The organism is Limosilactobacillus alvi, assembly GCF_016900115.1.
GTDB lineage: Bacteria > Bacillota > Bacilli > Lactobacillales > Lactobacillaceae > Limosilactobacillus > Limosilactobacillus alvi.
In genome coordinates this window covers 1-57,671 of record NZ_JACJJQ010000005.1, presented here as the reverse complement: position 1 = coordinate 57,671, position 57,671 = coordinate 1, and the positions used below count along the sequence as shown (strand labels likewise).

Annotated in this window: 55 protein-coding genes (1 of these 55 running past the window's edge); 32 read left to right on the top strand and 23 right to left on the bottom strand. The window is 41.5% G+C overall.

Annotation, left to right across the window (positions count from 1 at the left end; all coding sequences use genetic code 11):
• The 9 genes from ssb to dnaA all read right to left on the bottom strand — a co-directional run.
• Window positions 1-110: the beginning of a single-stranded DNA-binding protein gene (gene ssb / locus H5993_RS01830; RefSeq protein WP_204776004.1), read on the bottom strand. The gene continues 550 nt to the left of window position 1, outside the view; the window shows 110 of its 660 coding nt (coding positions 1-110); its start codon is at window positions 108-110; its stop codon lies off the left edge, out of view.
• A 40-nt stretch (window positions 111-150) separates the two neighbouring features.
• Window positions 151-441, bottom strand: a complete 291-nt coding sequence (gene rpsF / locus H5993_RS01825) for a 30S ribosomal protein S6 (protein ID WP_180871102.1) — start codon at window positions 439-441, stop codon at window positions 151-153.
• Between the two features lie 208 nt (window positions 442-649).
• Window positions 650-1,552, bottom strand: coding sequence for a LysR family transcriptional regulator (locus H5993_RS01820; RefSeq protein WP_204776003.1), 903 nt, complete (start codon window positions 1,550-1,552; stop codon window positions 650-652).
• 129 nt (window positions 1,553-1,681) lie between these two features.
• On the bottom strand, window positions 1,682-4,189 hold the full coding sequence (gene gyrA, locus H5993_RS01815; protein ID WP_204776002.1) for a DNA gyrase subunit A: 2,508 nt from the start codon (window positions 4,187-4,189) through the stop codon (window positions 1,682-1,684).
• Window positions 4,190-4,213: 24 nt separating this feature from the next.
• Entirely contained in the window at window positions 4,214-6,166 is a 1,953-nt protein-coding gene (gene gyrB / locus H5993_RS01810) for a DNA topoisomerase (ATP-hydrolyzing) subunit B (RefSeq protein WP_204776001.1), read from the bottom strand.
• 23 nt (window positions 6,167-6,189) lie between these two features.
• Window positions 6,190-7,311, bottom strand: coding sequence for a DNA replication/repair protein RecF (gene recF / locus H5993_RS01805; protein WP_204776000.1), 1,122 nt, complete (start codon window positions 7,309-7,311; stop codon window positions 6,190-6,192).
• Window positions 7,312-7,313: 2 nt separating this feature from the next.
• Window positions 7,314-7,535 (bottom strand): S4 domain-containing protein YaaA, encoded by a 222-nt coding sequence (yaaA, locus tag H5993_RS01800; protein ID WP_180871094.1) that lies wholly within the window; start codon window positions 7,533-7,535, stop codon window positions 7,314-7,316.
• A 245-nt stretch (window positions 7,536-7,780) separates the two neighbouring features.
• Window positions 7,781-8,920, bottom strand: coding sequence for a DNA polymerase III subunit beta (gene dnaN / locus H5993_RS01795; protein WP_204775999.1), 1,140 nt, complete (start codon window positions 8,918-8,920; stop codon window positions 7,781-7,783).
• Window positions 8,921-9,097: 177 nt separating this feature from the next.
• Complete coding sequence (gene dnaA, locus H5993_RS01790; protein ID WP_180871090.1) at window positions 9,098-10,435, bottom strand: chromosomal replication initiator protein DnaA; 1,338 nt, start codon at window positions 10,433-10,435, stop codon at window positions 9,098-9,100.
• A 503-nt stretch (window positions 10,436-10,938) separates the two neighbouring features.
• Between dnaA and rpmH the strand changes: the two genes are divergently transcribed.
• The 9 genes from rpmH to lepB all read left to right on the top strand — a co-directional run bounded on the left by rpmH (window position 10,939) and on the right by lepB (window position 21,033).
• Window positions 10,939-11,073: a 50S ribosomal protein L34 gene (rpmH, locus tag H5993_RS01785; protein ID WP_006917488.1), complete on the top strand. Its 135-nt coding sequence runs from the start codon at window positions 10,939-10,941 to the stop codon at window positions 11,071-11,073.
• A gap of 122 nt (window positions 11,074-11,195) precedes the next feature.
• Entirely contained in the window at window positions 11,196-11,540 is a 345-nt protein-coding gene (gene rnpA, locus H5993_RS01780; protein WP_180871089.1) for a ribonuclease P protein component, read from the top strand.
• 24 nt (window positions 11,541-11,564) lie between these two features.
• On the top strand, window positions 11,565-12,398 hold the full coding sequence (locus H5993_RS01775) for a YidC/Oxa1 family membrane protein insertase (protein ID WP_204775998.1): 834 nt from the start codon (window positions 11,565-11,567) through the stop codon (window positions 12,396-12,398).
• 1 nt (window position 12,399) lies between these two features.
• On the top strand, window positions 12,400-13,167 hold the full coding sequence (gene jag, locus H5993_RS01770; protein ID WP_204775997.1) for an RNA-binding cell elongation regulator Jag/EloR: 768 nt from the start codon (window positions 12,400-12,402) through the stop codon (window positions 13,165-13,167).
• A gap of 168 nt (window positions 13,168-13,335) precedes the next feature.
• Window positions 13,336-14,724, top strand: coding sequence for a tRNA uridine-5-carboxymethylaminomethyl(34) synthesis GTPase MnmE (mnmE, locus tag H5993_RS01765; protein WP_204775996.1), 1,389 nt, complete (start codon window positions 13,336-13,338; stop codon window positions 14,722-14,724).
• Window positions 14,725-14,731: 7 nt separating this feature from the next.
• Window positions 14,732-16,654: a tRNA uridine-5-carboxymethylaminomethyl(34) synthesis enzyme MnmG gene (gene mnmG / locus H5993_RS01760; RefSeq protein WP_204775995.1), complete on the top strand. Its 1,923-nt coding sequence runs from the start codon at window positions 14,732-14,734 to the stop codon at window positions 16,652-16,654.
• Window positions 16,655-16,791: 137 nt separating this feature from the next.
• Entirely contained in the window at window positions 16,792-18,705 is a 1,914-nt protein-coding gene (gene asnB / locus H5993_RS01755) for an asparagine synthase (glutamine-hydrolyzing) (protein ID WP_204775994.1), read from the top strand.
• A 110-nt stretch (window positions 18,706-18,815) separates the two neighbouring features.
• Window positions 18,816-20,360: a UDP-N-acetylmuramoyl-L-alanyl-D-glutamate--2,6-diaminopimelate ligase gene (locus tag H5993_RS01750; RefSeq protein ID WP_204775993.1), complete on the top strand. Its 1,545-nt coding sequence runs from the start codon at window positions 18,816-18,818 to the stop codon at window positions 20,358-20,360.
• A 64-nt stretch (window positions 20,361-20,424) separates the two neighbouring features.
• A complete protein-coding gene (gene lepB / locus H5993_RS01745; RefSeq protein WP_180871076.1) occupies window positions 20,425-21,033 on the top strand; it encodes a signal peptidase I in 609 nt (202 codons plus the stop codon).
• 147 nt (window positions 21,034-21,180) lie between these two features.
• Here the strand turns inward: lepB and thrS are convergent, their stop codons facing one another.
• From thrS to H5993_RS01725, 4 genes are all read right to left on the bottom strand, one after another.
• Complete coding sequence (gene thrS / locus H5993_RS01740) at window positions 21,181-22,989, bottom strand: threonine--tRNA ligase (protein ID WP_204775992.1); 1,809 nt, start codon at window positions 22,987-22,989, stop codon at window positions 21,181-21,183.
• A 546-nt stretch (window positions 22,990-23,535) separates the two neighbouring features.
• A complete protein-coding gene (locus H5993_RS01735) occupies window positions 23,536-23,745 on the bottom strand; it encodes a hypothetical protein (RefSeq protein WP_180871071.1) in 210 nt (69 codons plus the stop codon).
• A 61-nt stretch (window positions 23,746-23,806) separates the two neighbouring features.
• Window positions 23,807-24,559 carry a hypothetical protein gene (locus H5993_RS01730; protein ID WP_204775991.1) on the bottom strand — a complete coding sequence of 251 codons (753 nt, stop codon included), beginning with the start codon at window positions 24,557-24,559 and terminating at the stop codon, window positions 23,807-23,809.
• Window positions 24,560-25,387: 828 nt separating this feature from the next.
• Entirely contained in the window at window positions 25,388-26,971 is a 1,584-nt protein-coding gene (locus tag H5993_RS01725; RefSeq protein ID WP_204775990.1) for an Nramp family divalent metal transporter, read from the bottom strand.
• Between the two features lie 382 nt (window positions 26,972-27,353).
• Here H5993_RS01725 and H5993_RS01720 point away from each other — a divergent pair, with 382 nt between their 5' ends.
• From H5993_RS01720 to H5993_RS01695, 6 genes are all read left to right on the top strand, one after another.
• The gene (locus tag H5993_RS01720; RefSeq protein WP_204775989.1) at window positions 27,354-28,364 is read left to right on the top strand and encodes a zinc-dependent alcohol dehydrogenase family protein; all 1,011 of its coding nucleotides are present in this window, start codon (window positions 27,354-27,356) and stop codon (window positions 28,362-28,364) included.
• Between the two features lie 144 nt (window positions 28,365-28,508).
• Window positions 28,509-29,027, top strand: a complete 519-nt coding sequence (locus tag H5993_RS01715) for a TetR/AcrR family transcriptional regulator (RefSeq protein WP_204775988.1) — start codon at window positions 28,509-28,511, stop codon at window positions 29,025-29,027.
• Between the two features lies 1 nt (window position 29,028).
• The gene (locus tag H5993_RS01710; protein WP_204775987.1) at window positions 29,029-30,078 is read left to right on the top strand and encodes an ABC transporter permease; all 1,050 of its coding nucleotides are present in this window, start codon (window positions 29,029-29,031) and stop codon (window positions 30,076-30,078) included.
• A 10-nt stretch (window positions 30,079-30,088) separates the two neighbouring features.
• Window positions 30,089-30,763, top strand: coding sequence for an ABC transporter ATP-binding protein (locus tag H5993_RS01705; RefSeq protein ID WP_204775986.1), 675 nt, complete (start codon window positions 30,089-30,091; stop codon window positions 30,761-30,763).
• Window positions 30,764-30,938: 175 nt separating this feature from the next.
• Entirely contained in the window at window positions 30,939-32,912 is a 1,974-nt protein-coding gene (locus tag H5993_RS01700) for an ABC transporter ATP-binding protein/permease (RefSeq protein ID WP_180871057.1), read from the top strand.
• 107 nt (window positions 32,913-33,019) lie between these two features.
• Window positions 33,020-33,481, top strand: a complete 462-nt coding sequence (locus H5993_RS01695) for an arginine repressor (RefSeq protein WP_180871055.1) — start codon at window positions 33,020-33,022, stop codon at window positions 33,479-33,481.
• Window positions 33,482-33,626: 145 nt separating this feature from the next.
• Here the strand turns inward: H5993_RS01695 and H5993_RS01690 are convergent, their stop codons facing one another.
• Together H5993_RS01690 and H5993_RS01685 are read right to left on the bottom strand one after the other, a co-directional pair.
• Window positions 33,627-33,932, bottom strand: a complete 306-nt coding sequence (locus H5993_RS01690) for an ArsR/SmtB family transcription factor (protein ID WP_180871053.1) — start codon at window positions 33,930-33,932, stop codon at window positions 33,627-33,629.
• Window positions 33,933-34,011: 79 nt separating this feature from the next.
• Complete coding sequence (locus tag H5993_RS01685) at window positions 34,012-35,985, bottom strand: LysM peptidoglycan-binding domain-containing protein (RefSeq protein WP_204775985.1); 1,974 nt, start codon at window positions 35,983-35,985, stop codon at window positions 34,012-34,014.
• 471 nt (window positions 35,986-36,456) lie between these two features.
• Here H5993_RS01685 and H5993_RS01680 point away from each other — a divergent pair, with 471 nt between their 5' ends.
• Window positions 36,457-37,395, top strand: coding sequence for a LacI family DNA-binding transcriptional regulator (locus H5993_RS01680; protein WP_180871050.1), 939 nt, complete (start codon window positions 36,457-36,459; stop codon window positions 37,393-37,395).
• A 144-nt stretch (window positions 37,396-37,539) separates the two neighbouring features.
• On the opposite strand, the gene H5993_RS01675 is transcribed toward H5993_RS01680, so the two are convergent.
• Window positions 37,540-37,728, bottom strand: coding sequence for an LBP_cg2779 family protein (locus H5993_RS01675; protein WP_180871048.1), 189 nt, complete (start codon window positions 37,726-37,728; stop codon window positions 37,540-37,542).
• A 142-nt stretch (window positions 37,729-37,870) separates the two neighbouring features.
• Between H5993_RS01675 and H5993_RS01670 the strand changes: the two genes are divergently transcribed.
• Together H5993_RS01670 and efp are read left to right on the top strand one after the other, a co-directional pair.
• Window positions 37,871-38,491 (top strand): LVIS_2131 family protein, encoded by a 621-nt coding sequence (locus tag H5993_RS01670; protein WP_204775984.1) that lies wholly within the window; start codon window positions 37,871-37,873, stop codon window positions 38,489-38,491.
• A 101-nt stretch (window positions 38,492-38,592) separates the two neighbouring features.
• Window positions 38,593-39,150: an elongation factor P gene (gene efp / locus H5993_RS01665; RefSeq protein ID WP_180871045.1), complete on the top strand. Its 558-nt coding sequence runs from the start codon at window positions 38,593-38,595 to the stop codon at window positions 39,148-39,150.
• Between the two features lie 104 nt (window positions 39,151-39,254).
• On the opposite strand, the gene H5993_RS01660 is transcribed toward efp, so the two are convergent.
• Window positions 39,255-39,890: an NAD(P)H-hydrate epimerase gene (locus H5993_RS01660; protein WP_180872181.1), complete on the bottom strand. Its 636-nt coding sequence runs from the start codon at window positions 39,888-39,890 to the stop codon at window positions 39,255-39,257.
• Between the two features lie 83 nt (window positions 39,891-39,973).
• On the opposite strand from H5993_RS01660, the gene H5993_RS01655 reads away from it, so the two are divergent.
• The 6 genes from H5993_RS01655 (at window position 39,974) to H5993_RS01630 (ending at window position 45,147) form a co-directional block, all read left to right on the top strand.
• On the top strand, window positions 39,974-40,294 hold the full coding sequence (locus tag H5993_RS01655; protein WP_204775983.1) for a DUF7671 family protein: 321 nt from the start codon (window positions 39,974-39,976) through the stop codon (window positions 40,292-40,294).
• Window position 40,295: 1 nt separating this feature from the next.
• Window positions 40,296-40,979: an NAD(P)H-dependent oxidoreductase gene (locus H5993_RS01650; RefSeq protein ID WP_204775982.1), complete on the top strand. Its 684-nt coding sequence runs from the start codon at window positions 40,296-40,298 to the stop codon at window positions 40,977-40,979.
• Window positions 40,980-40,982: 3 nt separating this feature from the next.
• The gene (locus H5993_RS01645; protein ID WP_180871039.1) at window positions 40,983-41,153 is read left to right on the top strand and encodes a hypothetical protein; all 171 of its coding nucleotides are present in this window, start codon (window positions 40,983-40,985) and stop codon (window positions 41,151-41,153) included.
• A 158-nt stretch (window positions 41,154-41,311) separates the two neighbouring features.
• Entirely contained in the window at window positions 41,312-42,622 is a 1,311-nt protein-coding gene (locus H5993_RS01640; protein ID WP_204775981.1) for a solute carrier family 23 protein, read from the top strand.
• 117 nt (window positions 42,623-42,739) lie between these two features.
• Window positions 42,740-44,635 carry a M13 family metallopeptidase gene (locus H5993_RS01635; RefSeq protein WP_204775980.1) on the top strand — a complete coding sequence of 632 codons (1,896 nt, stop codon included), beginning with the start codon at window positions 42,740-42,742 and terminating at the stop codon, window positions 44,633-44,635.
• A gap of 5 nt (window positions 44,636-44,640) precedes the next feature.
• Complete coding sequence (locus tag H5993_RS01630; protein WP_204775979.1) at window positions 44,641-45,147, top strand: O-acetyl-ADP-ribose deacetylase; 507 nt, start codon at window positions 44,641-44,643, stop codon at window positions 45,145-45,147.
• 307 nt (window positions 45,148-45,454) lie between these two features.
• Here the strand turns inward: H5993_RS01630 and pnuC are convergent, their stop codons facing one another.
• Window positions 45,455-46,204, bottom strand: a complete 750-nt coding sequence (gene pnuC, locus H5993_RS01625; RefSeq protein WP_204775978.1) for a nicotinamide riboside transporter PnuC — start codon at window positions 46,202-46,204, stop codon at window positions 45,455-45,457.
• Between the two features lie 226 nt (window positions 46,205-46,430).
• Window positions 46,431-46,907, bottom strand: coding sequence for a transcription elongation factor GreA (greA, locus tag H5993_RS01620; RefSeq protein WP_204775977.1), 477 nt, complete (start codon window positions 46,905-46,907; stop codon window positions 46,431-46,433).
• Window positions 46,908-46,981: 74 nt separating this feature from the next.
• Between greA and H5993_RS01615 the strand changes: the two genes are divergently transcribed.
• The 4 genes from H5993_RS01615 (at window position 46,982) to H5993_RS01600 (ending at window position 49,709) form a co-directional block, all read left to right on the top strand.
• Entirely contained in the window at window positions 46,982-47,305 is a 324-nt protein-coding gene (locus H5993_RS01615; protein ID WP_204775976.1) for a hypothetical protein, read from the top strand.
• 93 nt (window positions 47,306-47,398) lie between these two features.
• Entirely contained in the window at window positions 47,399-48,196 is a 798-nt protein-coding gene (locus H5993_RS01610; protein ID WP_204775975.1) for a transporter substrate-binding domain-containing protein, read from the top strand.
• Window positions 48,197-48,275: 79 nt separating this feature from the next.
• Window positions 48,276-48,971 carry an amino acid ABC transporter permease gene (locus H5993_RS01605; RefSeq protein ID WP_180871016.1) on the top strand — a complete coding sequence of 232 codons (696 nt, stop codon included), beginning with the start codon at window positions 48,276-48,278 and terminating at the stop codon, window positions 48,969-48,971.
• Between the two features lie 3 nt (window positions 48,972-48,974).
• The gene (locus H5993_RS01600; protein WP_204775974.1) at window positions 48,975-49,709 is read left to right on the top strand and encodes an amino acid ABC transporter ATP-binding protein; all 735 of its coding nucleotides are present in this window, start codon (window positions 48,975-48,977) and stop codon (window positions 49,707-49,709) included.
• Between the two features lie 308 nt (window positions 49,710-50,017).
• Here H5993_RS01600 and H5993_RS01595 read toward each other — a convergent pair whose 3' ends face one another.
• The 4 genes from H5993_RS01595 to H5993_RS01580 are packed head-to-tail and all read right to left on the bottom strand — an operon-like array spanning window position 50,018 to window position 52,551.
• The gene (locus tag H5993_RS01595) at window positions 50,018-50,242 is read right to left on the bottom strand and encodes a hypothetical protein (RefSeq protein WP_180871012.1); all 225 of its coding nucleotides are present in this window, start codon (window positions 50,240-50,242) and stop codon (window positions 50,018-50,020) included.
• Window positions 50,243-50,258: 16 nt separating this feature from the next.
• Window positions 50,259-50,771, bottom strand: coding sequence for a YbhB/YbcL family Raf kinase inhibitor-like protein (locus H5993_RS01590; protein ID WP_204775973.1), 513 nt, complete (start codon window positions 50,769-50,771; stop codon window positions 50,259-50,261).
• Between the two features lie 38 nt (window positions 50,772-50,809).
• Window positions 50,810-51,595, bottom strand: coding sequence for a tyrosine-protein phosphatase (locus H5993_RS01585; RefSeq protein ID WP_180871009.1), 786 nt, complete (start codon window positions 51,593-51,595; stop codon window positions 50,810-50,812).
• Window positions 51,595-52,551: an SGNH/GDSL hydrolase family protein gene (locus tag H5993_RS01580; RefSeq protein WP_180871007.1), complete on the bottom strand. Its 957-nt coding sequence runs from the start codon at window positions 52,549-52,551 to the stop codon at window positions 51,595-51,597. Before H5993_RS01580 ends, H5993_RS01585 begins: the two co-directional genes overlap by 1 nt.
• 169 nt (window positions 52,552-52,720) lie before the next feature.
• On the opposite strand from H5993_RS01580, the gene H5993_RS01575 reads away from it, so the two are divergent.
• The 4 genes from H5993_RS01575 to H5993_RS01560 form a co-directional block, all read left to right on the top strand.
• Window positions 52,721-53,887, top strand: coding sequence for a galactokinase (locus H5993_RS01575; protein ID WP_204775972.1), 1,167 nt, complete (start codon window positions 52,721-52,723; stop codon window positions 53,885-53,887).
• Between the two features lie 113 nt (window positions 53,888-54,000).
• Window positions 54,001-55,452 carry a UDP-glucose--hexose-1-phosphate uridylyltransferase gene (locus H5993_RS01570; RefSeq protein WP_180871003.1) on the top strand — a complete coding sequence of 484 codons (1,452 nt, stop codon included), beginning with the start codon at window positions 54,001-54,003 and terminating at the stop codon, window positions 55,450-55,452.
• 53 nt (window positions 55,453-55,505) lie between these two features.
• A complete protein-coding gene (locus tag H5993_RS01565; protein WP_204775971.1) occupies window positions 55,506-56,492 on the top strand; it encodes a LacI family DNA-binding transcriptional regulator in 987 nt (328 codons plus the stop codon).
• Window positions 56,493-56,733: 241 nt separating this feature from the next.
• Window positions 56,734-57,671 (top strand): transposase (locus H5993_RS01560; protein WP_204775970.1); only part of this gene is annotated, 938 nt, incomplete at its 3' end.

The following is a 57,671-nucleotide window of genomic DNA, read 5'->3' as shown; positions in this document are numbered from 1 at the left end:
AATTGCCGGTCAACTGCAACCGTAAATGAACAAACTGCCGTGCCGCTTCCAGTGTACCGCAACTCTGGATCCCGAGTAAGTCGTCCAGTTAATACTACACGATTTAACATGGGTTATCGCACTCCTCTCAATTTTAACGATTGGTTAAGCCTAGCGCTTAACAATCATGTGACGCAGAATGTCGTCGCTAAACTTAGCCAAACGGCTGAATTCATTCAAAGCTTCATCTGAGTCAGCTTCAACGTTTACCACGTGGTAAGTACCTTCAGTGTACTTAGCGATTGGGTAAGCAAAACGCCGCGTATCCCAGTCCTTTGAATCAACGACCGTAGCACCATTGTCCGCCAAAATCTTGTCGAAGCGAGCAACTAATTCTGCCTTAGCTGATTCTTCGATATCAGGACGAATGATGTAAGTAATTTCATATTTGCGTGTTTCCATGAATGTTACACCTCCTTATGGACTCTGGTTCCTCCCCTACAAATTTAGAAGGAACAAGGAGAGTAGACGAATTACGTATACTCACAAGCAAATATGTTAGCATAAATCTCAAAAAATCACAAGTTTCAAAAACAATTGACTTTCGTGATCTAGGGTTGCGGTCCCTATTATATATATACGTAATTTTTGGCAATTTACATTTTTTATCTTATTTTTTTTGCCAAATTAATTGATTACCATATTCATTAGCTAAAAAATCATGGATTAAAGTTACCATTTTTTGCGTTGCCGGTGCTTTTTCTTGGGTTCGATTGGCAACAAGTGCTAAGTGCCGTTGAAATTCTTTTTCGAAGCGATGGATCTTAACCGGCCCTGTTAATTTTTGTAAAGCTAACTTAGGTAACACCCCAAAACCTAATTTTGCTTCAACCATGGCTAAAATTGATTGGTCATCGATCGAAAAAGTTAAAGAATTTTGGGTCACTCGGTAGTAATCTAGGACAAGTTTGGTATCCCGATCATAGTCAATTTGTTGCAAAATAAACTTTTGCCCAGCTACATCTTTTTCCGTAATTGTGGCTCCATTAGCCGGCGTAAAATCAGCAGGAGTTACACAATAGATTGGGTCATTAATTAATGGGTAAACCGTTACTTTTTCCGAAACCGGCATGGCGGTAAACCCCAGATCGAGTTCGCCTAATTGGGTCTGATGAGCGATCTCATTAAAGTCACCTTGAATGATCTTAACTTCAATGGCTGGATATTGTTCTTTAAATTGCTGAATAATTTTAGGTAACCAACTAACGCAAATACTACTGAAGGCACCAATTCGAATTTGACCAGCGTTAACTCCCCGAATCTGTTCGACTCGTTGGGATAGATTCATTTCCAAGCTTAAAATTTCTTCAATGTAAGGTAATAATTGGGCCCCATCTGCCGTTAGGGTTACTCCAGCCCGCGCTCGATAAAAGATCGGAAAGCCAAATTCCCGCTCTAACTGACTTACTGCGTGACTAACTGCACTTGGCGTAACATTTAACTTTGCGGCTGCCTTAGCAAAGCTTCCCGCTTCAACTACGGTCGCAAAAATCTGATATGGAAATTGGGCCATTTTCTTCTCCTTTCCGTAAGTTATATTCATCTTAAACAAAAAACGATGAATTTTATAATTGTCAATATTTTATCATATCAAAAAAGACGTCCGGTAAGAATTCTCCTACCCAACGTCTCATTTTAATTATTAATCTTTCGGCTTTTCTGTTACTGCTTCCGTTACTGACTCTAATGATTCAGCTTCATCAGCTTCATCATCCTCTTTATCAACAGTCGCCATTGTGGCCACCTTCGAGTCATCAGTCATCTTAATTAACCGGACACCCATTGTAGAACGACCAGTTTCCGAAACTGTTTCGACCCCAAAGCGAATGATAACTCCTTTATCAGTTACTAACATGATATCTTTATCTTCGTTAACGGTAGTTAAACCAACCAAAGGACCATTCTTTGCGGTAACATTGACGGTCTTAATCCCCATGGTACCACGACCCTTAATTGGATATTCGCTTGCCGGTGTCTGTTTACCATATCCATTTTCACAGATAACTAAAACATGACTATTAGCATTTAATGGGGCCGCTCCAATCAAGTAGTCGCCTTCTCGGAGCCGGGCTCCACGAACCCCGGCAGCTGACCGCCCCATCGACCGCACCGCTGAGGCTGGAAAACTAACTGCATAACCAAGATGGGTTCCCAAAATCATATTTTGATCATGGTCAATAATATCGACCGCAATCAATTCGTCGGCTTCATGTAAGTTCAAGGCCTTCAAACCGTTGCTCCGGATATTTGCAAACTCATTAACCGCTGTCCGTTTTACAACCCCTTGCTTCGTTGCAAAGAACAGATCTTGTTCGCCATGGTCCTCATTCCGTTCCACATTGATCACAGCAGTAATTTTTTCATCCCCGTCAATTCCCAATAAGTTAATTACGGGAATTCCTTGGGCTGAGCGACCATATTCTGGCACCTCATATCCCTTCATTGCAAAGACTTTCCCAGTATTCGTGAAGAAGAGCAGCTTATCATGAGTTGAACTAGTGATGAGTTGTTCAATGAAATCATCATTATGAACCCCCATCCCCTTAACACCACGACCACCACGGTGTTGGGACTTAAATTCATCAACCGGCAACCGCTTAATATAGCCATTATGGGTTAAGGTAACCACAATCCCTTCTTCTTCGATCAAGTCTTCGTCTTCTAAGTTAGTAATATCGCCAACTTGAAGTTCTGTCCGCCGAGGATCCCCAAACCGCTTTTGAATTTCTAATAATTCATCGTAAATAATGGCATGGATCCGTTCAGCATGGGCCAAAATATCCTTGTAATCAGCGATAGCGTCCACTAGCTTCTTGTATTCAGCTTCGATTTTTTCTCGTTCCAAACCGGTTAACCGAACTAACCGCATATCAAGAATGGCTTGAGCTTGCCGATCTGAAAGACCATAGTTATTCATCAATTGCTCTTTGGCTAACTCACTAGTTTCTGATTGCCGAATAATCTTGATGATTTCATCGATGTGATCAAGGGCAATTCGCAACCCTTCGACAATGTGCAACCGACTCTGGGCTTTCTTTAAGTCGAACTCGGTCCGCCGCCGAACCACTTCTTCTTGATGAGCTAAGTAGTATTGTAAGATTTCCTTTAAGCTCAGGATCTTTGGTGCCCCATTAACGATTGCTAACATGTTAAAGTTGAAGGTCGTTTGCATCAAGGTCATCTTGTAAAGGTTATTTAAAATGACCTCCGCACTAGCATCACGCCGCACATCAATAACAATTCGCATCCCTTCCCGGTCAGTTTCATCATTGACGTCGGTGATCCCATCGATTTCTTTTTCCCGAGCTAAACTAGCAATCCGCTCGATTAACTTGGCCTTATTAACCATGTATGGAATTTCATGAACCACGATCCGTTGACGGCCATTCTTGGCTTCTTCAATTTCAACTTTGGCTCGTACGACGATTGATCCTTGACCGGTTTCGTAAGCCTTCCGAATTCCGGCTTTGCCCATTACAACCCCACCAGTTGGAAAGTCTGGTCCTGGCAAGACTTTCATCAAGTCTTCAGTCGTAGCATTGGGATTATCCATTAAAACGTGTAAAGCACTAATGACTTCCCCTAAATTATGGGTTGGAATATTGGTCGCCATCCCAACCGCAATCCCAGAAGCCCCATTTACTAAAAGGTTTGGAAAGCGAGAAGGTAAAACTTGTGGTTCTTTTTCCGTTCCATCATAGTTATCTTGAAAATCAACCGTATCCTTATTGATATCCCGCAACATTTCAACGGCGATTTTACTCATCTTAGCTTCGGTATACCGCATGGCAGCTGCTCCGTCACCATCAACAGAACCAAAGTTACCATGCCCGTCAACTAGCATGTAACGGTAGGAAAAATCTTGGGCCATCCGGACAAGTCCTTCATAAATTGAAGAATCACCGTGGGGGTGGAATTTCCCCATAACATCCCCGACAATCCGGGCTGACTTCTTATATGGCTTATCAGGAGTTACCCCGAGTTCATTCATTCCGTATAGGATCCGCCGTTGTACAGGCTTTAACCCATCCCGAACATCTGGTAAAGCCCGGGAAACAATCACGCTCATTGCGTAATCCAAAAAGGAATTCCGCATCTGGCTCGTTAGATTGACGTCAGTAATCCGGTTTGGCAAATCTTCTTGTGCCACTATTCATCCTCCTCTTCTCGTTGCTTACAGGTCTAAGTTCTTAACAAAGGTGGCGTTTTTTTCGATGAATTCCCGCCGCGGACCAACTTTGGTTCCCATCAGCATTTGGAAAATTTCATCGGCTGCTTTGGCATCATCAAGCTTAACTCGTAATAATCGCCGTTTTTCTGGGTCCATCGTCGTTTCCCAAAGTTGTTCAGCGTCCATTTCACCAAGCCCCTTGTAGCGTTGGATAACAGGTTTTGGACTTGGCTGAAGCGAATTTACAACCTGCTCTAATTCTTCATCCGAATCAATGTACTTCACAAACTTACCTTGCCGAACTTGGTATAGCGGTGGTTGAGCTATATAAACGTATCCATTTTCAATCATTGGCCGCATAAACCGATAGAAGAGGGTTAGTAAAAGGGTCCGAATGTGTGCCCCATCGACATCGGCATCCGTCATAATAATCAACTTGTGGTAGTTAGCCTTTGAAACATCAAAGTCTTCCCCGAAGCCCGTTCCAAGGGCCGTAAAGAGGGACCGAATTTCATCATTAGCAAGCACCCGGTTTAAGCTAGCCTTTTCGACGTTTAAAATCTTCCCCCGAATTGGCAAAATTGCTTGAGTTAACCGGGAACGCCCCTGCTTAGCACTCCCACCAGCAGAGTCCCCTTCGACAATAAATAATTCCGAGATATTGGGATCTTTACTAGTGTTGTCCGCAAGTTTCCCCGGTAAGTTAGAGATTTCCAACCCACTCTTTTTCCGGGTAACTTCTCGAGCCCGCTTAGCTGCTACCCGGGCTTTAGAAGCTAGCAACCCTTTATCAACAATCTTGTGAGCAACTTCCGGATTTTCCATCATAAACCGGGTCATAGTTTCACTAAAAATTCGATCGGTTGCCGTCCTTGCATCCGAGTTACTTAACTTGGTCTTGGTTTGTCCTTCAAATTGCGGGTTTGGATGCTTAATTGAAACAACCGCCGTTAAACCTTCTCGAACATCATCCCCAGAAAGAGTGGCGTTATTTCCCTTCAGCTGACCAGACTTTTTCCCATAGTCGTTAATCACCCGCGTTAAAGCGGTCTTAAAACCAGTTTCGTGGCTCCCACCTTCATAGGTATGGATATTGTTAGTAAAGGTCAGGAGATTATTTCGGTAATCATCGGTGTATTGCAAGGAAACTTCAACCGTGATCCCATTGCTAGTTCCTTCAACGTAAATTGGGGGATCAAAAAGGACATCATGGCCTTCATCCAAATATTCAACATAATGTCGAATTCCACCTTCATAGTGAAATTCATCCTTCGTTGATTCAGCTGGCCGCTTATCCTCAATCGTGATCTTCAGGCCCTTATTCAAAAAGGCAAGTTCCCGAATCCGATCTGTTAAGGTTTTAATATTATAAACAGTTGTTTCCTTGAAAACGTCCGGATCTGGCTTAAAGTGAACTACCGTCCCATGATCGGTTTCCGGAAGGCCTTCTGCCACTATCTTCATTGGATGGTTAACATGGCCCCGCTTAAAGTCCATTTGGTACCGTTTACCCTGCCGGGTAACCGTAACGTCAAGTTCCGTTGAAAGGGCATTAACAACTGAAGCCCCAACCCCGTGGAGACCCCCAGAAACCTTATAACCACCGTTACCAAACTTACCGCCAGCATGAAGAACCGTAAAGACGGTTTCAAGAGCGGGTTTCCCCGTTTCCTTTTGAATATCAACCGGAATTCCTCGACCATTATCAGCTACGGTAATGCTATTATCAGGTTCAACGATGACATTAATTTCATCACAAAAGCCAGCCAAGGCTTCATCGATTCCATTATCGACAATTTCCCAAACAAGATGATGCAAACCCTGAACTGTCGTTGATCCAATATACATCCCCGGCCGTTTTCGAACAGCTTCTAGTCCCTTCAGAACTTGAATTTGACTAGCATCATATTCACTTGCTAATTCGGCCTTTTTTTCTGCTAATTCTTCTTGACTCACGCTGTTTCCTCCCTATCCATGCACTAATTTGCAACTGTAGACAATTGACCATGATGAATTTGATAAATCGTTGGCGCTTTAATTAATTGTCGCGCAACCCCACTCAAACTCGTTGTCGTTAAAAATGTCTGAACCTTATCTTGAATTGCCGTTAATAAATGAGTCTGCCGATCATTATCTAATTCCGAAAGAACGTCATCCAGAAGCAAAAGGGGATATTCGCCGGTCTGTTCCTGCATTAAGTCAATTTCGGCTAATTTAACCGCTAGTGCCGTTGTTCTTTGTTGTCCTTGGGAACCAAAATGTTGAACGTTATTGTCGTTAACTAAAAAATGCAGATCATCACGTTGAGGACCAACTAAGGTAGTTCCAGCGGCAATCTCCTTTTCAATGTTTATTCGCAATAATGTTTGGAGCTGCTCTTGTAAGTCTGCAACTTCACTTTGATCGTCAATCATTAATGAACTAACATATTTCAGCTGTAATTTTTCTTTTTGTTGCGAGATTTCTTCGTGAAGCGGTTGGGCCCACTGTTCTAATCGTTTCACCAAGCGATAACGAACTGCAGTTACTTCACTACCAAAAGTCGCCAACTGGTCGGACAAAACTTCCAAAAGAATCCGGTCGGTAGCTTGCCGACTTCTCAATTGCTTTAAATACTGATTTCGTTGATAAAGAGCATCGTTAAAGTGGCTTAAGTTATATAAATAACGACTACTTATCTGGCCAAACTCGACATTCATAAATTGTCGTCGCAAGGCTGGTGCCCCTTTTACTAAAGCCAAATCTTCGGGAGCAAATAAGACGACGTTTAAATTTCCGATATAAGTTGAAAGCCGACTTTGGGGAAGATGATTTACTTTAACCTGTTTTCCCTCTTTACCAAGCTGAATTTCAAGGGGAACCGTCCCCGTTTGCCGCTCAACTTTGCCCTTAAGAATTGCATTTTGAGCGTGCCATTCTACCAATTCTTTATCCTTATTTGTCCGATGGCTTCGGACTAACGCTAAATAGTGAATTGCTTCTAAAAGGTTGGTCTTACCCTGAGCGTTTTCACCAATTAAGACATTTACTCCAGGGGTAAAGGTCACTTCCAAATGATCATAATTGCGAAAGTGCCGAAGTTCCATTTCCTTTAGTAGCATTGCTAACCCAAAATTATAATTTTTCTAATCCCAGTTACTATAACTTCGTCCTCAGGATATAACTTTTTCCCCCGCCGGTCTTCCGGTTGACCATTCACAGTAACTGTCTGCTCTTTTAAAAACCATTTTGCTGCACCGCCCGTTGGGATAATCCCCTCTTCCTTAAGCAGTTGACCAAGGGTAATAAATGGACGATCAATCTTAAATGTTACTTCTTTTTCCAATCTTTTCACCTACACTTTAAACACCTTTACATTATAGCCGTTTTAAGGGGCAAATACAAATATATGACCGTTTTAAGCGCTTCTCAGCTATTTTTTGGTGGTTGAATGATTTTTGCCTTTAGTGATGTAAAACGGCCGTAGCTACATTTAAAATCGTTTGATGAAAAAAGGGGGGCAAGAAACTCAAGTTTCTTGCCCCCTCTTTCATCTCCGAAGGTTATTCAGCAACTACGACCTACCCTAATTTAGAATGTCCGAACTGGGGTAATTAATTGCACGAAGTTAACTTCATCATCTGCTGGAACCAAAGTAAATGGCCGAAGTGGTGAATTAAAAGCTAACTTAACTTTGATTCCACCAAATGACTTCAATGCATCTCCCATGTAATCTGGGTTAAATGAAATTGCCAGTTCATCACCATCGAGGCTTTCAAATGTTAATTCCTCTTCAACATTCCCAACATCAGCCGAGTCACCACTAATTTTAACTAATTTTTGTTCTGGATTTAGAGTGAGTTTTATCACATTATTCCGACCTTCATGAGAAAGTAAAGATGCCCGTGAAATAGCATTTAATAGCGTGGTAGCATCAATTTCAAGATCAGTGGTTGAAGTGTCTGGAATTAGCCGACTCGTTTCTGGATAATTCCCTTCTAACAGCCGTGAATAGAACAAGGTATGGCCAAATTTAAAAAGCACCATGTTTTCAGCGATTTGTAATTCAATGGCCTCATTTTGATCAACGATCATCCGTGCTAGTTCAGTCATACTAGTCCCTGGAATAACCACATCGGCTGGTACTTCAACCGTTTCTGGTAAGGTTACTTTGCGTTGAGCTAAACGGTGGCTATCTGTTGCGATTGCCGTTAATTGATTACTCGTAAGTAGAACGTGGATTCCCGTTAAAATTGGTCTACTTTCTTGTTTAGAAACGGCAATCCGAGTTTGATCAATTACTTCGCGAAGTAAGTCTGGTGCGATTTGGACGTTTTCATTGCTTTCCATTTCTGGTAAATGTGGGTAGTTGTTAGCATCTTGGCCATTAACTGTAAATTCTGCGGATCCAGAAATAATATTAGCTTGAAAACCAGTTTTTACTTCTAACGTAACCTTATTGTCAGGCAATTTTTTGATGATTTCGTTGAAGAAACGTGCAGGTAAAACAATGGCACCTGGTTCTTCAATTATTAATTCCAAAGCTCCATTGCTAGTTGAAAGAGTTGACTGGATTGTAATATCTGAGTTACTACCGGTTAGGATTAATTCATTATCCGTAGCAACTAACTTTAACCCGGTTAGAATTTGAATTGTTGTTTTTGATGAAATTGCTCGTAAAACATTTGCTAGTTCATTAATAAATGCTGATCGCTTAATGGAAAATTTCATAGTTTCCTCCAAAGTATAAATAAATATTAATGTATATATATAGTTTAGTAGTAGTAGTAGGTCCTGTGGAGACTGTGGAAAAGTAAAAGAAACAGTTGAGAATATAGGATATTTAGCATGTGGATAAATTGTGGAAAAGCTGGGGATGAATTCAGAGTTTTCCACAACCAAGATAATTTAAGGGGTTAAAGCGGCCTTTAAGTTTTTAATATCATTTTGTAACTGGGAGTCAGCTTGCAATTGTTTTTCAATTTTGTCAATTGCATGTAAAACCGTTGTGTGGTCTTTACCACCGAATTCTTTCCCAATTTTAGGGAGGGAATTATCAGTTAACTCACGAGAAAGGTACATCGCAATTTGGCGCGGAATAACAATGGTTTTAACCCGTTTTTTACCAGTAATATCTGCTTGCGTAATACCGTAGAAATTAGCTACTTTTTTCTGGATTAAATCGATTGTTAAGGCGGTTGTTGGGGCATCACCAATTCCTTGTAAGGCTTCGGCAGCAATTGCCGTAGTAATTGGGGTGTTGTGTAATTGGGCATATACTCGTACCCGCATTAAAGCCCCTTCGAGCTCTCGCACATTGGTATTGATCTTAGTTGCAATGTAGTTGAGGACTTCACTAGGTACGCCTTGGATATTTTCTTCTTCTGCTTTGCGGTTAAGAATGGCAATCCGGGTTTCTAGTCCCGGGGAAGTAATTTCAACAGTTAGTCCCCAAACAAAGCGGGATACCAACCGTTCTGTTAAATTTGGAATTTCTTTCGGGTTTTGATCGGCAGTTAAAACAATTTGTTTACTATTATCGTGCAAAACATTGAAAGTATTGAAAAATTCTAATTCAGTTTCGTTTTTTGAAGCTAAAAATTGCACATCATCAACTAAAAGGGCATCTAAGTCACGATATTCGCGCCGGAATTCTTCTTGGGTCCGGTTTTTAATTGAATTAATATAGTCATTCATAAAGTTTTCGCTAGTAACATATTTGATCTTCGCGTTTGGATTATGAATCAACATATTATTAGCAATTGCTTGCATTAAGTGGGTTTTTCCTAGACCAACTCCTCCATAGATTAAAAGGGGATTGTAAAGGCCACCCGGTTGTTCGGAAGCAGCGTAAGCCGATGCATAGGCAAATTGATTACTCCGCCCTTCAACAAAAGTTTCGAAAGTATACTCAGGATTGAGTGGGGTTTGTTCTTGAAACGTTGGGGTAGCGGCAGTCGTTGATGTAGTCGTTGACTTGTTAATTAAGTTTTTAGTTAAGACATACCGCGGTTCAATATCTTGGCCAGTTTGTTCCCGCAAAATGTGCTTAAGCTGCGTATTTAAGCTCCGTTGCCACCAATCAAGGTGATATTCCGTTGGTACAACAACGGTTAATTGGTGGTTAGAGAGAGAATCAGCTTTTGCCGGAGCAACAACGTTTTCATAAGTTGGACCAGTAATGGTCTGCTTAAACGTGTTCTGGACCGCTTCCCAAAGAGATTCAAGAGAAGAGAGCTCAGTCAAAATTATTCCTCCTCACTGTGGATAATCATAAAACCAAACGATATTTTAGCATTTGTTTTAAAAGTTTTCCACAGGCGGTTAAAAAATATATCCCCAAAAAGCACAACGCTGTGTGGAATTTTTCCACAAGTCAGTGAATTTGAGGAAAAGTGAAGTTTAACTTTGAGTTATCCACAAGAAAATGGGGATATACACAACTCCTAATACTTACTGCTAAAGAAATTCAAGGAGTTTTACACATCCTTGTGGATAACTTAAAACACAAGGGTGTGTAAACTAAAAATCCTTTGGAAAAGACGGTGGAAAACTAAAAAACATTCGAAAATAAAAAACAACGCTGTGGATTATTTGGATAAAACTGTGGAAAACTAAAAAATTTTTCCGCAGGATGAAGGTTTCTTCTAAGAAAAAAGTGTGATATACTTCTACAGTATGTTTAAAGAGTTTGTCTTTTTGGACTTAAAGTAAAGAAATAAAAACAATTTACGAGGAGGTGCAAATCAATGAAGCGTACATTCCAACCAAAGAAGCGTCACCGCGCTCGTGTTCACGGCTTCCGCGCTCGGATGAGCACTAGCAACGGTCGCAAGGTATTAGCTCGCCGCCGTCAAAAGGGCCGCAAGGTATTATCTGCATAGTTTGAGGCCACTATTAAATTAGTGGCTTTTTTAAAAATTTTAGGGGGCAGGGCGTCTGCTAAGGCTATGACTGATAGCCGTCATGCGTCCAGCCCTTTTTTAATACAAACGGGAGCAAAAAAATGCGAAAATCATATCGGGTTAAAAAGGAAAGCGAATTTCAACGGGTATTTGAGACACATCAATCTGTAGCGAACCGGAAATTCATTATTTACCAAATGGCCAAGCCCGGGCAGCCTCATTTCCGAGTTGGAATTTCAGTGGGAAAGAAAGTTGGAAATGCGGTTAATCGTAACTGGATTAAACGGCGAATTCGGCAGACTTTATTAGAAGTTAAGCCCCAATTAAAATCGGAAGTTGACTTTTTAGTTATTGCGCGACCAGCTGCTCACGGATTAGAAATGGCGGAAGTAAAAAAGAATTTAGTTCATGCTTTGAAAATGGCTAACCTATTAGTTGAGGAATAATAAAGATAAAGCGAGGATTGAAGTTTGAAAAAGCATACGAAAAAAGCCCTAAGTTTGTCGGGAATAGGGCTCTTAACGCTAATTTTAGCTGCCTGCTCAAATAAGCCGGTTACTAGTCATAGTACGGGAATTTGGGATCACTATATTGTGTATAATGGTTCGCAATTTATTTTGTGGCTTGCTAAGCACTTTGGTGGCTACGGAATGGGGATCATTATTTTTACGATCTTAGTCCGGGTTTTGATTTTGCCATTGATGCATTACCAAACAAAGTCGATGTTACGGATGCAAGAATTGCAACCACAATTAAAGGCCTTGCAAAAAAAGTATCCTGGCCGGGATCGGGACTCGCTGCAAAAGATGCAAGTTGAACAACAAAAACTATACAAAGAAGCGGGGGTTAATCCATTTGCTTCAATGTTGCCGTTATTGGTTCAACTGCCAATTATGTGGGCTTTATATCAAGCTATCTGGCGGACACCAGAATTAAAGACAGGGTCTTTCCTTTGGTTACAACTAGGACATACTGATCCTTACTTTGTTTTACCAATCTTAGCGGCCTTATTTACTTTTATTTCATCCTGGTTGTCGATGGCTTCTTTACCTGAAAAGAACAGTATGTCGACTACGATGACATATGTAATGCCGATTATGATCTTTGTAATGGCTTTAAACTTCTCAGCTGCTATTACCCTTTACTGGGTAGTTACCAATGCCTTCCAAGTTGTTCAAACGCTGTTGTTGCAAAATCCATTCAAGATCAAACGAGAACGGGAAGAAAAGCAACGAAAGGAACGGCGGCAAAAGAATAAGTTGGCCCATGCGAAGAAGAATGCTTACCGGGGTAAGAAGCGGTAAGATGGCAAGATTTGAAGGCAAAACGGTTGAGCAAGCAAAGGCCGCCGCTGCTATTCAGCTGGGATGTACCGTTGATAAACTAACTTTTAAATTAATTCAAGCCCCTAAAAAGGGATGGTTGGGCTTATTTCGACAGCCAGCAATTATTGAAGCAACCAAGCCGATAACCTTATCGGTGATCAAAAGTGATCATAAACCAGTTCTGACTCCCCTAAAGCCTAGTTCAAGGGATGAAGCGGAAACAGTTCAATCACTAACTGATAAGGAACGAGAACAGTTAGAAAACAAACGGCATTATGAAGCTAATTTGGCCAAAATGAAGACGGAAAGTTTAGCTTTGGTTGATTACCTAATTGATGTTTTTAAGCAATTGGGCGTCGAAGTTCAGCCTCAAATTACACAACAAACCGTTCACGATTTAAAAATTGATCTAACGACGGCAGAACCTGGAAAAGTCGTTGGGTATCATGGGCGGCGGCTTAACGCCATGGAGGTCGTGGCGACCACGTTCTTAATTTATCATGGTGTTAAGGATCCGCAGGTATGGTTAAATGTTGGGGATTATCGGGAACGGCGTAAACGAGCGTTAACTAAACTAGGTCAGCAAAGCGTTACCCGGGTAATCGCTAGTCACCAGGCTGTTTTTCTTGATCCAATGCCAGCTCGCGAACGGAAATTTCTTCACCAAATGCTTGAAAAAGAACCGTTAGTTAAGACATATTCTCACGGTCGCGAACCGTATCGGAGTATTGTGATTGCCTCTAAATAGCCCTAAAACGTAAGGCTTGACTTTTCCAAGGGACATTACTAAAATAACGGTGTTAAAAATAAATCGGATCAATTCGTTAGAGTAGTGAAAGTGCTTTGACCATGGTAACTGAGTAGTTCAGTTGGCTGGGGATGAGCACTTTTTTTATTAGCAGAAAGGAAGATAATAGTGGCAAATTCAGAGTTTGATACGATTGCGGCTATTTCGACGCCGGCCGGCGAAGGTGGAATTTCGATAATCCGGATTAGTGGAAGTGATGCCCTACAGGTTGCTAATCAACTTGTTAAAGATCGGGACCTTACGAAGGTTGCTAGCCATACCATTAATTACGGTCATATTATCGATCCTGAGACGCAAGAAGAAGTTGACGAAGTGATGGTTTCGGTAATGTTAGCGCCGAAAACCTACACTAAAGAAGACGTTGTTGAAATTAATTGCCACGGGGGGTTACTAGCAACTAATCGGACCCTCCAATTAGTTTTGAGTCACGGAGCACGGTTAGCGGAACCCGGGGAATTTACTAAGCGGGCCTTTTTGAACGGGCGGTTAGACCTTTCCCAAGCCGAAGCGGTAATGGACTTGATACGGGCAAAAACTGATCAATCAATGCAAGTTGCTTTGAACCAATTAGATGGTGACCTTTCCCGTTTAATTAAAAAGCTACGACAGGATATCTTAGATGTGCTAGCTCAAGTTGAAGTGAACATTGATTATCCAGAATATGATGCGGTCGAAGAGATGACTAGCCAAATGTTAAAAGAAAAGGCAACTGAAGTGCGACAACACTTAGTCGCTTTGTTGCAATCAGCTAAGCAAGGCAAGGTTTTACGGGACGGCTTAGCGACGGCAATTATTGGCCGGCCAAATGTTGGTAAGTCTAGTTTATTAAACACCTTGCTACATGAAGATAAGGCAATCGTTACTAGTGTAGCGGGAACAACTCGGGATGTGATCGAAGAATATGTCAACGTTAATGGTGTTCCCTTACGTTTGATTGATACTGCCGGAATTCGTAAAACCGATGATCAAGTTGAAAAAATTGGGGTTGAACGAAGTCGGCAGGCCTTAAACGCGGCGGATTTAGTTCTCTTGTTAATCGATGCTTCGCGGGAATTAACGGGAGAAGACCAACAATTGTTAACGGCAACCGAAAAGAAGTCCCGAATTGTGATTTTAAATAAGACCGATTTACCGACTAAAGTTGATGCCAATCAATTAAAGGCAATGTTGGGTGATACACCATTAATTAAGACATCAATTACTGATCATACTGGGGTAGACCAATTGGGCGAAACAATTGCTCATCTCTTCTTTAATCAAGGAATTGAAAGTCATCAAGGGGATGTAATGGTAACAAACGCCCGGCATATTGGTTTGTTACACCAAGCAAAGGAAGCCTTAGACGACGTTTTGAAGGGGTTAGCTGATGGGATGCCAGTTGATCTGGTCCAAATTGATATGACCCGGTGTTGGGATCTTTTAGGCGAAATTACCGGGGATAGTTACCAAGATGAGTTGTTAGATCAACTCTTCAGTCAATTCTGCTTAGGAAAGTAGGGGAATTATGCAAGTTTCAGAAGCAAAGCAATATGAAGCTGGAAGTTACGATGTCATTGTAGTTGGAGCTGGCCATGCTGGTAGCGAAGCGGCTTTAGCAGCGGCCCGGATGGGGAATAAGACCTTATTAGTAACCATTAGTTTGGAAATGGTCGCCTTTATGCCATGTAATCCTTCTTTGGGGGGACCAGCTAAGGGGATTGTAGTCCGTGAAATTGATGCCCTTGGGGGGGAAATGGGCCATAACATTGATAAGACCTATGTTCAAATGCGGATGTTAAACACCGGGAAGGGTCCGGCAGTCCGGGCATTGCGGGCGCAGGCTGATAAGCATGCTTACCACCGACAAATGAAGTTAACTATTGAAAAAGAACCTAACTTGACGCTTCGCCAAGCAACGGTTGATGATCTGATTGTTGAAGATGGCATATGCAAAGGGGTGATTACCAATACTGGGGCTCGGTACCATGCCAAAGCAGTTGTTTTAACGGTTGGGACGGCCGCTCGAGGCAAGATTATTATTGGGGAACTTCAATATGAATCAGGTCCAAACAATTCAAAGTCAGCAGTAAAACTTTCTGAAGCCTTAGAACGGCTTGGCTTTGAACTTGAACGGTTTAAGACCGGGACGCCACCACGGGTTAACGGAAATACAATTGACTATGCGGCAACTGAGGAACAACCGGGGGATGAAACGCCACACCACTTTAGTTTTGATACTCCGGATAGTGCCTATCTCCCAGTTAAGGATCAACTTTCTTGTTGGTTAACTTATACCAACCCAACGGTGCACCAAATTATTCGAGATAATCTTGATCGGGCCCCAATGTTCTCTGGGGTGATCGAAGGGGTTGGGCCACGTTATTGCCCATCAATTGAAGATAAGGTTGTTCGGTTTGCGGATAAGGACCGCCACCAACTCTTCTTAGAACCAGAAGGACGTGATACTGACGAATACTACGTTGACGGTCTTTCAACTTCTTTCCCAGAAGAAATCCAACAAAAAATTTTGCACCAGATTAAGGGGCTAGAAAAGGTTGAAATGATGCGACCAGGTTACGCAATTGAATATGACGTGGTAGCCCCGCATCAATTGCATCCAACTCTTGAAACCAAGTTGGTAAAGAATCTTTATACGGCCGGACAAACCAATGGTACTTCTGGCTATGAAGAAGCTGCGGGTCAAGGTTTAATTGCCGGGATTAACGCTGGTCGGCGGGCCCTTGGCAAGGAACCATTTGTTTTAAAGCGCTCTGATGCCTACATCGGGGTTATGATTGATGACTTAGTTACGAAGGGAACGAAAGAACCATACCGACTTTTAACTAGTCGGGCCGAATACCGGTTGATTCTACGGCACGATAATGCCGATTTCCGCTTGATGGAAAAAGGGCATGACCTTGGCTTAGTTTCCGATGAGCGTCTGGCAAAGATGGAAGTAAAGAAGGCTACAGTAAGATCAGAAATTGATCGGTTGGGTAATATCCGGATTAAGCCGGGTTCCGCCGCCGATGACTTTATCCAAGCTCATGGTGATCATGCCTTAAAGGATTCCTTAACGGCAGCGGCCTTCTTAAAGCGGCCATATGTAACATATGATCGTTTAATGGACTTTATTGATGCACCAGCCAAACCACTTGATCGGCAAGCAAAGGAACAGGTTGAAATTCAACTGAAGTACGAAGGTTATATCAAGAAAGAAGAGGTTAAGGTTAACCGTTTAAAGCGGATGGAAGCGAAGAAGATTCCGGCTAACATCGACTACAGCCGAGTTGACGGTTTAGCAACCGAGGGCCGGCAAAAGTTGGAAAAGATTCGACCAGAGACCTTAGCCCAAGCTTCCCGGATTTCCGGGGTTAACCCAGCCGACTTGGCAATTTTGAGTGTCTACGTCCAGCAAGGCCACAAGAAGACAGAAACTAAAAAGTAGATACCAACTAAGAACCAGGTTAAAATATGCAAAGATCAAGTAAAGAATTGAAAAATTGATTGAAGCATATCTAAAAAACGGTTATGATTGGCTTTTAAGGGTTAACGTAAATTTGAGTGAATGGGAGTTGAAATTTAATGTGTGGAATCGTTACGTTTGTGGACAATGAAGCGCCACAAGTGAAGGATAGTTTAATCCAAACGATGATGAACCGAATTATTCACCGGGGGCCAGATGACTCCGGCCACTTTGTTGACGAAGGGGTTGCGATGGGATTCCGCCGGTTAAGTTTTGTAGATGTTAAGAGTGGGAATCAACCAATTTTTAACGAAAACGACTCAATGGCAATCACCTTTAATGGTGAAATCTATAATTTTAGGCCCCTTCGGGAAGAATTAATTAACTTGGGCCACCATTTCTCCACCCACGCTGATACAGAAGTTATTCTTCATGGGTATGAAGAATGGGGTGAAGATGTTACGAAGCGGTTGCGGGGGATGTTTGCTTTCTTGATTTGGGATCGGGAAAAGCAAGAACTCTTTGGGGCCCGGGACCACTTTGGCATCAAGCCACTTTACTACGGTAAAATGAATGGGACCTTCTTTGTGGGGTCAGAAATTAAGTCATTCCTTGACCACCCAAATTTTGAAAAACAATTAAATAAAAAGGCCTTAAAGCCATACATGACTTTCCAATACCCAGCAACTGACGAAACTTTCTTTAAGGGCATTTACAAGTTGCCAGAAGGCCACTTTTTCCACTACCAGGATGGAAAGTTCACCATGAAGCAATACTGGGATGCGGAATTTGATGCGGATGATGAAAGTTTTGATGAAGCCGTTGATAAGATTGAGGCGGCAGTTTCCGAATCCGTTAAGGCCCACTCTTTCGCTGACGATGGGATTAAGGTTGGTTCTTTCTTATCAGCCGGGGTCGATTCAAGTTACGTTACGGCGATGATGCGCCCAGACGAAACCTTCTCAATTGGGTTTGACCAAGGATATGATGAAACCAAACAAGCCCGGGAATTAGCGGCAAAATTAAACTTAAAGAATACCGATGCTAAGTTGACAAATGATGAAGCTTTCCATAAGTTCCCATTAATTCAATACTATTTAGATGAACCAGATTCTAATCCATCGGTAGTCCCATTGTACTTCTTGACGAAGCTAGCAAAGGACAACGGTTACAAGGCAATGTTGTCTGGGGAAGGGGCCGATGAACTATTTGCTGGTTATACAGCTTATGGTTACAACACTAACTCCAAGGCAATTAAGTGGTTAACCGATCAATTAAAAAAGCTTCCAAAGGCTAAGCGGCAAAAGATTGCCAACTGGTTAAAGCACCATAAGAACTTCCATGGTCGTTTACACATGTACAATAACCTAGCAGCCGCACGGGATTCCTTTATTGGGCAAGCCCGGGTCTTCACTCCTGAAGAAGCCGAAGCTATTTTACAACCCGAATTTAACGATGCGCCAAGTGTTCAAGCGATCGTCGATAAGACCTACGATAAAATTGATGATCGAGACGTACCAGAACTTTCGAAGAAACAATACTTAGATATTCACCAATGGATGCCAGGTGACATCTTATTAAAGGCCGACAAGATGAGTATGGCCAACTCCTTGGAACTCCGGGTACCATTGTTAGATAAGGAAATGATGAAGGTTGCTGGCCACACCCCAGCCAAGTATTTGATGACTGATCAAGGAACGAAGTGGGCTTTCCGGATGGCAGCGAACCGCCACTTACCAGAAGAATGGGCAACACGGGAAAAACTTGGTTTTCCAGTACCTGTCCGTGAATGGTTACGGCAAAAGGACTTCTACGAAGAAATTGTTGAAATTTTGAAGCAAGACTTCGTTAGTGAATTCTTTGATCAAGAAAAGATTTTGAAGATGGCCCAAGATAACTTTGAAGGTAAGACCGATGATCGACGGAAGATTTGGACGATCTACACCTTCCTAGTTTGGTACAAGCTTTACTTTATTGATAACTTTAACCCCCACGAAGAAGTTAACTTAGTTAAGGCTGGTGCTAAAGCCTAATTTAAATAAAGCCCTGCTAAGGTCGAAAGTCGAGTTAGCAGGGCTTATTTTATTGGTTAAATGTTGTAAAATTAAAATTAGTGAATTTAACAAGCGGAGGAATTGATCCAATGAGTTTAACCCTAACGGAGGCCGTAGCTTTATTGAAAGAGCACGATCTCTTAGTTACAGTTGTTAATCAAAATGCAACCGAGTTTCAAGCGGTTGAGTATGATTCGCGGAAGGTAAAGACAGCTAACACCCTCTTTTTCTGTAAGGGGGTTGGTTTTCAACCTCAATACCTAGCTCTTGCCGTCGAAAAAGGGGCGGTTGCTTATGTCGCTATGCAAGCTTACGATCAGCCAGTAACCGGGATTATAGTCAAAGATGATCAAAAGGCAATGGCATTATTATCAGCGGCTTTTTACGATTATCCACAAAATGAACTTTTTGTGATTGGAATTACAGGTACCAAGGGGAAAACAACTACCGCTTACTTTACGACGAATGCTTTAGAAACGAGTACGGCAAAGAAGACCGCTTTAATTTCGACTTTAAATACGGTTTTAGGCCCCAAACCTGATCAAACCTTTAAGTCGAAGTTAACCACTCCCGAGTCGATGGATTTATTTGCGGATATGCGGGAAGCCGTTGATAATGGGATGAACCATTTAGTAATGGAAGTTTCCTCCCAGTCGTACTTAAAGAACCGGGTCTACGGATTAAAATTTGATGTTGGGATCTTCCTTAACATCAGCCCAGACCACATTGGTCGTAATGAACATCCAACCTTTGCAAACTATTTGTATTGCAAGGAACAACTGTTGGTAAATGCCAAGGTCTGCATCATTAACCGGGAAATTGAAGTTTTTGATCAATTACTCCAAGCAGCGAAGGCAACCACGGATCCAGATAAGATTTTTGTCTTTAGTCAAACCGAACAACCAGGGGTGGACTTTGTTTATCATTCTTTGGAAAGTAACCTGGCAGAATCAAAATTTGAATTACAAGCTAAGAGTCAAAAGGCCCAAGAATTGGCTTTAACTGGTGAATACGTAGCAAGTGTTCCTGGTGACTACAATGAAGGTAATGCCACGGCAGCGATTATTTCAGCTGGTTTAGCCGGGGCCACGGCACCAATGATTCAAGCGGCCTTAAAGCAGACTCACATTCCAGGTCGGATGGAAGTTTTACCAACTAAGGGCCACGGCACAGTTTACATTGACTACGCCCATGATTACGCCAGTGTAAAGCGGTTGGTGGCTTTTTTACGGGCCCAAACTCAAACGAAAGAAGATCGAGTAATTGTCGTTCTCGGGGCAACTGGGGATAAAGGAATTTCGCGGCGACAAGGCTTTGGTAAGGCGCTTTCCGAAGAACGGGCTGATTACGTAATTTTGACCACTGATGATCCTGGATTCGAAGATCCGAAAGCAATTGCCGAAGAAATTGACCGCCATATTGATCATGATCAAGTTGGTCACGTTGAATATATTGCTGATCGGGCATCAGCAATTGAAAAGGCCATTACGATGAGTAAAAATGATATGGTAGTAATTGCTGGGAAAGGGGCTGATGCCTACCAAAAGGTTAAGGGCCAAGACTTACCTTACCCGAGTGACTTGGTAGTTGCTAAGCAAGTAATCGAAAAACTAGGAGCACAACCAAAAAAATAGTGGTTAAATTAGGCTGATCAGGCTATCATAAAAGATGAGTTAAAATGGACGAGGAGAAAACTTTATGAAAGCATTTAAACAGGTTATGAGCTGGGTTATCCCAGTGGTAATTGGATTATTAATTGCCTTTTTAATCCGGGCCTTTGTATTACAGCCAGTTCGGGTTGATGGACCGTCAATGCTCCCAAATTTACAAAACAATGAACGAGTCATCACTTGGAAACAAGCAAAGATCCACCGGGGAAGTGTGGTTGTCTTTGATGCTAATGGTGTTGATCCACAAGTTTCCCAGAAGACTTACTACGTTAAGCGGGTAATTGGCTTACCTGGGGATACGGTTGAAGCGAAGAATGGGAAACTCTATGTTAATGGCAAGTTAGTTCGGCAAAGCTATATTAATAAGTATCAGCGGAAAGAAGGAACTGGGAATTGGACGTTAAAGTCAATTTCCGTTCAGAATAGTTGGCTAAAGAATAGTGGCACAACAAAGGTGCCAGCTGGAGAATACTTTGTTCTTGGGGATCACCGGAGCGTTTCTAACGATAGTCGGTACTATGGTTTTGTTCCAAAGAGTAAGCTTCTTGGAGTTGTGCATGTTGGTTTCTGGTCAGGAAATCAGACTAAAAAGAGCAACGTTAATGATGAGTGGAAGCATTATTTCCAAGCTAATTAGATAAGATCTGGAAAGGATAAGGAAGGCAGTATTGCCTTGACCGCATAGTTTCTGTGTAATATTCGGAGATGAAAGAGGGAGCCAGGAAGAAACTCTTGTTTCTTCCTGGCTCCCTCTTTTTAGTATACAGTAACTACGGTTGAGAATTTAGTTTTCCCGGGAGTAGTTAGCAATGTCTTGCAAGATTTCATCAAGGAAGGCTTGCTTGCTCATGCTAATTTGGTCTTGTTCACCGTACTTCCGAACAGAAACTGATTCATTAGCCATTTCATCGTCCCCAACAACTAAGGTGTAAGGAACCTTTTGGGTTTGAGCTTCCCGAATCTTGTAACCCATCTTTTCGTTCCGGTGGTCAACCTTAACTCGGATGTTAGCGGCCTTCATTTGGGCAGCTAACTTGTCGGCGTATTCACCATGCTTGTCATCAGAAACCGGAATGATCGTTACTTGTTGTGGTGCTAGCCAAGTAGGGAAGGCTCCCTTATAGATTTCCGTTAAGTAAGCGATGAACCGTTCCATCGTCCCGACAACTCCCCGGTGGATCATAACTGGCCGGTGTTGCTTACCATCTTCCCCAACGTAGTGAAGGTCAAACCGTTCTGGCAACATGAAGTCTAATTGGATGGTAGACATCGTTTCTTCGTTACCAAGGGCCGTCTTAGTTTGAATATCAAGCTTTGGACCGTAGAAGGCAGCTTCCCCTTCAGCTTCGTAGTAATCAAGGCCAAGGTCGTCCATAGCACCCTTTAACATCTTTTGGGCTTGTTCCCACATTTCGTCATTAGCGTAGTACTTTTCCGTGTTCTTAGGATCCCGGTAGGAAAGCCGGAAAGTGTAGTCCGTAATGTCGAAGTCACGATAAACACTCATGATCAACTTTAAGATCTTGGCAAATTCATCTTGAATTTGGTTCAAAGCAACGAAGGTGTGACCGTCGTTCAAGGTCATTTCACGAACCCGTTGCAAACCAGAAAGGGCCCCGGACTTTTCGTAACGGTGCATCATTCCAAGTTCAGCAATACGAAGTGGAAGATCCCGGTAGGAACGAATGTGGTGTTTGTAAACTTGAATATGGGATGGGCAGTTCATTGGCCGTAATTCAAGCATTTCACCATCACCCATGTCCATTGGTGGGAACATGTCGTCGCGGTAGTGTTGCCAGTGACCAGATGTCTTGTAAGCATCCAGGTTCATTAAAACTGGGGTGTAAACGTGTTCGTAGTCGTCAGCGACTTCCCGGTCAATAATGTAACGTTCGATTGTCCGCCGAATGGTAGAACCCTTAGGCATCCAATATGGTAAACCAGCACCAACTTTAGGATCAACGAAGAAGAGGTCAAGTTGGTTCCCAATAACCCGGTGGTCGCGTTCCTTAGCTTCTTGACGAGCTTTGAGATCAGCGTCAAGGTCATCGTTGTTAAAGAAGACCGTCCCGTAAATTCGTTGAAGCATTGGATTAGAGGACATCCCCTTCCAATAAGCTCCGGCAACGGATAAGAGCTTGTAGTGCTTAACTACGTTTGCGTAAACCAAGATTGGGGCATTAGCGATGATTGCAACATCACCCAGCTTGTACATGGCTACCTTGCCGTCTTGGGCGTGTTCCTTTAGGAGTTCGTTAGTAAATTGGTCGTCACCGGCAGTGGCTAAGGCATCATCCAAAGCAACTTCAGCGAATTCAACCTTTAAGCCATCCTTAGCAATTTGCTTCATGGCGGCTTCCAGACCAGCTAATTCGTCAGCGGAAACTTGTTGGTCATCCTTGTCAGAGTCAACGTAGAATTGGTCGTCTTCGGCAACAGAAGCGCCAAGGCGAATCCCATCAAATTCCTTAATTAAAGCGGCTTTCAACATCAAAGCAGCCATTTGACGTAAGGCGGTAAGGGCTTTGTCATTGCCGTCCCGTTCAATTTTTTCAACTTGACCATCTGGGGTCATTACTGCAACTTGTGCCATGTATCAATCTCTCCTTTGATAAAAATAAAAAACGTCCCTCAGATCGATAAAACGATCTAAGGGACGTTGGTTAACAAAACTCAGCGTGGTTCCACCCAAATTTAAGGTTCACAAAAAACCTTCTCAATGGTGGATAACGGTCACGACCCGGAGCACCTTATTTCGGTGTCAAAGACGAAGGTGGTACTAGCAATGGTCCTAACGGTTCTTCCAGCCTAGGAACCGCTCCCTGAATAGGAATCCAAAACTAACATGTCCTTCAATTAATGCTGATTATAGCATTTTAAACCTTAGTGTCAAGCGTTGATAATAAAAAGAGAGCAGGAAAATTCTCGATGGTGACGTATTAAAAAGGACGATCCTTATAGATAAGGTAACCAGAGAAAATTTACTGTCGTTCGTGAGCTCACGCAGATCATACCGCTTGTAAGAAAGTCCTACCTGATCGTAGTTGCTGAGTAACATTGGGAGATGAAAAAGAGGCCAGAAAGAAACTCATGTTTCTTCCCGGCCTCTCCCTACTTTCAATTAGTATTTCCCGGGAAATTAAACTGCCAATTCTTTCCCGTATTCATTATTGATAGTTTCAACAACATCCTTTGCATGCATATTGTCTTCAACGATTGTTTCACCGTCTCGAAGAGTATACTTACCATTTTCGTCAAGGTTATTGAAATCAACAGCTTTTCCATTTGCGTCCACAAAATCAAACTTTGAATTTTCAAAATTCTTTAAAGCATCTGCGTTAATTTCCATAAGTAATACGCTTCCTTTCAACCTTTATGGTAACACTTATCGGTTAGAAAGTTAAATTTATTTAATTGGTTTGACTAGCATTAGTACTATTGGCACCACTACTAGTTTGCGTACTATTGGCGTTTGATGGAGTGCTGTTGTTATTAGAATTATTGTTGGTAGTTGTTGTTGAACTTGCTTGACTAGATTGTTTTTGTTGAGTGTCAGTGTTGTTAGTATTGCCATTATTGGTATTAGTGTTGGTCGTTGAATTGGTATTTGTTGATCGTTGAGTGGAATTATTACGAAGCTCGTAAGTTGATTGGATATCATCGGTTCCCGTTGACGAAGTTGTCGAACTACTTGAATGATGCTTGTGCTTCTTTTTACTACTTGAGCTACTAGAAGAGCTCTTTTTATGTGAGGAGCTCGTTGAAACGGTTGAGTCACTGCTTGTGCTTACTGGATTTTGTTGCTTAATAAGGAAGGTGATAAAGAAAATTACTAGGGCAGCAACGGCGATACCTAAGACTGCTTTGTAAATTCGATGGTGACCTTTACCACCAGTAAATTTTAAGTGGTGCCTTTTATGTTTAGTAGTGGTAACAATCGTTGGTTGGCGATGGTTTTTTTTACGATTAGCCCGTTGCTCGTTTTCTTCCATCCGTAAGGCTGCCCGAGTACCTGGGACAGGCTGTTTTGAAGATGGAGTATCGCGATCATTAAAATGGAGAATTAACGGTTTCTTCTTTTTTTGTTGGTGGGCACGTTTATGTTCCGGGCTATCATAGAGGTCGACCCGGCTCAAACGCTTTTTTTCATTATCATTATTCAAGGTATTCACCTCTTTTTCATTAATTTGGTTGTTTCAATTATAGCATTATGCTTCCATAGTTGAAAAATAACGATCATTTTTTTCAATTAAAGTTGACTAACTTCAAATTCTAATAAAGAAGGATGAAGAATTTTTGAAAAACCCCCTAGTTTTTCTTAAAAAGCTAGGAGGTTTCAAAATTAAAGGAAAAATTATCAGCGATTTCTAAGACAGTTTTATCATAATTTACTGAGTAATATCCAATTAAATTGAGTGACAAAATCCAATTGCCCGGAAGTTAGCCTACTTTGCGGTTGGTAATATGATCCGCCAACAGCATCATGCGCCTTGCCATATCGTTGATTATTACTACCGGTAAAGAAAAACGACCTTATCCAAAACTGAATAAGGTCGCAATGGTAGCTTGGATGGATAAGACCCTAAAATGCCTCTTAGCCATTGTCAAGCACCATGATCGATACCGTTATCGGTATCATGGTTTAAGGCCCTTAGTTGAGGGTTAACCCTCTTCTTTAATATACCACTTTTTCCTGATTTTTAAATTCTTATTTAGATCAGGTTTGTTTAGTGTACGCTAATTTTCGATAACTTTTCGCTTGACTACTAATCGTAGGAAAGAGGGTGGGAAAAAACAAGCGTTTCTTCCCACCCTCTCTTGCATCTCCGAATGTTACTTAGTAACTAAGGCCGTCAAGGAGCTTTTTTCCCAACCTCTCTCAAATTAGACCAATTTAGTTTTAAAAATTCTATCAGTACCAGTTGATGAAGAGCCGAAAATAAAAGTTGGGGAATTTAAAGTTATTCCAACCTATCTTCGATAGTAAATTATTAATCGGTAGCGGCTTTAGTACTATCTTCCCAAGGATGAGCTTGATGTTCTTTAGCAAAGCGTTTGTTCCCACGGTAAAGTTCAACCACGGTCCAAGTTAAGAGGGCAATAATGATAATGATTGCTAGGTAAGCGAGGAGATCAGCGGTACCTTTTTTCCAAATGCCAAAGCCTTCGAACGTACTTGGGAGGTTCATTAGATTTAAGAAGGTTAAACCAATTACAGAGATCCACCCAAGCCACCTAGTCCAAGTAGCATTTTTGAATTCACCCATTTCTACTTCACTATTGGTCATCATTAAGAGTGGTAACATAGAGAATGGGAGAGCGAAGGCCAAGAAAACTTGGGAATTTTCCATAAGCATATTAATAGCATAATGTTGCTGAAGTTCGGTTTCACCGGCCGTCATCCCAACACAAAGGAGAACAGGAATCACGGAGAGTAACCGAGTTACTAATCGCCGGGCCCAGAGGGGCATCCGCATGTGGACGAAACCTTCCATGATTACTTGCCCGGTTAGAGTACCAGTAATAGTAGAATTTTGTCCAGAAGCTAGCAGTGCTACCGCAAAGAGTGTCGAAAGCACCCCAGTCTTAGCAACGGCGATCAAGATACCATTGCTTAACATTGAAGTATTATTTAAGGCTTCATATAAACCAAAGAAAGAAGTGTCTTTGACCGCACCGTTCTTAAAGACCGCAACCCCCATAATTAACAGCAAGGCGTTAACGATGAAGGCAAGGGAAAGTTGAATATTAGAATCCCAAGTTGTAAATCGCACGGTTTGACGAATATCTTCAATTTTAGTGTGGTCTAGTTTCCGTGTCTGTGATATGGCGGAGTGAAGGTAGAGGTTGTGCGGCATAACGGTCGCTCCAATAATTCCTAACGAACCACTTAATGGTGAAATCCCGCCAACTACTGGACTGCTAGCTATTGCATGCGGGGTTGGTACTAAACCAGCCAAAGCGGCACCCCAGTCAGGCTTTGAAAGGATAACTTGATAAGCAAAGACAAATAGAATTACTAAAATTAGGCAAGCAACTAAGGCCTCAATTTTTCTGAATCCAATCTTGGTAAGTAGTAAGAGTACCAAGACATCGAGGACCGTAATGAAGACCGCAGTAATTAATGAGATATGGAACAATAAGTTCAAGGCGATTGCGGCTCCAATAACTTCGGCAATATCAGTAGCCATAATTGCTAGCTCAGTCATAATCCATAAGATAATTCCTAACGCCTTCCCGGTCCGCGCCCGAATGGCCTGAGCTAAGTCCATTTGGCTAACGATCCCAAGTTTGGCTGCCATGTTTTGTAGTAACATCGCGATCAAACTTGAAATCAGGATGGTCGTCATTAATGTATATTGGAAACTCTGCCCCCCAGTAATCGAAGTCGACCAATTACCAGGATCCATATAACCAACGGCAACTAAAGCCCCTGGTCCAGAGTATGCAAAGAGGGTTCGCCAGAAGCTTTTACCGTGTGGTACTTCAACTGTTCCGTTAATTTCTTCCAAGGATTTCCCGTTGGCATGTTCAATTAACTTATGCTTCCGGCCTTGATTTTTTGTGTTATCCACGCCAAATCCACCTTTCTATTCTGAAATTATTCCTAAGTATAAGATTAACTTTCAAGGAACACCTTTGTTAGGTTAGCATAAAAAATAATATCTTGCAATAGAAAATGCCGTTTTTAAGCGTTTTGAAGCGAATAACTAATTTCTAAATAAAAGTAGGTTAGGATAGTTAAGGTTAACTATGATGATAAAATCACAAATTTAGAATAAAGGAAAGTAAAAAAACCTAGACTAGTATAAAGACTTGATATTGCTTATTTTAAAGGTCTTTTCAAGTAATGAAGTGACAAGAAAAAATATGACAAGCGGTTGACACAAGAAGCAAAACGAGTATACTTATAACCATCAAATGATTTTTTTCACAAGTTGAGAGAGGGAGAGAAAAATGAAAGCACTTGTTTTACAAGAAATTAAGGATTTAGCAGTTCAAGAATATGATGTTCCTGAAGTTAAGCCAGATGAAGTCTTAGTTCATACTGCCTTTGCTGGGATTTGTGGGACGGATAAGGCTTTGTACGCTGGGTTACCAGGGTCTGCTTCTGCTGTGCCACCGATTGTTTTGGGACACGAAAATTCAGGGGTGGTTGCAAAAGTTGGTTCTGCAGTTACGAATGTTAAGGTTGGTGACCGAGTAACGGTTGACCCAAACATTTATTGTGGTCAATGCAAGTACTGCCGGACGCAACGGCCAGAATTATGTGAACACCTTGATGCCGTAGGGGTTACCCGTGATGGTGGGTTTGAAGAATACTTCACAGCCCCAGCTAAGGTTGTTTACCCAATTCCAGATAACGTTTCCTTGAAGGCCGCAGCGGTAATTGAACCAATTTCTTGTGCAATGCATGGGGTTGATCTCTTAGAAACTCACCCATACCAAAGCGCATTAGTACTTGGTGATGGGTTTGAAGGTCAACTTTTTGCCCAAATTTTAAAGGCGCGGGGAGTTCACGAAGTTACTTTGGCTGGTCGGTCTGACGAAAAGCTTGCTAACAACCGTGAACACTTTGGGGTAAAGACGATTAACACCACTAAGGAAGAAATCCCGGCCGACAGTTTTGACATTGTGGTTGAAGCTGTTGGTTTACCGGCAACTCAAGAACAAGCTTTAGCAGCCGCTGCTCGGGGCGCTCAAGTTTTGATGTTTGGAGTTGGTAACCCAGACGATAAGTTCTCAGTTAACACTTACGATGTTTTCCAAAAGCAATTAACAATTCAAGGGGCTTTCATTAATCCTTACACCTTCGAAGATTCAATTGCTTTATTGGCATCTGGCAAGGTTGACCCACTACCACTTTTCTCCCACGAACTTGATTTAGACGGGGTTGAAAAATTTGTTTCTGGTAAGTTAGGAAAGGTCTCCAAGGCCATTGTTAAGGTCGGGGGCGAAGAAGCCTAAACGCTTAAAAAATCAATCTCTAAATCTTAAAAAAGATGAGTTGCGAAATATCGCACTCATCTTTTTTTGAACTACAGTTGACACTGTGTCACTTCAAGTGTTAAAGTTAGTCAAAATGACACGATGTCACTAAGGGGGATGGAAATGCCTAGTCAAACATTTGAGAACTTAAAAGCAGAAAAAAAGGACCGGATTCAAGCTGCGTTACTCCACGAATTTAGTACTTATGGCTTACCAGACGCTCAAGTTGCTCGGATTGTCAAGGAAGCACAGATTGCCCGGGGCGCTTTTTATAAATACTTTGGCGATTTAGAGGATGCTTATTGGTGGTTATGGCGGCAAGCTCTTAATCAAATTCATTCAGAAGATGAATTAACGGGGCGGTTAGCTAAAACTCCAGCGGAATATACAGAACAAGTGTGCCGTTTTATTACACAAGGGGAAGCTAAGGGACTGAAGGATTTAATAACTCTGCACTATACCGTAAATGAGGCTTATTTGCACAGTCAGCCGGTTATGCCACCACGGTTTAAGGCTGAGACATGGGCGGTGATGACGCTAACCCACCAAGCAGTGCGGGAATGTTTACTTGATGAAGAGGATGAAGAAGCAATTCTCCAACGTTTAGAAACGGTATTGAAAAAGTTATTAGGAGGGAAATAATTTGTTTTTAGCGCTTAATGAAATGAAGCATGAAAAGGTTCACTATGGCCTAATTGTTACGATGGTAACCTTAATTGCTTACCTAATCTTTATGTTACTGGGGCTAATGTTAGGTCTGGCAAAAGAAAACACAGCTGCAGTTGATAGTTGGCAAACCCAAACCGTAATTTTAAATAAGGGTGCCAATATCAATCTTAATCAATCAGTGATTCCAGCAAATGAACTCCCAAAATTAAAAGCTGGAGATTCATTAGTTGGGCAAAGTCCATTAGTAATTACCAAGAAAAATGGGGCGGATAAGCAAAGTGCCCAACTAATTGGGTTGAAGGCAAATCAATCAATTGCCAAAAAGGTTACTTTGAGTGAAGGTCGTTGGTGGAAAAAAGCAAACGAAGTTGTTTTGGCAGATTCTTTAAAGAACAAGGGATACCATTTAAACCAAAAAATTAAGTTTAGTGGTCAAGCCAAGACTTACCGGGTTGTAGGGTTTGCTAAACAAAGTACCTTAAATGTGACCCCAATTGTCTACAGTCAATTAAGCGTTTGGCAACAACTTAAAGGCGGGAGGCAATTCGGAGCTAGCGCAATTTTTAGTACCCGGCAATTCAAGTATGAGCATGACAACCTAAAAAGTTATACCAAAGCTAAGTATGTCCAAAAATTACCAGGTTATAGCGCTCAAAATCAAACCTTTGCAGCGATGATTGGTTTCTTAATGGTAATTTCAATGGCGATTATTGGTGTCTTCTTATATATTTTAACGATGCAAAAACTCCCAAACTATGCAGTTTTACGGGCCCAAGGAATTTCAACGGGTACGTTAGTCCGAGCGACAGTTAGTCAAGCAATCCTATTAATGGCTGTTGGGGGCGTGTTAAGCCTGATCTTAACGGCTTTGACAAGTTTAACTTTGCCAGAAGCGATGCCATTTCTGATTAATTGGCCACTTGCGATTGGTTTGACTTTAGTAATGGTCATCCTTGGAACATTAAGTTCAGTGATTCCAGTGAAATTAATCCAACGTGTTCAGCCACTAGATGCATTAAATTAGGAGGGATTAAATGCCAGTAATTGAATTAAAACAAATCAGTAAGTTCTACGGTGAAGGTGTTGGCCGGGTTCAAGCGTTGAAAAAGGTTGATTTCCAAGCATCAACGGGTGAATTAAATCTCATAATTGGTCCTTCTGGTTCAGGGAAGAGTACCTTTTTGACAATCACCGGTGGTTTACAATCCCCTAGTGAAGGACAAGTCCTGATTAATGGAAAAGAGACAACCAAATTATCAAATAAAGAGCGCGACCGAATGCGGCTTGAAGAGATTGGCTTTGTCTTACAGTCCTACAACCTATTACCTTACTTAACCGTTCAACAGCAGTTTGAACTGGTTGATCGAGTAAAAAAACAGGGAAATCTTTCACAAGCGGAACTCCAACATTTACTAGAAGAACTGGGGATTAGCCAACTTGTTCATAAGTTTCCGGATCAGCTTTCAGGTGGTCAAAATCAACGGGTAGCAATTGCTCGGGCCTTGTATGCTAATCCACCAATTATCTTAGCTGATGAACCAACTGCGGCCTTAGACAGCGAACGAGTAAAAACTGTTGGTCAGTTATTTAAAGACCTAGCAACCAAGCGACAAAAGGCAGTAGTAGTGGTGACTCACGATCAACGGTTAATGCCATTCGCCGATCGGATTACTAAAATCGAAGATGGTCAATTGACCCAAGTTAAATAATAGGGTTTGATCATAGTTAGTAATCTTTGGAGATACAACGAGGTTGAGGATGGGGGAATCCCCAGCTTCAAGCTCGTTTTCTGGTTAATTATGTAAAATTCGCTAACTGGTTCTTAAGTCGGAAATCAACTATAATTTAGAGAGCTAACTATCATTAAAAAGCGGAGGCGACGAGATGGCATTATTAGAGTTAGCCGACATTCATAAGTCTTACTACCTAGGAAAAGAGGAATTTCCGGTTTTAAAAGGAATTGATTTACAGCTTGAACGAGGTGAATTTGTATCCATTCTCGGCGAATCCGGGGGTGGAAAAACGACCCTCATGAATATTATTGGGGGACTTGATCGCGAATTTGAAGGAATGGTTAAAGTTGAAGGCCAAATCTTAGATCACCAAAAAGAAAAACAATTAGACGAATACCGGCGGGCAATGGTCGGTTATATTTACCAATCGTATAATCTAATTCCCCATTTGACGGTGTTAGACAACGTGATGGTTTCACTAGAAATGACCACTTTAAGACCGGTCGAAAAAAAGCAACGAGCAATTCAATTACTAACCGAAGTGGGGCTTAGTGACCATATTAAAAAACACCCTCGTCAGCTATCTGGGGGCCAAAAACAACGGGTGGCGATTGCCCGGGCACTAGCTGCCGACCCGCAAATTATTATCGCTGACGAACCAACGGGAGCCCTTGATGCGCAAAATACCCAAGAAGTCTTGGAAATCTTGGACCGAATTGCCCAAGATGGAAAGTTGGTAATTGCCGTTACCCACTCCAACGAGGTTGCTAACCACGGGACGCGGATCGTTCGGTTAGCTGATGGAAAAATTGAAGCTGATGAACAGCTACGGTCATCTTACCCGGTCCAAGAAGGGAAAAGGCTAACGCCCCAGCCTTTACCGGCAATTTCAAGTTATCGGACGGCTTTTAAACACCTGATGTATAATTTCTGGCAAAATTCATTAATTATGCTTGGGGTTGGAATTGGGCTTTTTGCGGTGATCCTTTTTAGCGGAATTGGGAATGGGGTCAATGGTTATCTCCAAAATCAAATCAACAAGGTTGCTAATCCCGAAGTGATATCGGTGCTTAAGAATCAAACAGGGAAAAAGATGACTAATGAGCAGTTGCAATCATCAATTCAAAATATCGCAGCTAACCTTCAAGGCTCAACGATTAAGGAAAGTGATATTCATCGGATTGAGCAATTGAAGGGAGTTAAAAGAGTTGAAGAAGGTTACATTATTCCGGCTTACCAGTTAACTAATCAAGCTAAAGAACAAAGTGGTACGATGATGCAAACCTGGTCCTTAGCTGAGAAAAAGGACTTGTTAAAGGCTGGACACATGCCAAAAAATGGAGAGTTAGTCCTCAAAAAACAAGATGCAATTGAACTTTTTGGTAACCATTCAATGAAATCGTTTATCGGTAAGACTGTAAAGATGGAATTTCAGTGGGTTAATGCTCAGAAACAACCAATGATAATCAACCTTAACTTAAAGGTTGCTGGGATTACTGACGGAACGAGTAGTGCGACGGTGATTAATGCGCCAACTGTTCGCCAAGCTTTAAAACGGGCTAATGCAATTTCAGAACCAAATTTACTGGCAGTTAAAGTTAAGTCACTTGATCAAGTAAGTCATGTTGCTAACCAAATTAATAACTTACGGACGAATGGCAAACGAGTTGTTGGGGCAATTACCATTGGTTCAGTTCTTAAGCGGGTTAATACCTATGTTAAATTAGCTGCCAACATCTTAGCTGCAATTGCTGGAATTTCGCTATTGGTTTCTGCTTTGATGATTATTGTGACAATGTACATGTCAGTATCTGAGCGGACAAAGGAAATCGGAATTTTGCGGGCTTTAGGTGAACGGAAGAAGGATATTCGTCGCCTCTTTACTGCTGAATCATTATTAATTGGGCTTTTTGGGGCAGTTTTTGCCCTGGTTATTTCGTTGCTAGTAGCTTGGGGACTAAATGTCTCTTTAGCACATTTGATAAAATATCAAATCGTCCAAATTACCGTTGGAAACGTAATTTTTGCCTTTTTAGCAGCGATCATTATCTCTTTTTTGGCCGTAGTTTTGCCAGCCCGTCGAGCAGCGAATTTAAATCCGATTGAAGCCCTTGCGGAAGACTAGTTATTTTTGCTAAAACGGGTTAGGATAAGATGAAAAAAGTAAGCAGGAACGATTTGTAAAATTAATAAATATGCTAAGATAGAAACGGTAAAAAAGGGGTGCTAAATATGGGAAATAGAGATCGACGAAAATTAATTAAACAATTAATCACGGATTTTAAAATTAGTACGCAAGAGGAATTATTACAACGGTTAAAAGATGCAGGGGAAGAAGCGACCCAAGCAACGATTTCACGGGATTTGCATGCACTCAATGTTGCAAAAGTGAACGATGAAAATGGACATTCCTATTATATTCGCGTCGAAAATGCGGGGCCGAAGATTAATCAGCGGATGTATGAGATGATAAAAAATACGGTTGAATCGATTACTACGGTTCAATTTATTAATGTCATTAAGACAACCCCAAACTCAAATTACGCCACTATTTTAGCTGGACTATTTGACGACAGCCAGATGCCTGAAGTTACAGGGACTCTAGCGGGGAATGATACTTTCATTACAATTAGCCAGACTCCAGAAGAGGCAAAAAAGATTAATCAATTAGTGCAGAAGTATATGGAACATTAGCAAAACGAAAGAAATGGGCTGGTGCGACCGTCAGGGAAGCAACGGCCATTTAGCTACTGCTTTGACCTTAGTTACTGAGTAACCTTCGGAGATGCAAAGGAGGCCAGGAAGAAACGTGCGTTTCTTCCTGGCCTCTCTTTCTTTATTATCGTCCTAAATTAGAATTTTCAACGGCATCCGCAATTAGGGACATGATTTGGGGACTAGTTAATTGATAAACCATGTTTTTGCCATGTCGGCTTGCTGATACCAGATTTTTTTGTTTTAGTAATTTTAATTGATGAGAAACGGCGGATTGTTCCCATTCTAATGAAGCGCTGATTTCTGAAACAGTCATGCGACTTTGCATTAGTAAATATAGTAATTGTAATCGTTTGGGGTGACCGAGAACTTTAAATAGGGAACTAACTCGTTGGAGCTCTTCTTGGCGAAGTGATTGATAATTCACCATGGGATTACCCCCTTTAAAGAAATTTGTTAAAAAATGAAGTGGCTACACGAGGGAAGCTACTTCATTTTTTTGTTTTACCTTAGAGTGAGAGTTTTTGACCAACGTAAATTGTATAAGGCTGGCTAATATTATTTTGAGAAGCTAATTGTTGCCAATTAATTCCGAACCTAGTAGCAATGGCATAAAGGGTGTCACCGCTATTAACGGTATAAGAACTAGCAGTAGTAGTGTTATTAGTTTGGGTAGTAACATTTGAAGTTGTTGTACCACTAAGCTTTAAGGTTTGACCAACATAGATCATGTTAGGGTTTGAAATACCATTTGCACTTGCTAAGGCTTCATAAGTAGTACCGTGGGAACTAGCAATTCCGGAGAGGGTATCACCGTTTTTGACAGTGTAAGTACCCTGAGCAGAACTTGTCGTCGTCTTAGTAGTACTAGTTTGAGTAGCTGAAGAACTATTAGCAAGCTTTAAGGTTTGTCCAACGTAGATTAAGTTAGGGTTAGTTAAATTGTTTAAAGTTGCTAATTTTTCGTAAGTTGTGTGGTGGCTTGTAGCAATGCTTAATAAGGTATCGCCGGACTTAACCGTGTAAGTAGTCGCACTTTGACTACTTGAAGTTGAATTCGTGTTGGTCGTAGTCGTGGTAGCGCTTGACTTAACTTTAAGGACTTGACCAACATAAATTAAGTTTGGATTAGCAAGTTGGTTTAGTTTCGTTAAGGCTGAGGCAGTCGTACTGAATTGGTTAGCGATTCCGGAGAGGGTATCGCCAGACTTAACCGTATAAGTAGTCGCACTAGTTGAACTAGTAGTTGTTTGACTAGTTTGGCTAGTGGAAGTATTCGTAGAAGCACTGGCTTGGCGGACCAATAACCGTTGACCAACATAAATTAAGTTTGGATTAGCAAGATGATTCAGTTGGGTTAAAGTTTGAACCGTGGTACGGTGGTTGCTTGCAATCCCAGAAAGAGTATCGCCAGATTTTACGGTGTAGTAGTTAGTTCCCCCGGTTGAGGTTGAAGTTCCAGTTCCTTGGTCACTAGTATTGTAAGAAGTTCCATTACTGGTACTGTCGTTCTTAGTATTAACGGCAGTAGTACCAGAAAGCGCAATTGTGTCTAAGCGATCAAGGCCATAAGTTTGGATTAACTTAATTAAAGAACTTGCATAATTAGGATCAGTGGCATAACCATCAGCGCGAAGCTTGTTGGCAACACTTATATAGCTAGTGTCTCCTAACAAGTTACTGTAACGACTATTTTCGTTTAAGAAAGCCCCGTGGTCTTCGACTGATTCATCATTGTTAGCGTAGGAGCGGAAATTATCGTATACATAAACACTTCTTCCATTGTAGACTTCGCGTGTTTGCAAACGAATTGAATTACCGTTGTAACTTCCCTTGATCCCAAATAAGTTGTGAGCAGCGGTTGAAAGATAAGAGTTCCCCCAGCCACTTTCAAGGATGGCTTGGGCAACTGTAATTGAAGGTAATACCTTGTATGTCTGCCAACCATTAATTGCTCCTTGAGCGACACTTTCAATAAAGGCTTGACTTTTTGCGTTAGTTGAAAAAGTGATTGAATTCAGATCAACACTAGCTGAGGTAGGAGCCGTTGATGAAGAAGCGGCGGCTGATGAAGTGGCTACTTTTGATTCAGCCACGTTAGTGTTAGTAGCAACTTTAGAATCAGCAACGGCAGCTAAATTTAGGGTTGTTGTTTCGTTAGTTGCAGCACTACTTTCACTTACTTGCGAGCTGGCACTAGTTGCTGATGAAGTAGCTGAAACGGCGCTTGAAGTAGCCGCACTGCTAGCCGAAGTACTTTGACTTGCACTCGAAGCTGAACTCGTAGTGTTACTATTGTCACTTCCGTTAGCACTAGTTGTTTGGACTGCACTATCTGGATTAGCAGTTTGGTCATCAGCATGGGCAACAGCTCCCGTTGCTGTTAATAAGGTTAAAGCGCAAACGCTGGCAAATACCCATTTGCGACCCCTCTTATACATTTTATAGTGCAGATTAGTAGTTTCATATTGAGTGTTCTTCATATTATAGGGTCCCCTCTGAATAAATTCTTGCTTAATAATGATCATTTAAAAAATTAATATGTCTTTTAAAAGTTTAAGAAAATCATAAGGATATAACACTTTCAAACTAGCATGATTTTTTAAGAAAATCAACGAATTTTAATAGTCTTTTTTACGAAAATGACAAGATGCTATTAATTGTAAATTAAAAGAAAGGAAATATTTAATAACAATAAAAATTGTTGGCTAAATTTAACCAATCTAAGTAGTTATCCGAGTTTTTAGCCAATTTTTTGGTGGTTTAGGTGAGATCCAAAAAAACTCAAATTTCATTCTAGTCCCTAAAGGATTGGTTATCTTACCTGGTTTTTAATGATTGCTCTAGCAATGAAGTTTTGAGATTGGTATACTGATGATTAGTTGGAAATGACAACGCAAACATCGGGTTGTTAACAGGTTTCCTTAATAATTTTTGTAAGTGGAGTAGTGAAGATGGTAGCGAAGTTAAAAGATGTAGCTGAGCTAGCTGGGGTATCAGTTACAACAGTTTCCCGAGTGATTAATAATTATGGTTCCTTAAGTAAGAAGACAATCTATAAGGTTCATCAAGCAATGCGGGAATTAAATTACCAGCCAAATGCATTAGCCCGAGCGATGCAGGGGAAGCCATCGAACTTTATTGGTTTGATTTTTCCAAACTTAACGAATCCCTTTTATGCAGAATTAGTTAACGATCTTGAGTCACGATTATTCGCAAAGGGGTATAAAACGATTATTGCTTCCGCTGCCGAAAATGAGCAGATTGAACATGAATACTTGGGCATGCTGATGGCTAACCAAGTTGATGGGATTATTTCTGGTTCTCATAACCTGGGAATTGAAGAATATAAGCAAGTTGATGCTCCAATTGTTTCTTTTGACCGTTATTTAGCTGATGGAATTCCAATTGTTACTTCAGACAGCTATACCGGTGGGCGGTTGGCGGCTGACTATCTAGTTAATTGGGGATGTCAGAATCTGGCAGTCTTAATTGATGAAGATACCTCGTCTTCGCCAACGATTAATCGGGTACAAGGGGTGGTTGATTATATGAATGAACACGATTTTGAATACACCCCGCTAGACGTAAACGAAATTCAAATTGAAGATGTTTTTCCAGGAGATTTTGACGGGGTTTTAGCACCAGATGATGAATTTGCCTTACAAATTAAGAGTCTTGCCGAGCAAGCTGGTAAAGTTTTTGGTAAAGACTTCATTGTGACTGGATACAATGGCTCGCGCCTCGTCCAAAAGATTGCTCCGGAATTGCCAACGGTGGTGCGGCCGGTTGATGATTTAGCCGAAGAGTTAATCGATACTTTATTAAAAAGGATTACGGATCCATCTAAACCTTTGCCATCAAAGGAGTTGCCAGTGATTTTTAAAAAATAGTTAGATATGAAAATAAAGGGAGGGTGAGGAGAAACTTGAGTTTCTCCTCACCCTCCCCTTCATCTCTGAATGCTCCTTAGAAATTATGGTCAAGGTAATAACTAAGTGGGTATGGTCATCGAGAAGTTTTTTCCTAGCTTTTAATTATTTTTGTGAAGCCATAAACTTCCGTAACAAACCAGCTTCTTCCTCAGTTGCTTCACTGGCCTGTGACTTAATATCATGAACTCGTTCAACTGAAATTTGGCTTCCAAATGCCACTTGGTTGTCAATCATATCGTGGTCCTTTTCAAAGTTAATGATTTCCATTGAAAGGTTATTTGATTCATCCATTATAAATCCTCCAGTACGGTGTAAATTAGTAACTCGTTATATTTTACCCCATTGCAGAAGGCATTTTCAAAAAAATTAACCAAATGTGGTACAATTTAATGATGATAACAAGAAAAAGACTACTAAAAGGATGGTTAAAAGAATGACATGGAATTGGTTGGGCTGGCTCCTTTGGTTGGGAGCATTAGTCTACTTGTGTTGGGTAATCCACTATATTCGGGTTCACCAACTAATGTTAATTGCAAAAACTGGTAACCGCGTTAATAAAACCCTAATGGCTAAATATATTGGTTTCTTAATTATTGCCTTAATTTGGGTTGGTGGAATGTATTACATGACTTTTAATCGTAAGGTTGACTACACGGATCAAACAGTAGTAAAAGTTAAAACTAATTACGCGCCATTGCAATTAATAGCAACGGAAAATGATTACTATTACGTGTTAGGAAACCGGAGTGAAGGTAGTCGGCATCATCTTGCGTCATATACCTATGCAACCGCAACGCATCGAAATACGGTTAGTTCACACTATGCAACAGTAGTGACCGGGGATAATTTAATTCCAAATGATGCCCGCCAATATCCATGGAATCAAAAGCAATTAACAAATGAAGATAATAATTCTAGTCATGCCTTTGTTGCTGAAATGGATGTAACCTATCGGAATACGTTGATTAACGGAATTGGCCTGCGTGCTAATCGGCCAGCTGGTCAGTATACTTTAATTCGAATTCCGGCAACAAACTTCTTAAAGGAACAATAATAACTAGCCATGCGAAAATTGCATGATATAATTGTAAAGAATGCCACGGTTGTGTGATGACAACCACGGAAGAAATTACATTTAATGAAGGAGATAAAACAATGATTCAAACGATTGACTTGAAAAAAGGTATGGTTTTTGAACGTGATGGTAAGTTGCTTCGAGTTTTGCAAATCAACCACCACAAGCCGGGTAAGGGGAATACTTTGATGCAAATGGACATCCAAGATCTACGTTCTGGTTCAATTGTCCACACAACGATGCGGCCATCCGAAAAGGTTGAACAAGTTAATGTTGACAAGCGGAATGCCCAATACCTTTACGACGAAGGTAACACTTCTGTCTTCATGGACCTCGAAACTTACGAACAATACGAAATTGACCAAACTCAAATTACTAACGAAAAGAAGTACTTGGTCGAAAACATGGAAGTTTTGATGGAATTTGTTGGGAGTGAATTAGTTGGGGTTGAATTACCAGCTACGGTTACCCTTGAAGTTGTGGACACCCAACCTGAAATTAAAGGGGCAACCATCGATGGTGGTGGTAAGCCAGCTACTTTGAATACAGGATTGGTTGTTAACGTTCCAGCCTTCATTAAGAATGGGGATAAGATCATTGTCAACACTGCTGATGGTGCTTACAAGTCCCGGGCATAGATTAGAGGAAAGCTTTTAGATACAAAAAACGCAAACTTTAATTTGGGCATTTCAATGCCCAAATTAGGTTTGCGTTTTTAAATCTTAATTATTTGCTTTTGAGGCTAGATATCATAGATCCCAACTTTATCAGCAATCACAATGCGACCAGCAAACTCTTCGCCGTCGGGGGTTGTAAGGCCAATTTTGGGGTATGCTAGGGTAACGGTTGAAGCGGCTTTAACAGCCACACCCATTGCTTCTCCAGTATCAGTGTTTAAACCGGAAGGAATGTCAACTGCAACGACTGGAGCAGGCGCTTGGTTAATAGCTTCGATAACTTCCCGGTAATGGCCGGTAACTTCCCGATCAATCCCAATTCCAAAGATCGCATCAACAATTAATGTTGCGTCTTTAAGCGTGGCTAAATCAGTGGTTGCTGGAATTTGGTAGTAGGCACAGGTATGTTGTTGAACCCGATTTTCTTCGGATGCTTGTGCCGGTGGCATTACAAAAAGTAGTTTAACTGGGGTTCCGGCTAAATGCAAAAGACGAGCAACGGCCAAACCGTCACCACCATTATTTCCGTTACCAACAACAATTACGACTTGATGGCGTTTTTCCTTTGGTAAAGCTAAAATATGATCAGTGATTGCTAGTGCTGCCCGTTCCATTAATACGAGGGCCGGAATCCCAACTTCATTAATGGTATGGTGATCAAGGGCACGCATTTCTTTTGCGGTTACAACTTTTGTCATCAGTTTCATCCCTTTCTAGATGTTGGTACTACTATCTTACCACGAAATAAAGCGGTTGCAGTTATTGGAATCGAGGTTGATTTAAATTGAGTAAGAAAAATCAGTATGATGTTTTAAAACTTTATGGTTTACCAGTTGAAATGGATAATTCTGGAAAGTATCAAATTAAATTTGACAACGAAGGATCCGCTAAGATCCACACTTGGCGAATCGGAAAACATACAAAGGGGAAATTTACCCATCCCGGGCAATTAATGCTCACCGAGAATAATTTAACGGTATTAATTCTTAAAGCAGAAGCAATGGCTTTTAAAGATCGTCACAGCGAAACCCCAATGCAAAGGTTCTTAACTGTTGAGGTCACTTCTGATACTTTAAAACAAGGACAAGCTTTAATGGAGAAATAATTTGAAAACATTAGTAGTAATTGGCCATCCAGAATTGGCAGATTCAGAAACTCAACCCTTTTTAAAACAAGTTGGTAAAGACTGGGCGACTTTCCATGAACTTGAAGCACCATTTGATATTGCTACTGAACAGCAACTAATTTGGCAAGCCGAGCGGTTAATATTACAATTTCCGCTTTATTGGTACAGCGTGCCAGCATTGATGAAACAATGGCTTGACGAAGTGTTTGACGAAGAGTTACTTGGTCCCCAACACGATCGATTAGTTAAAAAAGAACTTGGGATCGTAGTTAGTTTAGGGAGACCAATTCGGGAATTTCAAAGTGGTCAAAGGCAGGCTTTTACGATTGATGAATATCTCCGACCTTTACAAGGACTTGCTTTAGCAACGAAAATGAAGTGGTTATCGCCACTCGTAGTTAGTCAATTTGCTTACCAGAGCGATACAGCCCGCCAAAAATTAGCGGTAGCCTATCAGCAATATCTTAGCCTGCCACAACCAGTCCGGTTCAAAGACCGCGTGGCTTGGTTAACCAGACAGCTAGCAACCATGCAAACTAATACTAAGGATACTATAGCTCAGCAAGAGTTACAGCAACTAGCGGCGTTGCTTTCAATGAAGCAAGAACAATTAGACGATTTAAATGATAACTTACGATTAGTTCGGGAAACAGAAGGATATTGAATTATGGATGAGTGGACAGATCAAACCCTTAAGGATTTAGCAAAGCGCCTTCCTGGTTACCTTGATCAAGTGACATTGAGTGAATTAAGGCGGGTGTTGAAGGAGCAAGCCGAAAGAATTGATCGAGCAGAAGGCGAGCTTGATGGCCGAGCGTGGAGTAAACGAAATTGGTAAAGACGAACAATTATCGTTTAAAGAAAAGGAAAACACACCTTTGATTGATGATTAGCGAAAAAATTTAAATAAAGTTCCAGCTTTTCTTTACAAAACTAAACGAATATTATAAGATAGTTTTTGTGATTTTGTTCGTAAAATAGAAAGGGAGAAAGATTGTGGCTTGGCTTAATCGCTATTTTGAATTGGATAAACTTAGTACAACCGTACGGAGAGAAATTTTAGCAGGAATTACAACCTTTATTTCCATGTCGTATATTCTCTTTGTAAATCCAAACGTTCTTGGAGCGGCTAAGATGGATACTGGAGCCGTTTTTACGGCGACAGCATTAGCAAGTGCTTTAGGATGTTTTTTGATGGGCTTTTTGGCTCGTTATCCGATCGCAACGGCTCCGGCACTTGGAATCAACGCTTTCTTCTCTTACTCAGTTGTAATTGGGATGGGAGTTAACTGGCAAACGGCGTTGTCAGGGGTATTCGTTGCCTCGTTAATTTTCCTTTTGATCACTATTTTTAAGCTCCGGGAAATGATTATCAATGCCATTCCGAGCGATTTAAAGTATGCTATTTCTAGTGGGATTGGTTTATTTATTGCTTTTCTTGGGCTTCACCAAGGGGGCCTAGTCGTTGCTAACAAGTCAACAGTAGTTGGCTTGGGATCCTTTACAACGCCAACAACGTGGTTAACCATTTTTGGCTTGATCATCACGGCAATTTTAATGATCCGGAAAGTTCCGGGAGCGATCTTTATCGGGATGTTTTTAACCTCTATTTTAGGGTTAGTAACCGGCCTGATTAAAATGCCATCACACTTAGTTTCTGGTGCACCAAGTTTAGCCCCAACGTTTGGGGTTGCTGTTAAGCATGTTGGAGAAATCAGTACTCCACAAATGTGGGTTGTGGTCTTGACTTTCTTATTGGTAACCTTCTTTGATACTGCTGGGACCTTAGTTGGACTTGCCCAACAGGCAGGCTTCATGAAGAACAACCAAATGCCGCGGGTTGGGAAAGCTTTAATGTCAGACTCAACCGCGATGTTAGCTGGGTCATTACTTGGGACTTCCCCAGTGGGGGCCTATGTTGAATCATCTGCCGGGATTGCAGTTGGTGGTCGTTCAGGATTAACCGCTGTTGTGACAGGAATTTGCTTCTTATTTGGAATGTTGTTCTCACCATTGTTAACGGTGGTCACGGACCAAGTAACAGCGCCGGCTTTGATCATTGTTGGGGTTTTGATGGCTCAATCATTGAAATATGTTGATTGGGGACATTTGGAAGTTGCTATTCCTTCATTCTTGATTGTTTTGGGGATGCCATTAACTTATAGTATTTCGGATGGGATGGCCTTAGGATTAATTACTTACCCAATTTGCATGATTGCAGCCAAGCGGGGTCGAGAAGTTCACCCGATTATGTATGGACTCTTCTTTATTTTTATTATCTTTATGTGGGTATTAACGGTCGGTTAACTATTAATAAAACTTAAATAGAGTGCAGTAAGCCAAAAGGTTTATGAGCACTCTTTTTTAATTTTAGTGCTTCTTCGTTATAATAGAATTTAGATTAAAATTAACGGAGGGATTGAAATGGCAGTTGATTTGAAAGCTGTACGTCAAGATCTATATGAAGCAGTAAATGGCGATTGGATAGCACAAGCTAAGATTCCAGCTGATAAGCCCGCAACCGGTGGTTTCAATGATTTGGTTGATGAGATTGAAGAAACCTTAATGGCCGATTTAGACCAAATGGAAAAGAAAATGCCAACTGATGCTAAGCTAGCAGAAGCAGTTAAACTTTATACCTTAACGAAGGATTTTGCGCGGCGAGAAAAAGAGGGAACGACTCCTTTGAAAGCACGGTTGGGAGAACTTGAAAACCTACAGAACTATCAAGATGTACAGGAACACCTTGTTAACTGGGTGCTTGAAGGTGACGCTTCACCGGTTAGCTTTGATGTTGATGCCGATATGAAAAATGCAACGGTAAATGCACTTTTTGCGGGTGCACCGGGATTGATTTTGCCAGATAAGACCTACTATGCTAAAGCTAATTCTCAGGGACCACAACTATTAGCTCTTTGGAAACAAATGGTTTTGAAATTATTGGTGAAACTCGGTTACCAAGACGCAAAGGCTAAAGAACTGATTGAAAAAGCAGTTGCTTTTGATGCTTTAATTGTCCCTCATGTTAAGAGCAGTGAAGAGACAGCAGACTACAGTAAGATGTACAATCCGCAAAGTTTTGCTGACTTTGTCGCCCATACTGATCAACTGGACTTAGGACAAGTGATTACAACCTTAGTAGGCACAAAGCCAAGTCAAATTATTGTCACCGAGCCAGCTTATTACGAAGCTTTAAACGATATTTTGACCGGCCATTTTGCCGAGTTTAAGGCTTGGCTTGTGGTTAACCGGGTAACGGGGGAAGCTGGTTTCTTAAGTGATGACTTCCGGATTCTTGCCGGTGAATACGGTCGGGCACTTTCTGGAAATAAAGAAGCACCAAACCAACAAAAGTATGCTTATCGGCTTACGAATGGGATCTTTAGTCAAGTAGTCGGTGGTTATTATGCTCATAAATACTTTGGCGCTGAGGCTAAGGCTGACGTTGAACACATGGTTCACCAAATGATTACCGTTTATGAGGAACGTTTGCAGAAAAATGATTGGCTAAGCCTAGCTACCCGGCAAAAAGCAATTACGAAGCTTGAACATTTGGGGGTTCAAGTCGGTTACCCAGATAAGATTCCGGTAATTTATGATCAACTAAAAGTCGACCCAGCTAAACCGTTATTGGAAAATTTAGTTGGTATGAGTAAAGTTGTTGCTAAGGATCAATTTGCCCATTTTGGTAAGCCAGTTGATCGGATGAAGTGGGAAATGAGCCCAGCCACGGTCAATGCTTATTTCCATCCATTTAAGAATATTATTGTTTTCCCGGCCGCTGTTCTTCAAGCACCTTTCTATAGTTTGAAACAAAGTAGTAGTCAAAATTATGGGGGGATTGGAGCCGTAATAGCTCACGAAATTTCTCATGCTTTCGATAACAATGGTTCCTTGTTTGACGAGTACGGGAATTTGAATAACTGGTGGACCAAAGAAGATGCGGCCCACTTTAAACAATTAGCGCAAGCGATGATTGATGAGTTTGATGGTTTACCGTTTGCTGGTCAAAAAGTAAATGGGAAGTTGACGGTTTCCGAAAATATTGCTGACGCTGGCGGCTTGAGTTGTGCCCTGAGTGCCGCTAAAAAAGAAGCAGATTTTGATACCCAGGCCTTCTTTATTAACTGGGCCCGGATTTGGCGGACTAAGGCTCGGAAAGAATATCAACAATTGTTGCTCTCGATTGATGTTCACGCACCCCAGAAGTTACGGGCAAATGTGCAAGTTAAGAATCTAGCTGATTTTTATGAAGCCTTTGATATCCAACCAGGTGACCCGATGTACTTGGCACCAGAAAAACGAGTTAATATTTGGTGATCATCATGGCTAAGTTTACGATTAAACTTGGCGATATTACCAAGGAAAAAGTTGATGCAATTGTTAATGCGGCGAATACAACCTTACTGGGAGGCGGTGGGGTCGATGGCGCTATTCACCGGGTAGCTGGCCCAGCATTAGACGTTGCTTGTGCTCGTTTACATGGTTGCCCGACTGGAGAAGCACGAATTACGCCGGGCTTTGAACTACCAGCTCACTACGTTATTCATACACCTGGGCCGATTTGGCAGGGTGGTAACCATAATGAAGCAATTTTACTAGCTAATTCATATCGGAATAGTTTGGAATTAGCAATCAAAAATGGTTGCCAAACGATCGCTTTTCCTTCAATTAGTACGGGTGTCTATGCTTATCCCCTCGAAGAAGCAGCTAAGGTTGCAGTGAAAACGATCAAAACGGTATTAGAGCAGTATCCACAACTCGAAGTAACAATGGTTTGTTTCGATTTACAAACCTATCAAGCATACTTAGGTGCTGTGAAGAGAAAATAAAGAGGATGGAGAAAGCTCCTTGACGGCCTAGTTGGGATAAGAAGGACGAAGGTTGATCTATTAAAATTGTCCTTTTATTCGCCCCCTATCCGCTAAGGTCGTGCTTCGGAGCGAACCAGCCAACTGGTTTGGCGTTTGTGAGCCCATGCAAGGCTGAATCGGTTGGTGCGACCGTTAGGGAAGTAACTGCCATTCAGCTACTGCTTTGACCTTAGTTACTGAGTAACATTCGGAGATGACAAAAAGGGCCGGGAAGAAACTCATGTTTCTTCCCGGCCTCTTTGTTTTTGTTTCACATGAAACATCACTATTCTAAGCCAATTGATTTGGCATAAGCACTTTCTTGAGCGGTTACGCGTTGCCGTTCTTTTTCGTTATACCACGGTGAAATGGTAAAGGCTAAAACATCATTAATCAGGTAAATAGAGCTATTAATTGCCATTGCTAGGGTTGCGGATCCCTGGCGGAATGAAACAAACCAGAGTACTAATTGGGCAAGCCCTGAAGCTAACCACCAGAAGTATTGGTTGTTAAACCGAAGGAAACAAATTACGCCGGCAGTTAAACTAATTGAGAAACTAATGGCGTCAATCCACGGCCGGGGATCATCAGTAAAACGGCCAATCAGGCTTCCTGATACTAGGTAAACCACAATAGTTGCCAGAATTGCAATTGTCCAACTTTTGATAGTAAAGTGGCGGATCTTGGCCGCCATATTGACATTCCAGTTAGCAGAAAGAAGGACTGGAATGTCCAGAGTAATGACATAGGCAAGTTGTTCAAGAATGCTAAGATAGTTTTTAGCATTAAAGCCTGCGATGATAAAACAGATTGCAGATAAAATTCCAAGCCAACCATTAACGGACTTAGCAGCGTTGATGGCTAATACGCATAGAACACCAAGGGTAGTTCCAATAAAAGTAATTACAGTCACCCAAGTGATGGGCGCGTTAACTAAGGTCATTAATTGGCATCCAAGACTAAAGTAAAATAGATAGTAGTTCTGCTTGGGCCAACCTTTTAATTGGTGGGTTAGGAAGTTAATATAATTTGTCATTCGTCATCATCCTCTTCGTCTCTTTTCTAGATCTTGTGCTTTAAATGAGTTAAATACAAGATATTGTGTCTGAAAGACAACGAAAACTAGTATAGCAGTTTAAGCTTAGAAAACAAGCGGATTTATGTTAATTAATCGAATGATATGTTGTTGAAGTTACTTTCTTAGTTTTAATGAAATCCTTTTCTTTTAAATTTGAAAAAGTTTTATGATTAATTTAGTCTTCTTAGTTAGCTAATCGAATGCTAAGAATCTTAACTTGATAATTACCATCAGGGGCAGAAACTGTAACGATTGCGCCTGCTTGTTGATGACTAATTGCATTACCAAGTGGTGAATCAAAAGCGAGCTTGTTAGCTTGGAGATTTGCTTCTTGGCGGCCAACTAATTGGTATTCGGTTTGACTATGATCGTCTAAAAACTCAATTGTTACGAAGCTACCGAGATCAATTTTTCCGTCTTTTCGAGGATTGATAATTTGCGCGTATTTGAGTTGTTTATCAAGATAGCGAAGGCGGCTTTCTAAGTGACGTAAGTCCCGTTTCGCACTACTATATTCTGTATTTTCCGAAAGATCGCCTAAAGCGCGAGCGGCTTTTAGGCGAGCAATTAGCGTTGGACGTTTTTGCTTTAGGGCTTCAATTTGGGCTTCAATTTCGTGATATCCGTCTGGGGTCATTTTCTGAAAATAAATTTCTGTCATTTTTTCACCTCAATTTGTTTTCACCATAATTATGGTAAGATGGAAGGCGAAAAACAAGTGGAAGGGAGAAAATCATGAGTGTTGAAGTACCAGAAAACATGGAAGAAGTCGCAATGAAGATTGCCCAACACCAAGTTCGTGGTGAACAATTGAGTGTTCAAAAAGTAATAGAAGATGCGGTGAAGGAAATTCTTCAGGCCTTTATGGATGAAGCTTTAGAAGGCCACTATGATGATGTTAAGCTTGAAGGTCAAACATTAGTCGTCTATGATTTTATGGGTGAAAAGGAAGGCCAAGTTACGCCAGAAAAAGACTGGGTAACGGATTTCCAAACGGATGCAGATGCGGTGATTGATCGCTTGGAGGGAGCGGTTGGAAAAATCGTGCGGGGACGATAAAATTTAGCTCCTTTGCTTGACCTTTCTTAAGGCTTTCGTTAGAATTAACTTATTATTTGTAAGTTTTTTTAAAAATAAAGGAGGATTTTCCCGATGAAAAAATGGATGAAACGCTTGGGGATTGCAGTTGCCGGGGTATTGATGGTAGTGGGCTTGGCAGCGTGTGGTAAACAAGCTAATTCCAGTCAACCACAATTGGTTAAGAAGGGAACCATCACTGTTGGGATGGAAGGAACTTATGCTCCTTACTCCTACCGGGAAAACGGAAAATTAACAGGTTTTGAAGTCGAATTGGCACAAAAGCTGGGTAAGAAGATGGGGTACAAGGTAAAGATCGTCCCAACCAAGTGGGATTCATTAATTGCCGGAGTTGGTTCCAAAAAATTGGATATGGCAATTAACGACATTGCGATGACTCCTGACCGGAAAAAAGCTTATCTTTTCTCTGACCCTTACATTTACTCAAAGTCCGCTTTGATTATGAAGAAGGATAATACAACCATTAAGTCAATCAATGATATTAAAGGTAAGAAGATTGCTGCCGGCACTGGAACGGCAAATGCTGATAACGTTAAGAAGTTTAAGGGCCAAACAGTTGCTTCGAGTGACTTTTCGACCTCAATGAGTCTAATTCGGCAGGGACGAGTTGAAGCGGCTTTGAATTCTAAAGAAGCCTTTCTTTACTACCAAAAGTCAACTGGTGCAAGTGATTTGAAGTATGCTGAAGTGCCAACTAACAAGATTCCGGAACAATCGATTGGGATTTTGATGGGTAAGAATAATAAAGGACTTCAAAAGAAGGTTAATAAGGCCTTGGCTGAATTACGGAAAGATGGAACGTTAAAGCAATTATCTGAAAAGTACTTTAATGGTGATATCACTAATAAGTAACTCAGATAAGGACTAGAATTGGGTCGTGGCAAAGGGGAACTTTTGTTACGGCCCTTTTGCAAATTAGAAAGGAATGCTTATGTGGGAAATTATTCGAAGTACCACCCCAGAAATTGTGTGGGCGGGAATTAAATATACTATTCCAATTGCGGTGATATCATTTGCAATTGGGTTAGTGATTGCAGCGATTACAGCTTTGATCCGAATCTCGAAGCCACGTGGAAATGGTTTAGTAAAGGGGATTTGGTACCTTGGTAAATTGATTTTCTCTTTTTATGTTTGGCTTTTCCGGTCAACACCATTACTAGTTCAATTGTTTATTGTTTTCTTTGGATTACCAAATATTGGTATTCAGTTTAATGCTTGGACGGCTGGAATTATTACCTTCTCCTTAAATACCGGAGCGTATGCTTCAGAAACGATTCGGGGAGCGATTAGTTCGCTGCCAAGTTCACAGTGGGAAGCAGCCTATTCATTGGGAATGACGTATTCTCAGGTGCTTTTCTTAATCATCTTCCCCCAAGCGTTACGGGTGGCGCTACCACCACTTTCAAACTCATTTATTGGTCTAGTTAAGGATACTTCTTTGGCAAGCTCAATTACGATTTTAGAAATGTTCATGGTTAGTCAACAAATCGCTTCGCATAACTATCAACCATTACTAATGTATTCGATTGTAGCAGCGGTTTATGCTGTTTTCTGTACAATTTTAACAATCTTACAGCATCTGTTAGAAAAAAGGGCCAACCGGTATGAGGTTGCCGAGGGGGAATAAGGAATGATTAAGTTAACGAACGTTGACAAGCAATACAAAGAACATCATGCATTGGATAATATTACTGTTGAATTTCCAGAACAGGAAACGACGGTGATTTTAGGTCCATCGGGCGCTGGAAAATCAACGTTGTTGCGGGCAATTAATCTTTTGGAACGCCCACAAAAGGGAATGATGACCATTGGTGATTTAACCGTTGATTTTAGTAATAATCTAAGCAATCATGAAATTTTAGCTTTACGCCGGAAAACAGCAATGGTTTTTCAGAGTTGGAACCTTTTCCCTCACTTAACGATCTTACGTAACATCACAGAAGGTCCAATTCATGTTCTGAAACAAAATAAGACGGTAGCTGAAAATCACGCAATGGAGTTACTGGAACAAGTTGGGTTAGCTGATACGGCAAACCGATATCCAAGTCAACTTTCCGGGGGGCAACAACAACGAATTTCGATTTGTCGGGCGCTGGCCATGAATCCTTACTACATTTTGTTTGATGAACCCACAAGCGCCTTAGACCCTGAACTTGAAGCCCAAGTCCTCCGGGTACTACAGGACCTAGCAAAAAGCCAACACTCAATAATTGTGGTAACTCACAACATGGAATTTGCCCGGCGGGTTGCCGATAAGATCGTTTTTGTTGAGGAAGGCCGGATCGAATTTGCTGGGACGAGTGATGAATTCTTTAACCGCCCAACTGAGCGGATTGCTAATTTCTTGGATGCAATGAAGTTCTGATTTTATAAAAGAGGAATGGATGGAAAAAAAGCTCTTTGACCGTAGTTGCTGAGTAATATTCGGAGATGAAAGTGAGCTTCTGTGGTAAATCATAGTTATAGTTTAGTACGAATTTGGTTTGCCTTATGGTATAATTTTGATGCATGGAAATCGCTCCTTTTTGTTTGTTTTGAGCTAAAATTACATCATATCAGGAGCGACTTCCTGTGTACATAAAAACCGGATGATGAATTGTTCAAGAAATTCATCATCCGGTTTTTACTTTGGACTAGGAGTTTTTTCCCAGCCTCTCTCATCCTCTTTATAATTTAAAGTTTTCGCCGGACATCATAAGGCTTTGAAGCTTTGTGGTCGGCTGGAAGAGCATCCTTAGCATAAAAGATGGCGTATTCTTCGTCGTCTGGCCCCTTAGCAATTACGAGGTCATCAATGTGCTTTTCTTTTTTGTAAATTTGTCCTTTCCGCACCGCTTCATCATAATCATGAATGTTGGCGATTGAATCGCCGGGGTTAAAGAAAATACGATTATCCATCAAATCAGTCCTTTCATTAAGCTTGGCAAGGAAGTTCAAGTTTTGTCTTTACTAGGACATGCCCCTGGATGGCCCGGCGGAATTCGTTGAGCCAGTAACCATCTTGCAGTGGCAGCTTTGTATCAAGGGCATAGACCGTTAGGGTGTAATTATGGGTTTTATCTGGTGGTTGGGGGCCATTGTACCCAACTTGGATATCAGCTTCCCGTGGCGCAAATTTGTTGGCACTACTGTTTTTGCCTTGGACAAATTGCTTTCGTAATTCAGGATCAAAGCTGGCATTTTCTGGAATGATTTCCCATTTAACGGGAAGGTTAGCGGCTAACCAATGAATCCAAGTAAAGCCACAAACTGGAATTGAATCAAAATCCACAAAAGTTAAGGCTAATGACTTAGTACCAGTTGGCACATCCTTAATCTGGATGGGGAAGGAGCGGTTGGGGACTCCATGATAAATATCTGTAGCTGGTGCGTGCTTTGTGAAGCGGTCAGGCAGATGTTGATTTTTTAGCGCAACTGAAATTTCCATTTTGCCACCTCTTTCTGTTTACTTACTACCATTATAACCTATTGGGTAAACTTAACACGAAAATCCTGCAGGTCGGTTCTACTGAGTCCGAGAGTGGTCGTCAAGAATTCTTCTAAGCCTCCAAATTGATTATCAATCGTGTTAAAAGCCTCATTGAGATAATCGAGGTTAACCCCAGCGACCGCCCGAAAGTTCTGCAAGAAAAAGTCATTGCGGCCGGAAGCTTTAATTTGCTGAACCATTTTATCGATGATAGTTTTAGTAGTTTGGTTGGAAAGTAAATAGTCAGCCTGAATGGTTGCTTTGGGAACTCCAAGTGTGGCTAATAGAAGCGCAGCGGAAACGCCTGTCCGATCCTTCCCAGCGGTACAATGAAAAATTAAACTTTCATCATCGTTAAGGCTGAGAGCGATTTCGAACAACTTCTTGAAAGCTGCCTGACCACTAGGAAAAGTGATCATTTCATGATAAACATTTTTCATGTGGTGGTAACCAACGTTAGGTTCAACATCAGCCTTCGGGCCATAGCCAGCTAAACCTTTAGAAGAACGAGTTTTATCAGTGTCGAAAATGGGGTTAAAGTAATATTTGGTTTGGCTTGGGTAATGGTCTGGATCGGTTTTAACTTCTGCGGGGGAACGGAGATCGATGTCGGCGACTAAATTAAAATCCGTTAAAATCATTAAATCTTGCGAATCCAGATCTGCTAGTTTACCACTCCGGAGTAAGCGCCGCCATTTAACTTTTTTTCCACTGGTAGTTTGGTAACCACCTAAGTCCCGAAAGTTATAGCCCTTGGTGATTGGTAAAAGCCGATTCGTCATTAGTTTTCTCCTTCCAGTAAATTTTGAAGTGCATTTGCAAAATGTTTGCCAAGCGTAATTGATCCAGCTTGATCCGGATGAAGGCCATCGGTTGTTGAGGTTAACCAACCAGCCGTTTCGATAACCGGAAAGTTGAAGTCACGGCCCAACTGATGTAACTCCGAAGCAAAGGCTTGGGCAAAGGGAATTAAGATAGCGATTTGACCATTGAAATGTTTTTTTAGTTGGGAGAAGTAGGTTTGAGCAGCTAGCAAAAATTCATGCGAACTAAACTGCCGGTCATTCACCCCTAAATTAACGATGATCCACTGGCTAGTGGGTAAGGGGCAAGTGGCTTGGGTATCGATGTGGGTGAGCCAATGAATGGCTGGGGGAACTTGACCAGTTCCAGAACGAAGAAAGCCAGCTGCGGAGTAGGCAATCCGCCCAATGGGCATTTGTAGTTCTCTACTAGCAATCCCGATGTAATTACTTTCTGGATGATAGTCGATGCTCGCGTGCTTGCCACCAACCCAGCAACCGGCGGTAATTGAATCACCAATGACCGTAACTTGAGGAACAGTAACGATGGGTTGCCATTGTGCTTTGTCAGCAATTTCAATTCCGGTTAAGGCAAAGCCTTGGTGATTTTTCCAGACTTGATCTAAGTCACAATTACCACCGGTCATAATGGTAACAATTGCAGTTTCAGGAAGAGAAATGGTAAAGGGGTGGCCAGCGTAAAAGCTAGACCAATTACCATTATTAATTTTAATAACAAATTTAGCGTTAGGACTATACTGGTTAGCCCGGTTTTGACTTTTTATCGTAATTGACGGGCTTTGGTGAAGTTTAATGGTAAAAAAATTGCCGAGTAATGGGGTATACAAGCTTGGTTGATGTTCAAAAGTCCTTACTTGCCACCGACTTCCTGGATAGGTTGCGGTTATTAATTGCTTTGGACTTAAAGTTTTCATAATTTTACCTCCACTTTTTAATTATACCGTAAGACCAGTTAACATCACGAATTAGAAGAAATTTCCCAAAAAATGTAAGCGGTATCTTGACCAGGGTAAAAAAGGAGAGTAACATTATTTTAGTAAAGTTTTATTAAATTTAACCATGGAATTTTTGGAGGTTAATAAAATGAAGAAGGAAGAACTGCTCAAGAGCTATGAAGAAAATTTTCACACAGCAGGTCAAGATGTCTTTTTCTCACCAGGCCGGATTAATGTGATTGGGGAACATACCGATTACAATGGAGGTCGGGTTTTCCCATGCGCAATTAGCTTGGGGACTTACGCTACTTATGGTCCCCGGGATGATGATGAAGTTCAATTGGCTTCCTTGAATATGGACGGTAAGATTGTTAGTTTCAAGCTTGACGATGACAAGCCAGAAACTGAAGACGATCGGAAGTGGACCAACTACTTCAAGGGAATGTTAGTATACCTTCGCCAAAGGGGATACAAGATTGACCACGGGTTTAACCTCTTAGTTCATGGGAATCTCCCTTATGGGGCAGGGCTTTCCTCTTCTGCTTCTATTGAAATGTTAATGGGGGAAGTTTTAAAGGAAGAATTTAAGCTTGATATTGAACAATTAGACCTTGTTAAGCTTGGTCAAAAAACGGAAAATGATTTCGTTGGTTTAAATTCCGGAATCATGGACCAATTTGCGGTTGGAATGGGAAAGAAGGATAATGCCATCTTCCTTGACTGCAATACTTTGGAATACAAATACATGCCGCTTGAACTTGGCGACTACGAGATTGTTATTATGAGTACAAATAAAAAGCACTCTTTGGCTGGTTCAGCTTATAATGAGCGGGTTGCCCAATGTCAAGAAGCTGTTAAGCGGCTCCAAACCAAGTTGGATATCCAAACCCTTGGGGAATTGGATTCCGAAACCTTTGATGAATACTCCTACTTAATTAATGATGATGTTTTGCTTCGCCGGGCTCGCCATGCTGTCTTTGAAAATGAACGGACAGTCAAGGCGACTGAAGCCATGAAGGCTGGGGACCTTGAAAAGCTTGGTCGTTTAATCAACGCTTCACACGTCTCTCTTCACTATGATTATGAAGTTTCGGGGATGGAATTGGATACCTTAGCTGAAGCTGCATGGCAACAACCAGGAGTTCTTGGTGCTCGGATGATTGGTGGGGGCTTCGCTGGAAGTGCCATTGCGATTGTTAAGAAGGATCAAGCTGAAAACTTGAAGGAAAAGGTTGGTAAGATCTACGAAGAAAAAGTGGGCTACGCGGCTAGCTTCTACGATGCTGAAATCGTGGATGGGCCACACAAGCTTTAATCTTGGCTACTAACCTAAAACGACGCAAATAACGCCTTCGCGCCACTGGTGGGTAGCGGTGGGCGTTATTTTTATTAGAGCGAGCAAAAAAGATAGTGAGGGGAATTTTAAATATGGGTGTAATTGCTGAATTCGCACAAGAAACAATTGATGCTGGCGCTTTTGAAGCATTAGACAAGGTTTACGTTGAAAATAAGATTCGGGCCTTAGTTGGGGATGAAGATGTTCCAGCCAAGGAAGGTAAGTTAGTTCCACAGCTTATTGAATTAGCGGTTAGTCGAGGTAAGATCGAAGATGGGCAAACGGCACGGGAAATCTTGAACGATCAACTTTACGATTTGATGACACCGCGGCCAAGTGTGATCAACCATGAATTTTGGCAAAAGCATATTGTCTCACCAGAAACGGCCACCGATTGGTTTTACAATCTTTGTACCAATAACGACTATGTTAAGGTTGACGCCATCAAGAAAAATGTGGTCTTTAATGAGAAGGTTAAAGATGGGAACGAGCTGGAAATTACAATTAACCTTTCGAAGCCTGAAAAAGATCCAAAGGCCATTGCGGCAGCGGCTCATGCAACTGCTAAGAAGTATCCACAATGCGCCCTTTGCCTTGAAAACGAGGGGTATTTGGGTCGGTTAGGTCAAGCAGCGCGGAGTAACCATCGGGTGATCCGGTTAAACGTTGGCGGGCAAAAATGGGGGATGCAATACTCACCATACGCCTACTTCAATGAACACTGTATCTTTCTGGACACTAAGCACGAACCGATGAAGATTGATCAACAGACTTTGATCAACTTGGTTGAAATTGAACGGCAATTCCCACACTACTTTGTTGGGAGTAACGCTGATTTGCCAATTGTTGGGGGTTCAATGTTAGCCCACGAACACTACCAAGGTGGCCGGCACACCTTTCCAATGATGAAGGCTAAAATTAAAAAACCGCTTCACTTCTCAGATTTTCCAGCGGTAAAAGCCGGGGTCGTTGATTGGCCGATGAGTGATATTCGTTTAACGAGTGAAGACACAATTCAATTAATTCAATTAGGAACTTACATCATGGATAAGTGGAACCACTATGATGACGAGAGTCTCCAAATTAAGGCCTTTGGAGTTGATGGCGAACGCCACCACACGGTTACACCGATTATGCACCGGGAAGGTACAGCTTACGTCTTGGACCTTGTTTTACGCGATAACAATACTAATGATGATTATCCACTAGGGATTTTCCACCCTCACGCTGAAAAATGGCACATTAAGAAAGAGAATATTGGTTTAATTGAAGTTATGGGGCGGGCAATCTTACCTGCCCGGTTGAAGAGCGAATTAAACGAAGTTAAGAAATTCTGGCTTGGGGAAGCTAATGAAATTACGGATGCTCATCTTCCATGGGCTAAAGAAGTTCAATCTCGGCGGGAAATTACTAAGGATAATGTGGAACAAGTTTTACACGAAGAAGTAGCCCAAGTCTTTGGGGATGTTTTAGCTGATGCTGGAGTCTTCAAGAATGATGAAGCTGGTCAAGCCGGTTGGGAACGTTTCTTGCAAATTCTCTAAACTTGTAAGACAATTGAAAAATATGATTTAGGTGTTCACGGGAGGTGTTATAGATGGCAGTAACATTACGGGATATCGCAAAGCGAGCAGACGTTTCTTTAGCAACGGTTTCGCGCGTTTTGAATGATGATCCGCAGTTAGCAGTGAGCGAAGAAACCCGGAAGCGGATTTTAACCATTGCGGAAGAGTTGTCATATACTAAACGCCGCCGCCGTGATAACGTTACCCGGCATAAAGTCGTGATTGTTCAGTGGTACCCGGAAATGCAAGAGCTAACGGATTTGTATTACCTGAATATCCGGATTAATGTCGAGAAAGAAGCCCAGGAGGCTGGCTTAGTTACGGAAACGGTGTTTGCCAATAATCTAGCCCAGATTCCAAAAGATACTGCGGGGATTATTGCCCTCGGGAAGTTTAGTGTTGCGCAATTAAAACGGATGCGAGCCGTTTCAAAAGAGCTAGTGGTAATTGACAGCGATGTCCTATCACAAGGGTATGATTGCGTAGTTCCTGATTTTGAAGGGGGAATAACTCAGGCCACCCAAGCCTTATTAGCTCACTACCAGAGCGTTGGCATGATTGCTGGGCATGAAACAACCACAGATGGCAAGCCAGTTGTTGACGAGCGAGAAAGTGCCTTTAAAGCAGCGATGGGCTCACAGTTTAAGCCAGAATCGCTAAGAACGGGTGATTATTCGGAAGCGAGTGGTTATCAAGAAATGCAAGCCTTATTAGCTTTAGGACCGAAACAGCGGCCCCGGGCAGTGATTGTGGCTAATGATGTGATGACGGTTGGGGCCTTGCGAGCAATCCATGAAGCTAACTTAGCAATTCCAAATGAAATTGCGATTGTAACTTTCAACGATACCAGTGTAGCGCGTTATATGTATCCACCACTTTCCGCAATTCGGGTGCCAACTGAACAAATGGCCGCAATGGGGGTTGCTTTACTCCATCAACGTCTAACGGTTTCTGATCTTGCCCCTCAACGGGTTGTGGTCGGAACAAGCCTAGTTCAGCGTCAAAGTGCAGAACTGTAAGTTAGACCGATAATTTAGAAAAAGCCAGGATGAAGTTTTCGTACATGATACTTCATCCTGGCTTTTATTAGTGTAGTGAGAACATTAAAAAGGGTGAGGTTAGGGAAAATTCGGGTCTACAATATTTGGTACTGATAGGAGTAAAATCCTAGCAGTACCAATTTTTTTGATTTAGGGGATTTTATGTATAAAAAAAGAAGACGGCTGTCCCCCGTCTCTCAAAAAAGAAAGGACCGTCTCCATGAATGAGTATATCAAAAATCTAACGGGATTAACAGACAACTTGATTAAATTTAGCCCCAAATTCAAGGATAGTGAGCGGATAAAGGTGATTCAAGCTGTCCCCAGCTCACAATCAGTTCACCATCAATTTGAACGAATGACGCACAATGAAGTTTATTTACGACAATCATATCCTTCAGCTTGTCCACATTGTGGGCGTTTAATGCGAAAGAATGGTTTTAAAACTGTTTATTTGAAAGGACTCGACATTGCGGGGTTGCCCACAATTCTAGTAGTTGAAAAGCAGAAATACATTTGTCCGCGACAGGAAGGGTGTCCCGAATTAACTACTGACCTTGCACGGATTCACGGAATTGATAAGAATCATCAGATTCTTGATAAAGTGAAACAACAGGCGCTTCTGGCCCTAACAGAAAAACGCTCCGTTAAAGATATTTCTGCCAACCTGCACATTTCCGAAGGAACAGTAAATCGGCTTTTCCCGCAACTAGCTCCTCAGTTTAAGGCGAATTATAAATTTTTACCACCAGTAATTGCTTTTGATGACTTTAGTTCCGGTAAATTCGCCGCAACTCAAATGAGTATGGCACTGATGAACCCGCAAACACATGAATTACTGGATATTATTGAGTCAAGAAATAGCTACGCGCTTAGGAAGTATTTCTATCGGTATGACTTTCATGCCCGAGCCAAAGTCAAGCTTGTCATTGTCGACTTGTATCAGCCATATCGGACGATTGTCCGTGATCTATTTCCAAATGCCCTTATTGTCGCCGACCGATTTCATATCATTGCCCAAGCATACCGGGCAGTAAATCAAATCCGGATTCAAACGATGAAGGCAGTTAAGGAGTCTAACCCTGCTTTATCAAGAGCGCTTAAGCGTTATTGGCGCTATGTGCTAAAAGATCGGACAGATCTTGATTGGCAAAGTTT

Coding starts and splice junctions, on each gene's coding strand:
- rpsF (WP_180871102.1), bottom strand. CDS start 441: ATGGAAACACGCAAATATGAAATTACTTACATCATTCGTCCTGATATC.
- H5993_RS01820 (WP_204776003.1), bottom strand. CDS start 1,552: ATGGCCCAATTTCCATATCAGATTTTTGCGACCGTAGTTGAAGCGGGA.
- recF (WP_204776000.1), bottom strand. CDS start 7,311: ATGCTACTAAAGGAAATGGAACTTCGGCACTTTCGCAATTATGATCAT.
- dnaN (WP_204775999.1), bottom strand. CDS start 8,920: ATGAAATTTTCCATTAAGCGATCAGCATTTATTAATGAACTAGCAAAT.
- rpmH (WP_006917488.1), top strand. CDS start 10,939: ATGAAGCGTACATTCCAACCAAAGAAGCGTCACCGCGCTCGTGTTCAC.
- rnpA (WP_180871089.1), top strand. CDS start 11,196: ATGCGAAAATCATATCGGGTTAAAAAGGAAAGCGAATTTCAACGGGTA.
- jag (WP_204775997.1), top strand. CDS start 12,400: ATGGCAAGATTTGAAGGCAAAACGGTTGAGCAAGCAAAGGCCGCCGCT.
- mnmG (WP_204775995.1), top strand. CDS start 14,732: ATGCAAGTTTCAGAAGCAAAGCAATATGAAGCTGGAAGTTACGATGTC.
- asnB (WP_204775994.1), top strand. CDS start 16,792: ATGTGTGGAATCGTTACGTTTGTGGACAATGAAGCGCCACAAGTGAAG.
- H5993_RS01750 (WP_204775993.1), top strand. CDS start 18,816: ATGAGTTTAACCCTAACGGAGGCCGTAGCTTTATTGAAAGAGCACGAT.
- lepB (WP_180871076.1), top strand. CDS start 20,425: ATGAAAGCATTTAAACAGGTTATGAGCTGGGTTATCCCAGTGGTAATT.
- thrS (WP_204775992.1), bottom strand. CDS start 22,989: ATGGCACAAGTTGCAGTAATGACCCCAGATGGTCAAGTTGAAAAAATT.
- H5993_RS01735 (WP_180871071.1), bottom strand. CDS start 23,745: ATGGAAATTAACGCAGATGCTTTAAAGAATTTTGAAAATTCAAAGTTT.
- H5993_RS01720 (WP_204775989.1), top strand. CDS start 27,354: ATGAAAGCACTTGTTTTACAAGAAATTAAGGATTTAGCAGTTCAAGAA.
- H5993_RS01715 (WP_204775988.1), top strand. CDS start 28,509: ATGCCTAGTCAAACATTTGAGAACTTAAAAGCAGAAAAAAAGGACCGG.
- H5993_RS01705 (WP_204775986.1), top strand. CDS start 30,089: ATGCCAGTAATTGAATTAAAACAAATCAGTAAGTTCTACGGTGAAGGT.
- H5993_RS01700 (WP_180871057.1), top strand. CDS start 30,939: ATGGCATTATTAGAGTTAGCCGACATTCATAAGTCTTACTACCTAGGA.
- H5993_RS01695 (WP_180871055.1), top strand. CDS start 33,020: ATGGGAAATAGAGATCGACGAAAATTAATTAAACAATTAATCACGGAT.
- H5993_RS01690 (WP_180871053.1), bottom strand. CDS start 33,932: ATGGTGAATTATCAATCACTTCGCCAAGAAGAGCTCCAACGAGTTAGT.
- H5993_RS01685 (WP_204775985.1), bottom strand. CDS start 35,985: ATGAAGAACACTCAATATGAAACTACTAATCTGCACTATAAAATGTAT.
- H5993_RS01680 (WP_180871050.1), top strand. CDS start 36,457: ATGGTAGCGAAGTTAAAAGATGTAGCTGAGCTAGCTGGGGTATCAGTT.
- H5993_RS01675 (WP_180871048.1), bottom strand. CDS start 37,728: ATGGATGAATCAAATAACCTTTCAATGGAAATCATTAACTTTGAAAAG.
- H5993_RS01670 (WP_204775984.1), top strand. CDS start 37,871: ATGACATGGAATTGGTTGGGCTGGCTCCTTTGGTTGGGAGCATTAGTC.
- efp (WP_180871045.1), top strand. CDS start 38,593: ATGATTCAAACGATTGACTTGAAAAAAGGTATGGTTTTTGAACGTGAT.
- H5993_RS01645 (WP_180871039.1), top strand. CDS start 40,983: ATGGATGAGTGGACAGATCAAACCCTTAAGGATTTAGCAAAGCGCCTT.
- H5993_RS01635 (WP_204775980.1), top strand. CDS start 42,740: ATGGCAGTTGATTTGAAAGCTGTACGTCAAGATCTATATGAAGCAGTA.
- H5993_RS01630 (WP_204775979.1), top strand. CDS start 44,641: ATGGCTAAGTTTACGATTAAACTTGGCGATATTACCAAGGAAAAAGTT.
- pnuC (WP_204775978.1), bottom strand. CDS start 46,204: ATGACAAATTATATTAACTTCCTAACCCACCAATTAAAAGGTTGGCCC.
- greA (WP_204775977.1), bottom strand. CDS start 46,907: ATGACAGAAATTTATTTTCAGAAAATGACCCCAGACGGATATCACGAA.
- H5993_RS01615 (WP_204775976.1), top strand. CDS start 46,982: ATGAGTGTTGAAGTACCAGAAAACATGGAAGAAGTCGCAATGAAGATT.
- H5993_RS01610 (WP_204775975.1), top strand. CDS start 47,399: ATGAAAAAATGGATGAAACGCTTGGGGATTGCAGTTGCCGGGGTATTG.
- H5993_RS01605 (WP_180871016.1), top strand. CDS start 48,276: ATGTGGGAAATTATTCGAAGTACCACCCCAGAAATTGTGTGGGCGGGA.
- H5993_RS01600 (WP_204775974.1), top strand. CDS start 48,975: ATGATTAAGTTAACGAACGTTGACAAGCAATACAAAGAACATCATGCA.
- H5993_RS01595 (WP_180871012.1), bottom strand. CDS start 50,242: ATGGATAATCGTATTTTCTTTAACCCCGGCGATTCAATCGCCAACATT.
- H5993_RS01590 (WP_204775973.1), bottom strand. CDS start 50,771: ATGGAAATTTCAGTTGCGCTAAAAAATCAACATCTGCCTGACCGCTTC.
- H5993_RS01585 (WP_180871009.1), bottom strand. CDS start 51,595: ATGACGAATCGGCTTTTACCAATCACCAAGGGCTATAACTTTCGGGAC.
- H5993_RS01580 (WP_180871007.1), bottom strand. CDS start 52,551: ATGAAAACTTTAAGTCCAAAGCAATTAATAACCGCAACCTATCCAGGA.
- H5993_RS01575 (WP_204775972.1), top strand. CDS start 52,721: ATGAAGAAGGAAGAACTGCTCAAGAGCTATGAAGAAAATTTTCACACA.
- H5993_RS01570 (WP_180871003.1), top strand. CDS start 54,001: ATGGGTGTAATTGCTGAATTCGCACAAGAAACAATTGATGCTGGCGCT.
- H5993_RS01565 (WP_204775971.1), top strand. CDS start 55,506: ATGGCAGTAACATTACGGGATATCGCAAAGCGAGCAGACGTTTCTTTA.